Here is a 57,671-nt window from a genome sequence, read left to right as displayed (position 1 = left end):
CACTCTGGGGAAACGCCCCTCGGGGCCGCTCCAGAAAAACCGAGAAATCCGACGAACCTGCAAAGGCTCTTTCGTGGCGAACATCAAGTCCCAGATCAAGCGGAACAAGACGAACGAGAAGGCGCGCCAGCGCAACAAGGCCGTCAAGTCCTCGCTCCGTACCGCGATCCGCAAGACCCGTGAGGCCGTGGCCACCGGTGACCTGGAGAAGGCCACCGTCGCCGCCCGCGAGGCGTCCAAGAAGCTCGACAAGGCCGCCAGCAAGGGCGTCATCCACAAGAACGCCGCCGCCAACAAGAAGTCGGCGCTGGCCGCCCAGGTTTCCACCCTGAGCGCCTGATCCACCGCCTCACCAGCGGGTACGGCCAGCGATGGCCGACCGCGAACCGTAGCTGACGCCCGCGGAGCGATCACCTCGCTCGCGTTCCACGCGTCACCACACGGTGCTTGACCGAGCTTCGTTCTTCACGTCGATACGGACTCCGCGGACCCTCTCTCCCGCGCCGTACGGCAGTCGTCCCGTCAGCCCCGGAGCGCACGCTCCGCAGGCCGGTGACGACATCGCACCACACTCGGCCGTTCGCCACGCGGGTGTCGTGCGCTTAGCTCGCGGATTCTTCGCCAAGGCCCCGCGCCCCTTCCGATTCCCCCGGAGGGCGCGGGGCCTTTGGCGTACCCCTCGGGCGGTGGCGCGAGGTGGCGCTAGCGCGGGGCGAACGGGCCGCCGGCGGCGAAGGCGACGCGGGCGAAGCGCTCGCCGATCAGCGCGTGGCCGCCGGCGTCGGGGTGGAGCAGGTCGGGCAGGGGAAGATCGGCGAAGTCCCGCTCGCCGTAGAGGTCGCGGCCGTCGAGGTAGTACAGACGCGGATCGGTGGCGGCGCGCTCGGCGACGATGCGGGACAGGTCGTCGCGGATGACGCGCAGGCTCAGTCGCCCGGTGGCGAGATCCGCCGGATCGCCGAAGGTCCTGAAGCGCGGCACGGGGGCGTCGGGGTCGGGCGCCGTGGGCCCCGGGGCGTCCTCGACCAGCGGGCTGTGGATCGGCGAGACGACCAGCAACGGGGTGTCCGGGTGGCCCTCGCGCACGGTGTCGAGGAAGCCGTGGACGGCCGGCGTCAGGGCGCGGCGGCGCATCAGGTCGGTGTTCACGAGGTTGATGCCGACCTTGACGCTGATCAGGTCGGCCGCCGCGGCCCGGATGGCGCGTGCCGTGAACGGGTCGAGCAGGGCGTTGCCGTTCAGCCCGAGGTTGATCAACTCAACGCCCGCGCGGGCGGCGGCGATGGCGGGCCAGGTCTGGGTGGGGCTGGCGATCTGCACGCCGTGGCTGATGGAACTGCCGTGGTGCGACCACACCCGCCGCCCGGACTCCGGGGCCGGCCGTACGGGGGCGTCGGCGCGCAGCGCGCGGAGGTGGGTGACCTCCGTCTGCGGAAGCCAGATCTCGATGTCCTTCTCGCGGGCGGGCAGGCCGGCGAAGCGTACGGTGCCCGGCGTGCCGGAGGCGTACGCGACGGCCCGCGTCACCGGGTCGACGGTGACGATCGCTCCGCCGGACGGCGCGGCCCGCGCGACCAGCCGGCCGTCAACCAGCAGGTCGTACCGGCCGGCCGGGCCCGCGACCGCGCTGCGCTGCACGGTGCGGGTGGCCAGCACGTCCAGCTCCAGCACGGTGGCCGCACCCCGCAGGGCCAGGCGTACGCCGGCGGACTGGGATGCCATCAGGGCCAGGTGGTCGTCGTGCGCCTGGGCGATGGCGTGCGGCGGAAGCCGGCGCGGGAGGAGGCCGTCGGCGGTGGCCTCGATGTGGAGTGCGCCGCGCAGCATGGCCGGTGTGAGGGGGGTGGTGACCAGTTCCGTCATGGGTGGTGCGCTCCTCCGTGAGCGGGTCGACAGGGTGCCGTACCGCGCGCCGCCAGGCCGCGATCGACGCTGCCCTCTGTCCTTCCCACCACGGCCGCCCGGCCCGCCCCTTCCGGAGGCGGAGCTTCCTCCTACCGCCCGCGCGGGGGGACCGACCGCCCGGCGCACCGCGGGCGTACCGGACGGTGATGCCTCTGCGAGCCGGCGTACGAGGTGGTGGCGGGTGCCGGGGGGCGTACGAGGTGGTGGCGGGTGCCGGGGGGCGTACGAGGTGGTGGGGTGCGAGGCCCCGTGACCCGCGTCGTGGTGGCGTGCGAACGGTGGCCCCGGGGACGGCTGTCGGGGCGCGTGCCGGCGCGCGGTGGGGGTGGAGCGGGGGCGCGACGCGGTGAATGTCGCGGTCCGGAAGCGATGCCGCGGACGGCACCGGCAGGGCTTGGGGGGTCGGGTAATGTGCACGCCATGTCGACACCGGGGGATCAGCCCAATCCGTACGCCCAGCCACCGTCGAACCCGTACGGAAACGTCCCAGCGCAGCAGCCGGGCGGGCAACAACCGGGCCAACCAGCGCCCCATCCGTACGCGTATCCGCCCGCTCCGGCCGGCTCGCAGCCCGGGCACCCAGGACAGTCCGCCGCGGCGCACCCGACGATGCCCGGCGGTGTACCGACTCAGCCACCAGGTCAGACGCCCGGCCCGTTGGGACAGCCCGCGAGCCCGTATCCCGGTCAGGCCGCGGCCGGTTACGGCCCGGGGGCTCCCGCGCCCGCCGCGCCCTCCAGCGGCGCGAAGAAGCGCGGACCGCTGTGGGCGCTGGGGGGCGCGGTGGTGGCCTCGGCCGTCTGGGCCGGCGTCACCTTCGCCACGGGCGGCTTCGAGGGCGACCCGGAGCCCGAACTCGGTAGCTACGCCTACACCGGCAATCTGTGCAGCTACACCGACTATGCCCCGATCAAGAAGGCCGGGTTCAGCAAGGAGGAGTCGACCGGGGAGAAGAAGAACCCGCTGGCGAGCGGCACCGAGCACGAGGCGCTCGACACGATGCAGTGCAACACCGACCTGGAGGCGGAGAACACCAGCAGCTCCGACTACGCCTCGACCTGGCTCTCCACGTCGGCCCTGCTCCACCGCGAGACCGACCCGGAGCCGGAGTTCGAGGCCCAGTACCGCGCCTACGAGAACCAGCGCGGGACCACGTACACGTACAAGGTCGCCCCGGTCCCCGACCTCGGCGACGAGGCGTACGTGGTCACGCAGGTGGAGAAGGACGGCGAGGACGACGGCAGCTACGTGATCCTCGGGGTCCGCGACGGCTGGATGACGTACCAGTTGTCCTGGTCCAACTACATCTCCAGCAGCTCCAGCGTCACCCCGCCGGACAGCAAGAAGGTGACCGAGATGCTCTCGGAGAGCGCCAAGTCCACCATGGAGCACTGGCAGAAGCAGGAACCGCTGCCGCAGGACGAGTCGGAGTAACCCTCCCGCCTCCGCCCCCCGGCTCCGCCGACCCGGCGGGAGCCGCGGCCCGCCCTCGCCGGCCCGGAGGGTTTCGTGCGCCCCTGGCCTGCTCCGGAGGGTTTCGCGTACGCCTGGCCTCCCTGGAGCGACCGCCTCGCGGCGGCGCTTCGGGGAGGACGCGACGCGCGTGATCAGGCGCCGGGCGCGGCAGGGAGCCGTGAGCCGCGTGGCGGCGGCCACGCCGGGCGGCATCGCGCGGCACGGCGTCCCGGATGGCTGAACGCGCCCCGCGGGCGCGCCCACCACTGGCGCCGCCGCGCACCGCGCGGCCCCCGCACGTGCCGACGGGCCCTGGGGCGGGGTCAGCCGCGGCCGGAACGGGCTGCCCGGGCCACGGCGACCACGGCCTTCTCCAACGCGTACTCCGGGTCGTCGCCACCGCCCTTGACCCCCGCGTCGGCGTCGGCCACCGCCCGCAACGCCATGGCCACACCATCCGCTGACCAGCCGCGCATCTGCTGCCGCACCCGGTCGATCTTCCACGGCGGCATGCCCAGCTCGCGGGCGAGATCGCCGGGGCGCGCACCGCGGGGGGCCGAGGCCAGCTTGCCGATAGAGCGCACCCCCTGCGCCAACGCGCTGGTGATCAGCACCGGGGCCACCCCCGTACCCAACGCCCAGCGCAGCGCCTCCAACGCCTCCGCCGCCCGTCCCTCGACCGCGCGGTCGGCCACGGTGAAGCTGGACGCCTCGGCCCGACCCGTGTAGTAGCGCCCGACGATCGCCTCGTCGATGGTGCCCTCGACATCGGCGGTGAGCTGGGTACAGGCGCTGGCCAGCTCCCGCAGGTCGCTGCCGATGGCGTCGACCAGGGCCTGGCACGCCTCCGGCGTGGCGGAGCGGCCGATGGCGCGGAACTCCGACCGTACGAACGCCAGTCGGTCGGCCGGCTTGGTCATCTTGGGGCAGGCGACCTCGCGCGCCCCGGCCTTGCGCGCCGCGTCGAGCAGCCCCTTGCCCTTCGCCCCTCCCGCGTGCAGCAGGACGAGCGTGATCTCCTCGGCCGGCGCCGCGAGATACCCCTTCACGTCCTTGATCGTGTCGGCGGAGAGGTCCTGCGCGGAGCGGACCACCACGACCTTGCGCTCGGCGAACAGCGACGGGCTGGTCAACTCGGCAAGGGTGCCCGGCTGCAACGCGTCCGGGGCGAGGTCGCGCACGTCCGTGTCGGGGTCGGCGGCGCGCGCAGCCGCCACCACCTGCTGCACGGCGCGGTCGAGCAGCAGGTCCTCCTGGCCCACGGCCAGTGTCAGGGGGGCGAGAGGATCGTCGGTCGTCGTCTTCTTGGCCATCGCTCACAGCATCCCACGCGCCACTGACACACCGGACGACCAGCCCGCTCCCACTCCCGTCCACGCTCACCCCCTCTCGCACGTCCCTGCCCCTCCTCTCCCCCACGCCTACGGCTGTCCCTCTCCGTCCTACGCCCCTCGCTCGTCCATCGGGTACGCCGCCCGCGCCGGGCCCCGCTCGCCCCTCGCTCGGGCCCGTGGCCGGGTGGCCGGCCGTTGTCGCCTTCAGGCCGAGCTACGGTGCGATGTTCGCGTGGGCGCGTGGGTACGCGCTCGCGCGGGGTCGCCCGTCTCGCGGGGTGGTCCGGAGCGCCCGTCCGCCGTCGCGCACAATGGGCCGGTGAGCGCACGACCCCTGACCGACGAGCAGCCCGAACCCGCGACCCGCCACCTGCTGGTTCTCCCCGACCGCGACGCCGCCGAGGACGCGGCCCAGGAGGTCGTCGACCGCTTCGGGCTCAACGAGGAACCGCAGGTCGTACGGGAGGCGCTGGCCGGAGAGGACGACGCCGAGGACGCCCAGTGGCTCGTCGTCATCGAGGACCCGGAGGCGACCCTCGCCGTGCCGGCGCTCGACGCCTTCGCCGCGGAGTACGACGGGTGGCACGAGGCGGGGTGAATGTGGCGTCGGGCGGCGGGGCCCCCGTGGCGTCGGGCGGCGGGGGCGCCCGCTGCCTCGGGCGGCGAGGCTCTGCGGCCTCGGTCCGGCTTCCGCCGCTACCTCGCCCCGGGCCTCGCTTCTGGTCGCCCCTTCTGCCGTGGGAGCCCTTCTCCCTCCGGGGGCGCCGTGGCCTCAGTCGTGACCTCTGGGTCCACTCCTGCTTCCGCCCCGGTCACGTCCCCCGGCCCGGCCTTGGTCTCCGGTCTGGCCTTGGTCACCGGTGCGACTTCGGTTCCCAGCCCTTCCCCGGCCTCCGACTCGGCCTCGGAATCCGTCCCAGCCCCGCGTTTCCCGCGCGCCTCGCCCGTGGCGGCGGAGCCGGCGACAACCTCGGTTTCGGGTGTGGGCAACTCGCGTATGTGCGGCACCGGCGACGGCAGGACCCACAGCAGGCACAGCAGGGCACCCGCGGTCCCGATCCACAGGGTGGGGCGCAGTCCGATGGCCGTCCCGAGCGCGCCTGCGGTGAGGGCGCCCAGGGGGCGAACGCCGTGGGTGAGGGTGCGGTAGGCGCCGGTGACCCGGGCGCGCAGCGCGTCCGGTATGAGCGCGGCCTGCAGTGAGCTGACGGAGACGTCGGCGATCATCGCGCCCACGCAGGAGCCCAGTTCCGCGAGGAAGAGCAGCCCCAGGACGACCGGCTTCGGCCCACCCGCGAGCGGCACGAGCAGCAGCGGAGCGGAGAAGAGGGTGTACCCCAGGACGGCGGAGCGGCCGATGCCCAGGCGGCGGGTCACCCGTCCCGCGGTGGCCGCGCCGACGAGCCCGCCGGCCGCCCCCACCGCGAGCACGATCCCGAGCAGGCCAGCGCCCAGCCCGAGCTCTGAGGTGACGTAGAGGACGAAGAGGGTGTGGAACATGAAGTTGAAGAACTGGATGGTGGAGGAGGCGGCGAAGGTGGCGCGCATGACGGGTGAGCGCATGATCCACCGCAGCCCGGCCGTGAAGTGCCCCTTGGCTGGCGCCGAGGGCGGCGGCTCGACTGGGTCGATGCTGGTGAGGCACCGCGCCGACAACAGGTAGGTGAACGCGTCGGCGACCAGCGCGAGGGGAGCGGCCAGCATCTGCACGAGGAAGCCGCCGGCGCTCGGCCCCGCCACGTAGGCGAGCGAACGGCTGCCGTTGATCAGCGAGTTGGCCTCGACGTAGCGCGTACCGGGGACCAGCGCGACGAACAGCGTGGCGTTGCAGACGTCGAAGAGTACGGTCAGCGAGCCGACGGCGAAGGCCGTGAGGTAGAGCTGGGTGAGGCTGAGGAGGTCGAAGGCGTACGCGACGGGCAGGGACGCGATGAGCCCGGCTCGCGCGAGATCGGAGACGATCATGATCCGACGACGGCTGGCCCGCCGGTCGACCCAGGACCCGGCAGCGAGGGAGAACAGCAGCGCGGGCAGCAACTGCGCGGTGGCGAGCCACCCCATCTCGGCCGCGTCGGCATGCAGGATGATCACCGCGGCAAGGGGCAGCGCCAGCAGGGAGATCTGGTCCCCGACCAGGGAGACGCTCTGGCCAACCCAGTATCGGCGGAACGGGCCTTGGCGCAGCAGCGCGGGCACTCTTCCGGCAATGTTCACGTGTCCTCCGGGTCCGGAATGCCGCTCACTGCTGCCGTGCCCGTTGCTGCCGGGTTCGCCTCTGTCGGCTCCGTTCCTGCGGAGTTGTCCAGGCGCGGCCCGCCGCTTTCCGCCGCCGGTGTGGTCTTCACGGCTCCGCTCCTTGTCGTTGCCACGTCGGTGGCCCGGTTCGCCTCCGGGGCTGGCCCCGACGCTGTCAGCTGTGGCACCGGGAAGCCCGCCCGGATGACCTGCACGAGTCGGGCCCCGGGCGGTCGGGAGTCCGGTCGCGTCTCGCGCGCTTCGAAGGGGCGCAGCAACGCGTCGATCTGCTGCTGGATGGCGGACAGTTCGCCCGCGGTCAGGTACAGCAGGACGTCGCTGATCCCACCGGCCTCCTGCCAGTCCCGCGATAGCGTGCGCCGCGTCTCGATCGCGGCGCTGAGCAGCTCGGAGTACCGCTCCACGGCCGCGAGTTCCACCGCATCCGCCGCTTCGGCCACGGCCGGTACCGGGGAGTGGGTGGGCCACTGCGTGAGGCGCGCCGTGGCACGCCACGGCTTCTCCCTGCCTCGACCGCCCGCTGCCGTCTCGACCAGGCCGTACTTGGCGAGCATCCGCAGGTGGTAGGAGCAACTGGCCACGGACTCGTTGATCAGATCGGCCGCCTGAGTCGCGGTGCGGGGCCCCTGGGCGCGGAGCAGGCCGACCAGACGCATCCGCGTGGGATGCGCGTACGCGCGCAGGGCACGGGCGTCGGTCAACCGCGCCTCGCGCGCCGTGTGTTGCGCCGGATGTGAGGCGTCGGATCGTTCTGAACCCTGGGAGGCGCCTTCGCCGCGTTCTGACATCTTCTAAAGCTAGCTTTAGAAAGACTTCTTTACTACGGCCCGTACAGGGGTCATGCGCATACCAAATGGACGACACCTGGCGGCCAGTAGATGAATCTCTGGTGTTGGCCCAGCCAAGCGGGCGCGGAGTACGAACGTCCTTCGTAGATTTCTCGCATCCCTGTACGACCATGTGTGCGAGGTTGCTGTGGCGGTCCCTGACACCGAGACGATCCTGGCAGCCGCCGGCCTGGTGCTGACTGGCGCGGTCTGGGCGGTCGAGCGCTTCCTGCCGGGTCGCAAACGCATCGGCTACCGGGTGCAGATGGACACCGCGGTCAGCATGAACCCTCAGGCGGCTCACGACATCGTGCAGCTTCGGCTGCTGCTGAACGATCAGGAGGTCACGGACGCGACCGTGGCGTTGCTGCGGGTCGAGAACGACGGCAGCAAGGACATCGTGCGCCACGACTACCAGGAACCTCTCGTCGTCGAGTTCCCCGGGCGCACGATCCAGGCGGTGACGGTAACCGAGACCGACGCATCGCTGCGTTCGATGCTGACGCGGAACAACGGGCTGCGCGTGGCGGGCGACCGACTCACCCTGCCCAAAGTGCCGCTCAACCGCAGGGATCACTTCAAACTTCTGGTCCTGCTGACCGGGGTCGGCGATCAGGTCACGATGGGCGGCTTCCTCAGCGGCGGCTCCATCCGACGCAACGCGCAGCGCCGCGGACCCAGCAAGCTGAGCCTCGCCCTGGGTGGGGTGTTCATCATCCTGATGGGGTTGCTCGGTGGGCTGCTCATCCGCAACTCCAGTGACGAACTTGCCGATCCGGTCTGTGCATCGGGCGAGTTGGTCATCGACGGCTCGACCGCCTTCGCCAAGCCGATGAGGGCGATCGCCAACGACTACCAGAAGCAGTGCCCAGGGGCCGAGATCGAGGTGCGCGCGAACGGCAGCCTGAACGGGCTCAGGAACCTGAGTCACGCCGGCCGCGAAGACCCCGACCGCCAGCCCGCCTTCATCGCCATGTCGGATGTCCGGGCCCCGGAGACCAACAGCTACAAGGACCTGACCGCACACCGACCGGTCAGCGTCGTCCCGCTCAGCGTGGTGGTCAATCGTGGGAGCGGCGTCAAGAACCTCACCACGGAACAACTGCGCGGTATTTTCAGCGGCGAACACACCAACTGGAAAGACGTGGGCGGCAAGAACCTGCCGATCAGCCTGATCACCCGCGACTCCCAGTCCGGCACCCGCATCACCTTCGAACGGGAAGTGCTGGAGGGCATACCCACCGGCCAGCTCATCGGGCTTTCCGACTGCACCACCAGGAACAACCAGCCGTCCTCCCGCTCCCGGCACTGCGAGGCTTCGGACACGGAGTCCGCCTTGGATGCCATCGAGCGGGTGCCAGGGGCGATCGGTTACGCGGAGACGTACTCCGCGAGCTCTCGCCGTGCTCTCACCGCCGTTCAACTCAACGGGAAGGCGCCGGAAATCGTACTGAACAAGCCGGACAGCTACCCGTTCTGGGCGACCGAGCGCCTCTACACCTACCGAGAGCCCCGTGACGGCTCCCTGACCGCCAAGTTCCTGACCTTCATGAACGGCGCGAACGTCGAAGTGCTGCTGAGGGCGCACCAACACCTCCCCTGCTCCGCGAAGGCAAACTCCTACCACCACGCCTGCGCCCTCTGATCGACGCCTTCGGCGCACCACCGGCTCCGGTGATGGCCACCGCACCGTCGACATCGGTACGCAGCACCCGCGCCCCCTGTTCGCGCAGCGCGGCCACGGTGCGCGGGGCGGGATGGCCGTACGGGTTGTCCGCGCCGCACGAGATGAGTGCCAGTCGCGGGCGAAGGCTGCGCAGCAACCGGTGATCCTGATGGGCCGATCCGTGGTGCGCGACCTTCAGCACGTCGACCGGGCCGAGGGTTGGGTGGGCTGCCAACAGTGCGCGCTGCGCCGTCGGTTCCAGGTCGCCGAGGAGCAGCAGGGTCAGCCCAGCCGTGCGCACGAGCAGGGTGACGCTGGCGTCGTTCGCTCCGGTGACGGCGCTCGTGTCCACCGTGCCGGCGCTGTCGGAAAGGGCCGGGGTGCCTCCCGGGCTCGCGGTGTCGGGCGCGCCCGAGGGGTCGCCCGTCGGCGCCACGGGCCCAGATGCCACGGGCCCGGACGCCACGGGCCTGGGTGCCACGCGCGGGGGCCACAGCACCTGCCAGGAGAGGCCGCTGGTGCGACGCCGCTCGCCCGGTGCCGCTTCGAGGTGCCGCACGCCGGCCTCCGACACCGCCCTGCGCACAAACGCGGCCTGCCCCGGCGGCTCCCGCAGACTCGTGGTCTCCACAGCGCCTACGGCCCGGCCACGCAACACACCGGGGAGACCCGCCACGTGATCCGCGTGGAAGTGGGTCAGCACGATGAGCGGAATCCGCACGATGCCCAGGTCCCGTAGGCAGCGGTCCACCGCGCCGGGGTCCGGCCCCGCGTCGACGACCACCGCCGTACCCTCGCCGGCGGCCAACACCAACGCGTCGCCCTGCCCCACGTCACACGCCACCATCCGCCAGTCGGGCGGCGGCCATCCGGTGATCACCCGGACCAGGGGCGCCGGGCGCACGACAGCCACCACCAGCAGCAGCGCGCAGACCGCGCACAGCCAGGGGTGACGCAGGGCCCGCCGGGCCAGCAACACGACGACGACCGTGACCCCGGCCAACAGCAGCGCGCCGCCCCAACTGCCCGGCCAGCTCACGCCCGCGCCCGGCAGCCCCGCGCCCGTGCGGGCCACCGAGGCCAGCCACTCCACCGGCCAGCCGGCGCACCAGGCCAGGCCCACCGCGAGCGGCGGAGCCAGCGGCCCCACGGCCAAGGCGGCGAAGCCGAGGACGGTCGCGGGTGCGACCGCCAACTCGGCCAGCAGGTTGCAGGGGATCGCGACCAGGCTCACCCGGGCCGCCAACACCACGACCACCGGGGCACACACCGCCTGCGCCGCAGCCGCCGCGGCCAACACCTCCGCCAGCCGTCCCGGCACGCCACGGGCCCGCATCGCGGCGCTCCATCGCGGCGCGATGGTGAGCAGCGCGCCCGTGGCCAGGACGGACAGGAGGAAACCGTAACTACGGGCCAGCCACGGGTCGTACAGCAACAGAGCCAGTACGGCGGCGGCAAGCGCCGGCAGCAGCGTCCGGCGGCGTCCCGTCCCGATGGCGATCAGAGTGATCAGGCCACAGGCGGCGGCGCGCAACACGCTCGGCTCGGGGCGGCACACCACCACGAAACCCAGGGTCAACACGCCGCCGAGCAGCGCGGTCAGCCGAAGCGGCACACCGAGCCGAGCGGCGAGTCCGCGCCGCTCAGCCCTCGCCGCCAGGTGCGGCGGCCCGACGAGCAGCGCCAGCACGATCGACAGGTTGCTTCCGGAAACGGCAAGCAGGTGTGTCATGTCGGTGGCCCGGAACGCCTCGTCGAGGTCGGGTGGCACCCGCGAGGTATCGCCTACGACGAGGCCCGGCAGCAGCGCTCTCGCATCGGCACTCAGCCCGTCGGAGGCGGCCCGTAGACCGGCGCGCAGCCGCCCCGCCGTGCGCTGGAGGTCGCTCGGCCCGGTGAGCACCATGGGTGGGCGCTCGTCATCGGTGCGCAGCACAGCGGCAACGCGATCCCCGTCACGGGTCGGTGGCACCACTCGTGCGCGCACCCGCAGCCGCGTCGAGGGCAGGAGCCCCCGCCACCGTGCGTCCACCGTCGCGGATGGCTCACCGGGGCCACGGGAACCACCCGGGCGCGAACGCCCGCCGAGCGTCGCCTCGGCTTCGCCATACGCCGCCGGTGCCTCACCCGCCCGGGCCATGCCACGCAGGTCGACGATCAGCAGCACCGGCGTACGCGTCCGCACCACGCGCTGGGCGGGGCCACCGCCTGCCCGGTGGGTTGGTGTGTGCTCCGCTGCCCTGACCCTGGTCGCCACGGCATCAATGGCGAGGGCCGGTGGGGTGGGCGCCGGGCCACGGACCCGGGGTCTGATCAGGCGCGGATCGCCAGTGAGGGTGAGGTCGACTTCTGCCTCGGCGTGTTCTCGGGCGAGCTTGGGGATGGGCCCTCGATGGCTGTCCGCCGCGTGGAGAGCGGCGACGGCGGCCGTCGCGGTAGCGCACAGCAAGGCGATCACCACCGCCGTCGCACTTCCCGCTCGACGGCGAACCCTTGCCGCCCCCACCTGGCTCAGGGCGCCCGACCGCCGGCCCAGGCGCCAGGTAACGTCCAGCAGCACCGCCGCGGTGGCGAGGGCACCTGCGCAGCAGGCCGTGACCACCATCGGGTCTGCGTCAAGTGCCAGGGCGGCGGCCAGCCACGCCGCCAACACAGGCGGGATCAGCCGAAGGTCGGCCGGACCCTCAACACCCCGCACACCGGCTACGAGCCCGCGTCGGTCTGCCGCTCCGCCCTTCCCTGCCGCAGCGGTGGTTGTCGCGGCCGTCACGTTGGCTTCCGGCCCCGCAGCCGGCACGGAGACCCCGCTGGCCACCGCACGGGACGGGCCGCTGGGCGTGGAGAGTCCCCTGCTGGCTGACCTGCCGTGGGGGCGCGAGGAAGCCGCCTCTCGGGTCTCGTGGCCAGTCATGGTTGGACGAGGGGGCGTAGGTCGGCGAACCGCTTGTCGCCGATACCGGTCACTTCGCGCAGTTCCTCAACGGAGTCGAACCCGCCGTGCTGATCCCGGTAGTCGAGAATGTGGCGCGCGAGTACGGGGCCCACCCCGGGGAGGCCGTCCAACTGCTCGGCCGTCGCGGTGCTCAGGCTGACGGGAGCCCCCGCCGTTCCTCCGGCCGCGGCCCCGGCGCCGGATCCCGCCGAGAGACCTGGCGCACCGGTGCTGGGCATACCGTTCCCGCCGACAGATGACGCGCCGCTCACCGGCGCGCCGCCTGCGCCTGGCCTGACGCCGACTGCGATCTGTTCGCCATCGACGAGCACCCGCGCGCGGTTCAACTCGCTGAGTCGCGCCCCGGGTTTGGCTCCCCCAGCCGCCTCGATCGCGTCGGCTACGCGCGAGCCGGCTGGTAGTCGGCGCACACCCGGCGCGCGCACCTTGCCCGCCACATCGACCACAACGGTCCGGTCCGCACCCGCGCGGCGCGCCGCCGTGGGCCTCGTGTCCGCGCCCGGCTGCTGCCGGCCCGACATCGGCTTCGCGGGCGGCTGCTCAGCAGGCGCACTCACCGTCTCCGGGCGTCCGGTCCAGAAGTGGTGCACGGCCATGGCCACCGCCGCCAGCAGAACCACGACCACCGCGACCAGCGCCTTGGGGCGAACGGCACACCGCTCCTGGAACCACAACGGCAACCGTTCAAAGAACGCCAGACGCAGGTCACGCAGGCGCGAACCTGGGCTGGCGCAGCCCGGCGAGATGACAGGTCGCTGCTCCCCGCCAACCCGTCCGTCGGACTCGACTTCCTCTGTGGGCGCACGGTCGCCCCGCTCATACGGCGCGCGTCCGCCGCGCTCGGCGGGCGGGTCACCGACGCCCACACCTGTGACCCTCCCCGCAACGCCCCGGCGGGCCGAGCCGTCGCCGCTGAGGTCGTCAACGCGGGGAGCGCCGTGGGTGAGGTCATCGTCGCGCCCCATGTCGCCCTCGCCGGCCTGCCACGTGGCCGTACCTTCCGCGTCCTCCGGAGTTACGGTCCCGCCTCCCGTGCCACCCGACGGAGCTGGGGTCCTCATTCGGGCCACGACGCGGGCGCCTGCTGGGGCGGCATGCCGCCCCAACGATGCCCTGTCAACATCATCGGCCGTTCCCCAGATGCCGAGGTCGTCCGCGATCGGTCGCCTCGCTCGCGCGGCGAGCCCCCACGGGGTTGGCCCCGTCGTGGTCGCCGCCGTCACCCCGGACGACGCGTTCCTGTGCATCGGCTCCTCCCCACGCCGCGAAACCGTCTCAGCCCGCACTCCGAATGACCCCGCCATGGCTGACACCGTGCTCGCGGGGTGAGGAGCCGGCTCGCCTCCAGGCGACCCAGCCACCGCGCTCGTGCGAGGTGGGCCGCTTCCGGCCTCTTCACCCGTCCCTGACTGCCTGGGGCCAGCCGTCGTCCCGGTCGCGGAGGGGCTGGCGCACCTTGAACGACCAGTCAGGGTTCGCGCTGGCTCTGTCCGCTCCCAGCCGGGCTCCGGCCGCCCATCGACTGGTCGTCTCGCATCACCAGGCACCTGTGAAGGCTCACTCGGTCCCAGCAGTCCGGAGGCCCGTGCGCGCACCACTCCGCTGCCCGGCGCCCGCTTCCGTTGGCCGCCACGCTCGCCGCGAGCGACACCGGTAGACGGCGCTGGCCCGCGTGGCCCGAGGCCGAGGCGCCGTTTCGGCGCACCGTGAGTTCCGGAACCGCCGAGCAGTCCCGCCACAAGTCCCACGCTCACTGTCCGTGTTCGGTTGCTCATGTCGATCGACGGTAAAGACCCGCCAGCAATTCCGCTGAGACTTCCCGCAATCCGTGGACAACCAAGGCCCTGTGGAAAACTCGGTCACCCGTGCGAGCGCATATGGGCCCAGCAACTACCGCTGGGACCAGGTGCGTTGCTTTACTCGAGACGTGGCACGGCGCCGAGGTCTTCGGAGCTGGCGACGGCGAGCGGTGGGTGGCCATGGGCGGGCGCCCGGCCCGCACGCGCGATCATTCGTCGACTTCACAGCCGGCCACTCAGTTCGACCCGATCACAGTGAGTGAGAAATGAGAGTGAGAGAGGAGGCGTTCACCGTGTGCCTGCGGGCGAGGGGCGCGCCTGTGGGCCGGAGGTGGTCCAACTACTCAGCAAGCGCAGGGCTTCAGCTGTGGCCGAGCCGGGCTCCGCGCTGTAGACGCACAGGGTTTGGACCGGATCGCCGGGGGTTTGGAAGGACTCGTACGAGAAGTGGAGGTGATCGACCACGGGGTACCGATAGGACCTGGTGCCGTGGGTGCGACGCAGGACACGATGGTCGTTCCACCAGGCCGTGAACTCCGTGGAACGCAGGGTGAGTTCTTCCACGAGATCGGCGAGCCGTCGATCGTGAGGATGGCGTCGCGCTTCGAGGCGGAGTACGGCGACCGTCTCAGCAGCGACCTGCTCCCAATCCACCACGTGGTCCCGGGCTTCCGGGTCGAGCAGGTAATAGCGGGCAAGGTGGCGTTGCGGGGGCGGGGAGGGTGTCGAAGTCGATCAGCACTTCGCGTGCCAGCCGGTTAGCGGCCAGCACGTTGGTGCTCCGACCAAGGATGAAGGCGGGGACGTGGTCCAGGGCGTGGAGCATGAGGTGCAGGCCGGGGCGGACTCGCTGGGGCCCCGCAGAGGAACGGCGAGACGGGGTGGGGCGCGCGAGGAGGTCGGCAAAGTGCTCGCGCTCCGCGAGGTCGAGTTGGAGGGTGCCGGCCAGGGACTCGATGACGTCCAGAGAGGGGGAACCAGCACGGCTCTGTTCGAGACGGGCGTAGTACTCGGTACTGACACCGGCGAGGCGGGCCACCTCGCCGGCATCAGCAAAGACCGCACACCATAGCTCTGGAGCAGGAGGCCACTATCAAGATCACAACCGACTCGGGAACTGGATTCGGACTCGGGAACCAGCTTCGGGCTGGCCAGGCGATCGCCGCGCGGCGGGCCAGGGGGTAGAGACGTCGCATGGCTTACGACGCGTCAACGCACGAGGCAGCAGCCGGCACGTGGGCAAGGGCTAGCTGATCCGCTGCCGCGCACCCGGCACCGTCATCGCGAGTTCGTTGCCGCCTCCGCCCGGCCAGCCACCGGTCACCGCCCTGGCCCCCGCCCCCGGGCGTGCCCAGCAGCCACCGGTCACCATCCCAGACCACCAGCCACCAGCCATCGGTCACCACCCCAGACCACCGGGCACCGGGCACCACCCTGGCTCCGGGCCACCACCCCCGGGGTTCGGCCACCGGCCACCGACCACCGGGTTCAGCGTGGCGAGACGACCGCGCCGAGGAGGCCCGGCCCCGTGTGGGCGCCGATCACCGCGCCTACCTCGCTGACGTGCAGTTCCACCAGGCCCGGCACCCGTGCGTCCAGGCGTTGCGCGAGTTGCTCGGCGCGTTCGCTGGCCGCCAGGTGGTGCACAGCGATGTCGACCTCCTGCACGCCCGAGCGCTCCACCACGATCTCCTCCAGGCGGGCGATGGCCTTGGAGGCGGTGCGCACCTTCTCGCGCAACTCGATGCGTCCCTCGTCGAGTTGGAGCAGGGGCTTGACGGCCAGGGCCGACCCCAGCAGGGCCTGGGCGGCGCCGATCCGACCGCCCCTGCGGAGGTAGTCCAACGTGTCGACATAGAAGTAGGCGGAGGTGCCAACCGCTCGTTTCTCGGCTGCGGCCACTGCCTCGCTCATGGTGCCGCCCGCAGCCACGGCCTCGGCAGCGGCCAAGGCGCAGAAGCCGAGCGCCATGGCCACCATGCCCGTATCGATCACGCGCACAGGAACGGGCGCGTTCCGTGCGGCAAGCAGCGCCGCGTCGTACGTGCCGGAGATCTCGGATGACAGGTGAAGGGAGATGATGCCGTGGGCGCCGGCGTCGGCGGCCCGTTGGTATGCGGCGGCGAACGTCGCCGGGCTCGGCCTGGAAGTCGTGACCGAGGTCCGCTTCTGGAGTGCGTGGGCAACGGAGCGGGCGGAGATCTCGGTGCCCTCTTCCAACGCCTCGTTGCCGAGCACCACTGTCAGAGGGACGGCGGTGATGTGATGTCGCTCCATCGCCTGCTGCGGCAAGTAGGCCGTGGAATCGGTGATGATGGCGACATGGCGGGACATGGTTCGCAGGCTATCGGTGGCTGGCCAGTGCCGATAGCTGGGGGTGATCGGCGCCGGTCACGACTCCGCTGCCGGGTGGTGCCGGAGGACGCGGGCGGAGCCGAGGCGGGGCGCGTTGGTTCCGTCGGGCATGGTTCCGCTACTCATGTGGTGTTCTCCGGACGGGCGGCCTGCTGCCAGGGGTAGGTCTTCCGGAGCCTGGGATCGTCGGCCGTCAGGGCCCGTGGGCCAGGGACGTCTGTCCCTTCCGCGCCGTCACCCCCAGCGTGACCATCCGCAGCATGCGCCCCGGCCCCCGCCTCCGGTCCCGACCCTGCGCTGGCCGCAGCGGTCGTGCCGGACTGCTTCCCGGGCCGCTCGCTCGACGGCCCGCTCGCTCCGGAGGGGGTGCTGGTTCCGGTAGCGGCGTCGGCCGCTCGGTCGATGTCCTCCGCGAGGTGCTCGGAGCGCCAGTGCCGCAGGGCGGCGGCCTCCATCTGGATCTGGCCGTCCAGGTCGGCGAGGTCGTCCTCGGCGAAGCGGCCAGCCCGGTCCTGGATCGCCCAGCGCAGCGAGTCGGCGGAGCGCGTCACCCGTTCCGTACGCTCGCGCAACTCCGGCAGGCGCGCGGCGATGCGGCTGCGGTCGGGCTCGGCCTCCAGACGTCGCAGGTCGTCGTCCACGTCGTGGCCGTGTGCGCTGAGCCGCTCGAACAGCGCCAGCGACTCGGAGAGCGAGGCGTCCTCTGAGGCGGCGGCGTCCAGGGCCTCCCGGGTCGCGCGCATCGACGTGCGTAGCGAGATCCGCAGTTCGGCGATCTCCGCCACGGGGCCGAGCTGCGTGTACTGCTTGGCGCGCAGTTTGGTGTCCTCGACCGTGCGCCGGGCCTGGCTGACCGTGCGATCGACACCCCGCTTCGCCGCCTTGACCACCTTCACGGTGGCGTACACGCCGGCGAAGACGCAGAGCAGGAAGAACAGCCCCAGGATTGCCACTACGGCTTCCATCGCGCTCCCGCGAGTCTAGGAGGTCAGCAACACCGCGACGACGTCGCGACCGGGGTTCCCGCGCACGGGGCCCGACGACGACGGCCATCGCCTCCTACCGTAAACCGCGCGGGCGGCCTGTGGGTTCCCTGTGAACCCGCAACCCGCCCCTAGGTGCCATCCCCGAGGCGCACGCCTCGTACCAGTGCGCCGGCCGGTTGCCAGGTCACGCATGGCGAGCGCCCTGGTCAGGGCCCGCGCTCCGCCCAACCAGTGCGATGACGTCGCGCGGCACCAGGCACCGGTACCGGGTACGGACACGGCCGACCAGTAACGGCAAGCCAGTAGGCAGTACCGCCCGGGACGACCGTAGGCAGCGCGGCGAGTGACAGCGCGGGCAGCAGCGGCACAGCCGCGTGCGGCATGGGCAGCCACCCAGCGCGCAGGAGCAACCAGGTGCCCACGCTCACGCCCAGTACCAGAGCCACCCACTCAGCTCGCAGCCGGCGACAGGCAACCCGCAGACAGCAGACAGCAGACAGCCGGACTCAACCACCAGCACAACAGCCGACCGCTGCTACCACGCGTCACCACCCACCGCACCGCACACCACCACTCAGCGGGGCCCCCGCTCCACAGCAGCAACCCCGCACCCCGCCCCGGCCCACCCGCCAGCACCCCGAAGCCGTCAGCCGCCATCCAACGGAACCCACGACCAGGACGGCCCGCCGCCTTCGCGGGCGCTGGCCAGCTCGACGGTGTCCGGGGACAACATCGACGCCAGGTCACGACAGACCTGGCCCGCAACGCTGCCCCGCAGCTCAACTCCGTGCCAAGCCCCGGCCAGCCCCAGCCAGACCCGGCCAAGCCCCGGCCGAACCCAACCGAACCCAACCGGACTGACCGAACTCAACCGGAGCGAACCGAACCGGGCCGGGCCGGACCCAACCGAACCCGGCCGAACCGAACCGGACCGAATCCGACCAAGCACAGCCGATCCCAACCCGGCGCGGCCGACCCCAGAGCGCACTGAGCAGCAAGACGACGCACGGCCGTGCCAACACCCCGGCCGCACATCACCCACCGGTCGTCGTCTCACCCACGACCAGACCGCACACCACCCACCGCCCCAAGCCACGCACCACACCTCAGCCCGAGCCACCAGGCCCGCCGCCCACCGGCCGGCACATCCACCAGCACGTCCGCCCACCGGCCGGCACGCCCACCAGCACGCCCGCCCACCGGCCGGCACACCCACCGACCCGCCACCCACCGGCACGCCCACCGGCCGGCAAACCCACCGGCCCACCGGCCCACCGGCCGGCACACCCACCAGCACGCCCGCCCACCGGCCGGCACACCCACCGACCCGCCACCCACCGGCACGCCCACCGGCCGGCCGGCACACTCACCGACCCGCCGGCCCGCCGGCCACACGCATCACGCCGGGACGATGTTCACCAGCTTCGGCGCGCGGACGATCACCTTGCGGATGCCCGCGTCGCCGAGGGCGGCGATGACGGCCGGGTCGGCCAGGGCGCGCTGTTCCAGTTCCTCGTCGGAGATGGTCGGCGGCACCTCCAGGCGCGCCTTGACCTTGCCCTTGAGCTGGACGACGCAGGTCACGGCCTCGTCCTGGACGTAGGCCGGGTCGGCGACCGGGAACGGGGCGTGCACGACCGACGTCTCGTGGCCCAGCCTGCGCCACAGTTCCTCGGCGATGTGCGGGGCCAGCGGCGCGGTGAGCAGCACCAGGGACTCGGCCACCGTCCGCGGCACCTCGCGCACCTTGGTGACGTGGTTGTTCAGCTCGGTGAGCTTGGCGACGGCCGTGTTGAACCGCAACTGGGCCAGGTCCTGCGAGATGCCGTCGATGGCCTTGTGCAGCGCGCGCAGCAGCGACTCGTCCGGCTCCGCGTCGACGACGGTGACCTCGCCGGTCGTCTCGTCGACGACGTTGCGCCACAGCCGCTGCAACAGCCGGTACTGGCCGACGACCGCCCGCGTGTCCCACGGCCGGGAGACGTCCAGCGGACCCATGGCCATCTCGTACAGGCGCAGCGTGTCCGCCCCGTACTCGGCGCAGATCTCGTCCGGGGTGACGGCGTTCTTCAGCGACTTGCCCATCTTGCCCAGCAGTCGGCTGACCTTCTCGCCCTGGTAGAAGAACGCGCCGTCGCGCTCCTCCACCTCGGCCGCCGGCACGGCGATGCCCCGGCTGTCGCGGTAGACGTACGCCTGGATCATGCCCTGGTTGAACAGCTTGTGGAACGGCTCGGACGAGGAGATGTGGCCCAGGTCGTGCAGCACCTTGGACCAGAAGCGGGCGTACAGCAGGTGGAGTACGGCGTGCTCCTGGCCGCCGACGTACAGGTCGACGCCGCCGGTCGGCTGGCCCTCGCGCGGGCCCATCCAGTACTGCTCGACCTCCGGGTCGACCAGTCGGTCGCTGTTGTGCGGGTCCAGGTAGCGCAGCTCGTACCAGCACGAACCCGCCCAGTTGGGCATGGTGTTGGTCTCGCGGCGGTAGCGCTTGGGGCCGTCGCCCAGGTCCAGTTCGACGTTGACCCAGTCCGCGTTGCGGGACAGCGGGGTCTCCGGCGAGGTGTCGGCGTCGTCCGGGTCGAAGGTGCGCGGCGAGTAGTCCTCGACGTCGGGCAGTTCCAGCGGCAGCATCGACTCGGGCAGCGTGTGGGCCACGCCGTCCTCGTCGTAGACGATCGGGAACGGCTCGCCCCAGTAGCGCTGGCGGCTGAACAGCCAGTCGCGCAGCCGGAAGTTGACCGCGCCCTCGCCGATGCCGCGCTCGGTCAGCCACCGCGTCACCTTGGCCTTGGCGTCCCGGACGACCAGGCCGTCCAGGGTGACCTCGGCGCTCGCCGAGTTGATGATCTTCGCCTCGTACGAGTCGAACGAGTCGTCCCAGGTGCTGGGGTCGGTGCCGCGGTCGTCGCTCGGCTCGACCACGCAGCGCATGGGCAGCTCGAAGGCGCGCGCGAAGGCGAAGTCGCGGCTGTCGTGCGCCGGCACGGCCATGATCGCGCCGGTGCCGTAGCCCATCAGCACGTAGTCGGCGATGAAGACGGGGACCCGCTCGCCGCTGATCGGGTTGGTGGCGTACGCGCCGGTGAAGACGCCGGTCTTGTCCTTGGCCTCGGCCTGCCGCTCCACGTCGGACTTGGCCGCCGCCTGCTTGCGGTAGGCCGCGACGGCCTCGGCCGGGGTCGCGAAGCCACCGGTCCACACGTCGTGCGTGCCCTCGGGCCAGGCGGCCGGAACGATTCGTTCCACCAGCTCGTGCTCGGGCGCCAGCACCATGTACGTCGCGCCGAACAGCGTGTCCTGGCGCGTCGTGAAGATCGTGATCCGCGCGTCCCCGTCGGCCGCGACGGGGAAGTCGACGCGGGCGCCCTCGCTGCGGCCGATCCAGTTCCGCTGCTGGAGCTTGATCGCCTCCGGCCAGTCCAGGGCGTCCAGGTCGTCCAGCAGCCGGTCGGCGTAGGCGGTGATGCGCATGTTCCACTGCCGCAGCTTGGCCTTGAAGACCGGGTAGTTGCCGCGCTCGGAGCGGCCGTCCGCGGTGACCTCCTCGTTGGCCAGCACGGTGCCCAGCCCGGGGCACCAGTTGACCGGCGCGTCCGAGGCGTACGCCAGGCGGTACTCGCCCAGCACGCCCGCGCGCTCGGCGGCGCTCAGCTCACTCCAGGGGCGCCCGTCCGGGGTCGCGCGCTCGCCGGACGCGAACTGCTCGACCAGCGTGTCGATCGGCCGCGCCTTACCCGCCTGCGGGTCGTACCAGGAGTTGAAGATCTGGGTGAAGATCCACTGGGTCCACTTGTAGTACTCCGGGTCGATCGTCTCGATCGACCGGCGGTTGTCGTAGCCCAGGCCCAGCCGGCGCAACTGGCGCCGCATGTTCGCGATGTTGGCCTCGGTGGAGACCCGCGGGTGGGTGCCGGTCTGCACCGCGTACTGCTCGGCGGGCAGGCCGAAGGCGTCGAAGCCCAGCGTGTGCAGGACGTTGTAGCCGGTCATGCGGTGGAAGCGGGCGTACACGTCGGTGGCGATGAAGCCCAGCGGGTGGCCGACGTGCAGCCCCGCGCCCGACGGGTACGGGAACATGTCCATGATGAACTTCTTGGGCCGCTCCAGCACCGCACCCGGCTCACCGGCGCCGGCGCGCCCAGCCAGGTCACCGGTCGGGTTGGGGACCTCGTACGTGCCGTTGGCGTCCCAGAAGTCCTGCCAGCGTGCCTCGATGTCAGCGGCCAGCGCCGCCGTGTAGCGGTGCGGCGACGCGGCTGCGGTCTCGGCCGCGGTGTGGGTCTCGCTCATCGTCCTCAAAGCTCCATCGATCGTCTCTGCCAGCGGGTACGTACGGAAACGAAAAATCCCCTCGCACAGGAGGGGACGCCGCGCCGATGCCGACCGGCTCTTCGCTTCGGTCGGTACTGATCAGCGCGGCTCGCTAAGCAGAAGGCGTACGGCACGCATGGGGTCAGGTTACCGCAGCGGCTCAAGCACCCGCACCGTACGCCGCCCGGCCCCAGCCCGACCCAGCACCCGGCCGGACCCGACCCGTACGCCACCCCGGACCCGGCCTGCCCCAGCCCGTCCGGCCCCCGGGCCCGCCGACCACCCGCGCTCGACGGTCCACCCGCGACCGACCGGCCGGCCCGCGGCCCGTCACCCGCCGTGGGCCCGACGCCGCACGCCCGCGACGTCCGCCCCCACGGCCCGGCGCGCCGGGTGCCGCTCAGCCGTTGCGGAACTCCGCGCACCGGTAGGGGCCCAGCGGATCGCCGTCGGACGGGCGGATGGTGACCTCGACGTCGTCGGTCCTGATCTTGGGCTCGAGCACGGCCTGGGCGCGCGCCATGGTGCACACCAACTGCCCGGTACCCAGGTCACGCCCGTCCGCCGGGTAGGGACCCTCGTAGCGCACGGTGACCCGCGACCCCGAACCGGTCGCCGAGGCTCCGCTGAGGTGGACGAGCGAGGTGAGTCCGTCGCGCTGCTCGGCGGCGGGCGGGCCCTGGGCGAGCAGCTTGATCACCGAGTTCAGCTCGGTGATCTCCCGGTCGAGCAGCGGCACCGCGCGCAGCCCGCCCTCGGACGCGTAGTACAACCGCATCCCGCGCGTCAGCCCGGACGCGGGCTCGCCGGCGTCCACCACGCCGGTCGGCTGGACGCCGCAGCTCACCAGCCCGAGCACCAGACCGAGGCCGAGCCCCAGCCCGAGCGCCCGAGCCGGCCCCAGCCCCGGCCCCCGCCGCCGCGACAGCAGCCGCCCGCGGCCTCGCGGAGCGCGCTGCGGCGCGGTGCCAATCCCCGACGCGGCGCCGGTCCCCGATGCGGTGCTCATTTCCGGCGCGGCGTCGGTCCCCGATACGGCGATGCCCGCGCGCCCTCGCCCGCTGCTCACTCGGCCGCCCCCTCCGTAGCTCCCGCGTGCCCCGTACGCCCCGCACATCCCGTACGTCGCGCGCCGCTCGGGCGCTCCGTCTCCTCCGTACGCTCCGCGTCTGCCGCGCGTCGCAGCGGCAGCCGCAGCGTGAAGACCGCACCGCACGGCGGTCCGCCGCCCCCCGCGCCCCGGCCGGCCCCCGTGCCCCGGCCGACCCCGACCGCCACGTCCGCCCCATCCACCCCAGCCGCCGTGTCAGGCGCATCCGCCACCTCGATGGTTCCGCCGTGCAGGCGCGCGTTCTCCAGGGCGATGGCCATGCCCAGGCCGCTGCCCTGGCCGCTCGCGTCGGCCGCGCCGCGCGTGCGGGCCGCGTCCGCCTTGTAGAAGCGGTCGAAGACCCGCTCCCGGGCCCGCGGTGGCAGCCCGGGCCCGTGGTCGGCGACCGTGAGGGTCACCCATTCCCCGTCCGCCGCGCCGTCCGTGGCGAGGGTCACGATCACCGGCGGGGCCCCGTGCCGCAGCGCGTTGCCGACCAGGTTGGCGACGATCACGTCGACGCGACGCCGGTCGACCACCGCCCGCACGCCCTCGTCGAGGCGCGTGTGCACCCGGTCCGTCCAGCCGCGCAGGGCCAGCGTGGCCCGTACGGTCTCGGCGAGGTCGGTCTCGGCCGCGTTCAGGTGCGCGGCCTTCGCGTCGAAGCGGGAGATCTCCATCAGGTCCTCGACCAGCCGGGACAGCCGGGCCGTCTCCGCGCCGACGGTGCGGGCCGCCCGCGCCACGTCCGGGGGAAGCTGGTCGGCGTCCTCCTCCAGGACCGTCGCCACCATCGTCATGGCCGCGAGCGGGGTCCGCAGTTCGTGCGAGACGTCCGCCACGAAGCGGCGCGCCTTGGCCTCCTGCTCGCGCAGTTCCGCGTCCGACGCCTGGAGCGCGTCGGCGGTCTCGTTGAAGGTGCGGGCCAGGTCGGCGAGTTCGTCGTGCCCCCGAACGGCGACCCGGCTCCCCAGGTCGCCCGCCGCCAGCCCACGGGTGGCCCGGCCGAGCTTGCGCACCGGGCGCAGGACCGTGCCCGCGGCCAGCAGCGCCAGCAGCGCGGCCAGCACCACCACCGGCACGATGCCCGCCCGCACCGAGTCCAGCAGCGCGGCCGTGTCGTCCCGCTCGGCCCGCAGGTCGGCGACGGCGAAGACCTCAAGCCCCGAGGTACGGCGGTCGCCGTCGGCGTACCGCACGGGCATGCCGACAACCAGGTACGGTTCGCCGCGCCAGACCACGCGCTGGAACTGGGCCTGCTCACCGGCGCGCACGGCGGCCCGCAGCTCGGCGGTGATCCGGCCGGCCGTCTCGGCGCGCGCGTCGGAGACGGCGACCAGGTCCTGGTAGCGGGCGACCACGGGCCGGGAGCCGATGCCCTCCGAGACCCGGGCCGCGAACCGGGACAGCGACCGCTGGTCGGGCGGTACGTCGAAGTCGGCGGCGACGGCGCTGGCCCGCTCGCGGAGGTCGCTCACGGCCGCGCTCTGGGCCCGCTGCAACACGGCGGTGCGCGCGTCCCGGTAGGCGAGGGCGGTCGCGGTCGCCGCGCTGATGAGCGTGGCCAGGACAAACGTGACGACGAGCCGGGTACGCAACCCGCCGACGAGCCGACGGGAGCGCCCCTTCACTCCCCCACCCCTCACCCGTCTCACCACCCGCCTCACAGCACGCCACCCACCGGCGCCCCGACACCCCAAGCCCGCGCCCCGACGGCAGCCCGAATCCCGACGACAGCCCGGCACCCGGCGGCAGCCCGAATCCCGACAGCAGCCCGCGGCCCGCCGACAGCCCCGTTCACAGCGGCCCGAAGCGGTAGCCGAAGCCGCGCACCGTCTGGATGTACCGCGGCTTGGCCGGCACGTCCTCCAGCTTGGCCCGCAGCCGTCCGACCGCGGCGTCCACCAGCCGGGAGTCGCCCAGGAACGTGTGGTCCCAGACCGACTCCAGGAGTTGTTCCCGGCTGAACACCCGGCAGGGGGAGGCCGACAACTCCAGGAGCAGCCGCAGCTCGGTGGGGGGCAGCGCGAGCCGCACCCCGTGTTTGGTGACGGTCAGGCCGGCGCGGTCGATCACCAGCCCCGCGAGGTCGGTGCCCGCCTGCCGCACCGCCCCGGACGGCTCCGCGCGCCGCAGCGCGGCCCGGATGCGGGCCTCCAGGACGGGCGCGGTGACCGGCTTGACCACGTAGTCGTCGGCGCCCGCCTCCAGGCCGGCCACGATGTCCTGGTCGTCGCCGCGCGCGGTCAGCATGATGACCGGCAGCACGGCGGTCCTGGCGCGGATGCGGCGGCACACCTCGAAGCCGTCCAGGCCCGGCAGCATCAGGTCGAGCACGGCCAACTCGATCCGCCCGCCGCCCGGGCCGTCCAGCAGGGCGAGGGCCTCCTCACCGGTGGCGGCCACGTCGACGTCGTACCCGTGCCGGCGCAGCACGAGCTCCATTCCGTCCCGTACGGACGCGTCGTCCTCGATGAGCAGCACGTGCGGCATGCGGATGATTATGAGCGTGCGAGGGGCCGGTCCGCCGCCCCGGACGGCGGCGGATGTGCAGGTCGGGGGCATTGTTACGTTCTCATCATGTGGCCATGGAACGGCCATCACGTGCCCTGCCGAGGGTTACGGCCATGAGTTCCCCAACGATCTCCCCGAGCCCGACCCGACTGCGGCTGGCCGCGCTCGTCGCGGCCCCCGTGCTCGCCCTCTCGGTGGCGTGCGGCGGCGACGACTCCGGCGGCGCGCGGTCGAGCGACGACATCGCCTCGGTGCCGCAGGCCCCGTCGGCCTCGCAGTCCACACCGGAGACGCGGGGCACGCGCGCCCCGGACAGCCGGACCGCCGGCAAGAGCGCCTTCTACGACGCGCAGTTGGCGTACGTCCAGTGCATGCGCGCCAAGGGCGGCTATCCGGACTTCCCCGACCCCAAGCTCAGCGGCTACCTCGACTGGAAGAAGGTCAACGCGATCGGCTCCCAACCCGGCCGCAACGAGGGCATCAAGGGCGGCAAGAACGGCGTCTGCGTCCCCGAACTCCGGAAGACCATGACGGCCGAGCCCAAGCGCGACCAGCAGAAGGACTACGAGTCGATGCTCGCGCACGCCAAGTGCATGCGGGACAACGGCGTCTCCCGGTTCACCAACCCGACCATGAGTGGCGGCAACGCCCAGCCCGGCGGCGACCCGAACCCCGGCTCCCCGGTCATCGACATCGAGTCGCCGGCGTACGAACAGGCCCGCGAGGCGTGTAAGGGCAAGCTGCTCGAGGGCCTGGACGGCATGCAGTGAGGCGCGGCACCGCGATCCGCGCGTGCGGCGCGGTGGCCGTCGTCGCCGCCGCGGCCGGGGGCGCCTGGTTCCTCGGCGACGGGGGTGACGCCGACGCCCCGGGGCGCGGCGGCGACCTGCCGCCCGCCACCGCCACCGTCGTGCGCACCGACCTCGTGCGGGCCAAGACCGTCGACGGCACGCTCGACTTCGCCCAGCGCCGCCCCGTCAAGTCCGCCGTCGACGGCACCGTGACGGTGGCCGCCGTCCAGGGCGCGTCACTGTCCCAGGGCCAGGCGCTGTACGAGCTGGACGACAAGCCGGTCACGCTGCTGTACGGGCCGGCCCCGATGTTCCGTGAGATGAGGGTCGGCGACCGGGGCACCGACGTGCTGCAACTGGAGCGCAACCTCCGCGACTTGGGGTTCGGCGCCGGCCTGTACATCGATCCGCGGTACGACGAGGACACCGAGGCCGCCGTCAAGCGGTGGCAGAAGTCCCTGAACCGCGCCCCCACCGGCCGGGTCGGCCGGGGCGACGTCGTCTTCCAGCCCGGCCGGGTCAAGGTGGTCGCGGCCGACGCGGCACTCGCCGACCAGGTCGGCCCGGGCGACCCGGTCCTCACGGTCGCCTCCACCAGACCCGTCGTACGGGCCGAGTTGGAGCTGGGCGACGGCGCTCTCACCGCCCGCGACACCAAGGTCGAGGTCACCCTGCCGAGCGGCAGGACCGTGCCCGGCCGGGTCGCCGGGACGGTGCGCCCCGAGACCTCCGCCGCCGAGGGCGACGCGGCCGAGGAGGGCATCACGGTCGAGGTGGTCCTGGACGGTGGTTCGGCGGTCGCGTCGGGCGAGGACACCAGGGCGTCGGCGAGCGTGAGATTCGTCAGCGAGGCTCACGAGGACGTCCTCGCCGTCCCCGTAGAGGCCGTCATCGCCCTGCGCGGCGCGGACGGCGGCTACGGACTCCAGGTCGTACGGGACGACACCAGCACCGTGGTGCGGGTGGAGACGGGCATGACGGCCGACGGGCAGATCGAGGTCAGCGGCCCGGACGTGCGCGAGGGCATGCGGGTCGGAGTGGCGAAGCCATGACGCCGGTGATCGAACTGCGCGACGCCAGCAAGGCGTACCCCGGCGGCGTGCACGCGCTGCGCGGCGTGAACCTCACCGTCGACGCGGGCGAGCTGCTGGCCGTCGTCGGCCCGTCCGGCTCCGGCAAGTCCACGTTGCTGCACGTCATCGGCACGCTCGACCGGCCCACCTCGGGCACCGTGCGGGTCGCCGGCTACGACGTGGCCACGCTCTCCGACTCCCGGCTCGCCGCGCTGCGCGCCCGCTACATCGGCTTCGTCTTCCAGCACTTCCACCTGTCGGCGGGGCGCGACGCGGTGGCCAACGTCGCCGACGGGCTGCTGTACGCGGGCGTACCACTACGGGAACGGCGCGCGCGGGCGCGCGAAGCGCTGGCCAGGGTGCGCCTCGACCACCGCTTCGAGCACCGGCCGCACGAGCTGTCGGGCGGCGAGAAGCAGCGCGTGGCCATCGCCCGCGCCCTGGTCGGCGAGCCCCGGCTGGTGCTGGCCGACGAGCCGACCGGGGCGCTCGACACGGCGTCCGGCGAGGTCGTCATGGACGTGCTGCGCGAGCTGAACGCGGCCGGCACCACCATCTGCGTCATCACCCACGACAACGAGATCGCGCACGCCCTGCCGCGCCGGGTGCGCTGCCGGGACGGCGAGATCGTCGCGGACTCGCGCACCCCGGCGGAAGGGGCCCGGCCATGACGAGGGACCTCAAGCCCGCCCGGCTGGCCCCACGGGACATCCTCCGCGTCGGCGCGGTCGGCCTGCGCGCGCGCCGCGCGCGGGTGGTGCTCTCGGCGCTCGGCATCGCCATCGGCATCGCGACCATGGTCGCGGTCGTCGGCCTCGCCGAGTCGAGCCGCGCCGACCTGATGGCCCAGCTCGACCGGCTCGGCACCAACCTGCTCACGGCCGAGGCCGGCGACGACGTCACCGGGCGGGAGGTGAAGCTGCCGAAGAACGCGGTGGCGATGGTCGAGCGCATCGGCCCGGTGCGGCACGCCACGGCGACCGCCAACGTCGACGCGCGCGTACGCCGCAGCGACGTGGTCCCCCAGGAGCGCACCGCCGGCGTCACCACCCAGGCGGCCCGCCTCGACCTGCTGACCACCCTGGGCGGCGAGGTCGCCCGGGGCACCTGGCTGACCCCGGCCGGCGAGCGCCTGCCGACGACGGTGCTCGGCGCGGTGGCGGCGGAGCGGCTGGGCATCACCCGCACCGGTGAGGCGATCATGATGAACGAGACGCGCGTGGTCGTCGTCGGCATCCTCAAGCCGATCGAACTGGTCCCCACGCTGGACCGGGTGGCCATGGTCGGATTCCCCGCCGCCGAACGCCACTTCGGCTTCGACGGACACCCCAGCACCGTCTTCGAGCGCTCCACGGACGCCTCGGTCGAGGACGTACGGGCGGTCCTGGCCCGCACCGTCAACCCCGGCGACGAGTCGGTCGTCAAGGTCTCCCGCCCCTCGGACGCGCTGGCCGCCAGGGCCGCCACGAACGAGGGCCTGACCCACCTGATGCTGGGCCTGGGCGCGGTGGCCCTGCTGGTCGGTGGGGTCGGGGTGGCCAACACCATGGTCATCTCGGTCCTGGAACGCCGCCAGGAGATCGGCCTGCGCCGCTCGCTGGGCGCCACGCGCAACGCGATCCGACTCCAGTTCCTGACCGAGTCCCTGCTGCTTTCGGCGCTCGGCGGCGGCACGGGAGCGCTGCTCGGCGCGGCGGCCACGCACGGCTTCGCGCGGTCCCGGGGCTGGGCGACGGTCGTCCCGCCCTGGTCCCTGGCGGGCGGCCTGGCCGCCACGCTGGCGATCGGCGTGGTCGCGGGCCTGTACCCGGCGATCCGCGCCTCCCGTCTGCATCCGACGGTGGCGCTGAACTCGGCGTGAGACCAGGGGAAAACCAGAAGATCCCGTCCGATCGCATCGGACGGGATCTTGGGAACTCCACTGAAGGGTTCTTTTGTGGAGCTAAGGAGAATTGAACTCCTGACCTCCTGCATGCCATGCAGGCGCTCTACCAACTGAGCTATAGCCCCAAAGTGTTTCCCGCTTCGGTTTCCCTCGGCGGCATCGCCTACATTACACGGACCGGCTGGGCTTTCGCCAAATCGGTTCTCCGGGCGGCTGCCGCGGCTACGCCGTGGCGAACGAGTAGAACCGCTTCAGGGTGCAGTGCTCGTCCAGCAGACGCCCGTAGATCGGCTCGCCCTCAAGCTCGCGGTACGTCTCGATGGGGTCGCCTTTTATGATCAGCGCCCGCGCACACTCGACGCACCAGTACTGATAGTCGGCGTTGAGCGGTTCCATGTCACGGACGATCGGCGTCCCGCTGCCACACCAGTCGCATTTCCGGCTGTGCGCACCCATCAATCAGCTCCAGCTATGACCGCAGGACGTGCACACATAGGAGATCCCGCCGTTGTCACCCAGCACCTGCGCCACGTGCGCCGAGCCGCAGGCCGGACACTGCAACACCGTGACGTCCCTCGTCGACCGCGGCCCGTCGGGCATCGCACCACAGGGACCGACGGGGTACGTAACGCGCGGTGCGTACTCCAGCAGCCAGTCATATCCCTGTGCTTCGGCGATCTCCAGCAGGTCGTTGACCTCCTCCAGGACGCTGGTCGGCATCGCACCGCCCCTCCCATCGGCACCGTCCCCTCGCGGCGATCTCGATTCTGTCATGCGAAGGCGTGCGGGTCAGCGCCTGGTCACAGCGCGATCTTCGCCGCACCCGCGCCCAGCCCCCGCGAACCGATTCCCCCCGCCGCCCACCTGACGCCCCGCCACCCCCCGGGCACCACCCCGCCCTTGCCCCCACGCCGAGCCCCAAGCCCACCCCCACCGACGAGCCCGAGCCCCCCACCACGCCCCCGAGCCCACCCCCACCAGCCAAGCCACCCGCCCGACCGCGCCGACGCCCCCATCCCCCGCCACAACAAAGCCGAGCACTCGCACCGACGAAGCCGCGCACCCCGACAACGAACCCACCCGACCCGCTACCCCGCAACCGAGCACTCCGCGCCGGCGAAGCCGCGCACCCTCACCCCCGCGCCGGCGCAACCGCGCACCCCCCGCCCCGCGCCGGCGAAGCCGCGCACCCGCGATGGCGAAGCCGAGCCCCCGGCTCCCCCACTCCGAGGAGGGCGCCCCGTGGGGGCCGCGGGTGGCGAAGCCCCCGCCCCGCGAGGCGAAGCCGAGCAGAAACGACGAAGGCGACCCGGTCCGCGCTTTCCGCGGACATGGGTCGCCTATCGCCTTCGTGGAGCTAAGGAGAATTGAACTCCTGACCTCCTGCATGCCATGCAGGCGCTCTACCAACTGAGCTATAGCCCCGCTGTTCCGTCTCGGAGGTGAACCCATCGGGTGGGGCTCACTTCCGTGCCGTGAACGAGTAGAACTCTAACCCGTGACCTGGCCGAATGTGAAATCCGGGGGCGGCGGTGGGGCTGGGCCGCGCTGGTCGGGGCCTGGGCTCAGTCGTCGTCGCCGAGGACGGGTTCGGGCAGGGTGCCCGCGTTGTGCTCCAGGAGGCGCCAGCCGCGCGCGCCCTCGCCGAGCACGGACCAGCAGCAGTTGGTGAGGCCGCCGAGGGACTCCCAGGTGTGCGGGTCCAGGCCGATGAGCCGGCCGATGGTGGTGCGGATGGTGCCGCCGTGGCTGACGACGACGAGGGTCCCGTCGTCGGGCAGCTTGTCGGCCATGGCCAACACGAACGGCGCGGCCCGGTCGGCCACCTCCGTCTCCAGCTCCCCGCCACCGCGCCGGACCGGTTCGCCGCGCTTCCACGCGGTGTACTGGTCGCCGAAGCGGGCCATGATCTCGTCGTGCGTGAGGCCCTGCCACTGGCCGGCGTACGTCTCGCGCAGCGCCGGGTCGTGGGTGACGTCGAGGCCGGTGAGGGCGGCCAGCTCGGCGGCGGTGGCGGCGGCCCGGCGCAGGTCGGAGGCGATGATCGCGTCCGGGTTGAGCGCCGCCAGGAGTCGGGCGGCGCGGCGGGCCTGGGCCACGCCGGTCTCGGTCAGCTCGATGTCCGTGGAGCCCTGGAAGCGGCGTTCGAGGTTCCACGCGGTCTGGCCGTGCCGCCACAGGACGATGCGGCGGCCACGGCCGCGCTCAGTGCCGGTCAGCGGAGCTCACCGTCCAGGTCGCCCTCGCCCTCGTCCGCCGCGGCCTGCGCCTTGGCGTGCTCGGCGCCCTTGCCCTGGGTGGCGACGGCGTCCGCGGGCAGTTCGAGCTGGGGGCAGTCCTTCCACAGCCGCTCGAGGGCGTAGAAGACGCGCTCCTCGCTGTGCTGGACGTGCACCACGATGTCGACGTAGTCGAGCAGCACCCAGCGGGCGTCGCGGTCGCCCTCGCGGCGCACCGGCTTGGCGTCGAGCTCCTTGCTCAGCCGCTCCTCGATCTCGTCGACGATCGACTTGACCTGGCGGTCGTTGGGGGCCGAGGCGAGCAGGAAGGCGTCGGTGATGGCGAGCACGTCGCTGACGTCGTAGGCGATGATGTCGTGCGCGAGCTTGTCGGCCGCGGCCTGAGCGGCGGTCTTGATGAGCTCGGTGGAGCGGTCCGTGGCGGTCACAAGCAGGGCTTTCCGGTTGGTGGTAACCCCCGTGGTAGGACCGGGGGCGCGTGCCTCAAGGGTCTCACGCCGCACCGACACTTCCGCCAGCCCTTTACGCACCACGGCCCGGGCCCCGGCGCACCGCCGGGGCCCGGGCTCGGCTCTGGCCCGGTCCCGGGCCGTGGCGCCCCTCAGCCCTGCTGGCCCTTGAAGTCGCGGCCGAGGACGACCGTGACGTCGGCGTTGGCCGCGCCCTTGCCCTGGCGCACCGCGCTCTCCGGCAGCCCGAGCGTCGCGGCCACCTCCTTGGCCTGGCCGGCTTGTGCGGCGTCCGCGTAGCTGACGCGCGAGGTGGGCTCGGCGGGCCCTGTGCCGCCGCCGAGGACCGTGAAGCCGCCGTTGACCAGGGCGACCTGTGCCGCGCTCGCCTTCTGGTCGTCGCCCGTCGCGTCGCGCACGCTCACCCGTGCGGGGCTGTCGGCCGCGTCGTCCGGCTTCTTGACCGAGCCGCCGAGCACGTCCTTGACCACGTTCTCGGTGGCCTCCTCGCTGAGCGTGCCGTCGCTCTGCACGGCGAGCAGGTCGGTGGCGTACGAGCCGTCCTGGGCCCGCTGGGCGAGCCCGGCCAGCGAGGCGCCCAGTTGCTTCTCGGACAGCGAGGGGTCGGGGATCTGGGAGAGCTGCTCGACGGTGGTGGTGGCCTTCCCCGGGTCGGTGGAGACCTTCTTCAACACGGCCTCCATCACCTGACCGAACCGGGCGAGCTGCTTGGCCTGGTCCTCGCCCGGCTCCTGGTGGGTGGCGTACGCGACGGCGCCCTGGCCGCCGAGCTGCACGTCCTTACCGGGCCTGACCAGCGGGTCGTCGCCCTTCCTGGCGGCCGGAACGGTGACGTCGGCGTCGAGCGTGATCCCACCCACCAGCTCGACCAGGTTCTCCAGATAGGGCGTGTCCAGGCGCCAGGTGCCCTGGATCTCGGAGCCGAGCAGCGTGCTCAGGGCGTCCCTGGTGCCGCCCGCCCCCTCGTCCTCCACGGCGTTGCCGAGGGTGGTGGTGCCGTTCTCGCCGGCGACGGCGAGCGCGTTGGGCAGCAGGACGGTGCTGCCCTTCCTGGTCGTCTCGTTGTCCACCAGCAGCGCGCTGGAGCTGCCGCCGCCCTTGGTCTCGCGCAGGTGCACGACGATCACCTGGCGCTGCTGCGGGCCGCCCGCGGCGGCCTCGTCGTCCCCGCCGCTGGAGACGCCCGGCAGCTTGTCGGCGTACCAGAGGTAGCCCACGCCGCAGCCGGCGACGAGGGCGAGCGCGGCGATGAGACCGATCAGGCGGGTGCGCAGTTGCCGCTTGCGCCCGTCGCGCCGCTCCGAGCGGGTTTCGGCGAACTTCAGCCAGTCGATGACGTCTTCCGACTCCTCGTCCGGCTCCTCGATGAACGAGAACTGCTCGGTCCGGTAGTCGTCGTCCGCCCCGTCAGCGCCTTCCCGCCCCGGCGCGCTGCCGGCGGGCGCGGGCGGTGCCTGCCGCGCCTCGGCCTGCCGCGGCAGCCACGCGCCGTCGGCGGCCTGCCCGGCCTGGGCTCGCTCGGCCTGGGCTGGTCCCTGGTCGGCCCGGCCCTGGTCGGGTCGGGCCTGGTCGGGTCGGGCCTGGTCGGGCTGGCCCTGGCGTGGCACCCGGCGGTGGGTGGCCGTCTGGGGCGCGGGCCGGCCGTACGCGTCGTAGCCGTAGCCGTCCTGCGAGGGTGCCTGGGTCGCCTGGGGCGGCGCGTGCGAGGCCGTCGGCGCCGCGTGGCCGTGCCGGCCGGTCGGGTAGGGCTGGCCGGCCTCGGGCGACCGCGAGCCGTCGGGGCCCTGGCCCGGGTACGGCTGCGGCGCGCCGTAGGCGTCCGGGAACCCGTGCTGGCCCTGCGGGGCCTGGCCCTGCCCCGGGTACCGCTGGTGCTGGCCGCCGCCGTACGGGTCGTAGGACGCCGGCTGCCCCACGCCGGGCTGCTGCTGTCCGTACGCGTCACCGTGCGCCTGGCCGTGGCCCTGACCGTGGCGTGGGCCCTGGCCGGGCCCCTGTGTGCCGGGGCCGCCGTACGGGTCGTAGCCCTCGCCCTGCCCCTGCGGGTAGCCCTGCTGGTAACCCTGTTGTTGGCCCTGCGCCGGGTAGCCGGCCTGGCCGGGCTGGTGGGGCTGGTCGGGCTGCTGGTAGGCGTCGTAGCCGTAGCCCTGGGGTTGCTGCGGGTAGCCGCCCTGCTGGCCGTCGGCCTGCGAGTAGTCGCCCTGCTGGTAGCCGCCCTGCGGGTAACCACCGTCGGCGGGGTAGGAGGGCTGGTAGGGCGCCTGGTAGGAGGCGTCGGATGGGTACCCGGCGCCGGTGCCGTACGGGTCGCCCGGGGGGTGGGGGTCGTACGGTTGGTCCCCGGGCCAGTCGTCGGGAGGAGGCGGGTCCTGTCGGTCGTTCACCGGTGCCCCTTCAGCCGTCGTCGCGGTACAGCTCGCGCTTGTCGATGTAGCGCACCACGCCGTCGGGCACCAGGTACCAGACCGGATCGCCCTGCGCGACGCGTGCTCGGCAGTCCGTCGAGGAGATCGCCAGCGCCGGGACCTCGATCAGCGAGACGCCGCCCTCGGGCAGGCCCGCGTCCGTCAGTATGTGCCCCGGCCTGGTCACCCCGATGAAGTGCGCGAGCGAGAACAGGTCCGCCGCGTCGTGCCAGGTCAGGATCTGCGACAGGGCGTCGGCACCGGTGATGAAGAACAGGTCCGCGTCCGCGTTCTCGGCCCGCAGGTCGCGCAGGGTGTCCGCGGTGTACGTCTTGCCGCCGCGGTCGATGTCGATCCGGCTGACGGAGAACTGCGGGTTGGACGCGGTGGCGATCACCGTCATCAGGTAGCGGTCCTCGGCCGGGGACACCGTCTTGTGGCTCTTCTGCCACGGCTGTCCGGTCGGCACGAACACCACCTCGTCCAGGTGGAACTGCGCGGCCACCTCGCTGGCGGCGACCAGGTGTCCGTGGTGGATCGGGTCGAAGGTCCCGCCCATCACGCCGAGTCGCCGCTTCACGGACGCTGTCTGTTCTCCCATGCGTGCAGACCCTACTAAGCGCGCTCGTACCCCGGCGCCGAGGTCAGCGGTCCCGGTTGAAGCGCGTAGTGATCCACAGCAGCAGGAGCAGGACGAACAGGGCTCCGCCACCGGTCAGGTAGGGGTTGAGGCTGTCGTGCTTGCCACTGTGCTCGCCGCCGCCCTCGGAGGCGAGCGTGGCCAGGGTCGCGTGTGCGGTGTGGAATGCGGTCATCGTCAGCAGGACCTATCCGGGGGCGGTCCCCAGGCCACGCGGCTCGGGGAGGGTCGGGCAGAAGACTTCCGGCACATCGTATGCGGCGACCTCACGCAACCTCACGCCGACTCCGCACGTCTTGTCGACTGGCAGGCCCGGGGCGGGGTCCGACGGGGGCTCAGTCCTGCCCGCCCTGTCCCCGGTAGCCGCGCAGCAGGAACCAGGCGAGGAGGACGGCGCCCACCACCCCGACGACGATCACCGTGCGCAGGACGGGCCCCGCGCCGCCGCCGTGCGAGCCACGGCCGCCGGGGGTCGCGGTGGGGGTGGGGACGGCGAGGACGACGTCGTGCAGGCCAGTGAGGTAGTGCATCACTCCACGGTAGCCACGTCATCCGCACGTCCTAGGGTGGGGTGGGGCCAAGGGGCGTCAGGGGCCACGACCGGCAGTCACACGAGGGGGCACGATGAGCGACAGCAACACTCACGGGCACGAGCACGTACCGAGCCGCGAGCGCAGGCGATTCCCCGGGATCTCCTCCCGCGCCTACGAGCACCCCGCCGACCGGTCCGCGCTGGTGGCGCTGCGGAAGTTGAGCGGGTTCGACACCGTCTTCAAGACACTCAGCGGCCTGCTCCCCGAGCGCAGCCTGCGCCTGCTGTTCCTGTCCGACTCGGTGCGGGTGAGCGACCGCCAGTTCGCGCACCTCAACGACATGCTGCGGGACGCCTGTTACCTGCTGGACCTGGAGCGGGTCCCGCTGATGTACGTCCAGCAGGATCCGAACCCGAACGCCATGTGCATCGGGCTCGACGAGCCGATCATCGTGCTGACCACCGGCCTGGTAGAACTCCTCGACGAGGAGGAGATGCGGGCGGTCATCGGCCACGAGGTGGGGCACGCCCTGTCGGGGCACGCCGTGTACCGCACGATCCTGCTGTTCCTCACCAACTTCGCGACGAAGGTCGCCTGGATCCCGCTCGGCAACATCGCGGTGATGGCGATCGTGACGGCGCTGCGCGAGTGGTTCCGCAAGTCGGAGCTGTCGGCGGACCGGGCCGGGCTGCTCGTCGGCCAGGACCTCAGGGCGTCGATGCGCGGCCTGATGAAGCTGGCGGGCGGCAACCACCTGCACGAGATGAACGTGGACGCGTTCCTGGAGCAGGCCGAGGAGTACGAGGCCAGCGGCGACCTGCGCGACTCCGTGCTGAAGATCCTCAACGTGCTGCCCCGCACCCACCCGTTCGCCACCGTGCGGGCGGCCGAGCTGAAGAAGTGGGCGGCCAGCCGCGACTACCAGCGGATCATGGACGGCCACTACCCGCGTCGGGACGAGGACAAGGACACCTCGGTCAGCGAGTCGTTCAGGGAGTCGGCGAGCCACTACGCGGACACCGTGCGCAGCAGCAAGGACCCGCTGATGGGCCTGGTCCGGGACATCGCGGGCGGCGCCGGCGACCTCGGCGGCAAGCTGCGCGACAGGTTCACCGGCGGCGGCCGGGGCGGCGGCTCCGACGCCGGCGGCCCGGCCGGCGGCGAGGGACCCACCGGCGGCAGCGGCCCGACCGGCGACGGCCCGGCGGGCGGCAGCGGCCCGGCGGGCGACGGAAACGGCGACGGCCCCACGGGCGACGGCGGCCCCGGCCCGACGGGCGGCGACGCGACCCGCTAGGCGCCGTCGCGAGCGCGCGGCCCCGGCGGGCCCGCGCCGGGGCTCCACGGGCCCCGCGACGGCCCGCCCGGGACCCCGCACGGGCCTCCGCCGAACCAGCGCCGGGCTAGCGGCGGCCCGTGCCAGACGGCTGGGCGTCCGGCGCCAGCACGCCGCACAGCGAGTCGGTGGGGCGCCCGGTCGCGTACGGGTTCGTACCGGCCGAGGCGTCCGCTGGCGCGCGCTGCCCGGCGAAGAGCGGCTGGAGGTAGGTCGCGGCGTCCGTCGCGCACGCCTGCGGCCCGGCCTGTAGGGCGCTCTCCACGACCTCCACGTGGTGGTCGCGCAGGTCCTCCCGGTCGAAGCGGAGCCGGGCCTCGCGCCGCACCGTGAACAGCGAGTGCGGCCCGGTGCCCGGCACGGTGACCGGCTCTGCCAGGCCCCGGCCGTCCCCGGTGCCGGCCGCGCCGGTGGCCGGGGAGTCCGTGCGCGGGGCGTGCGCCGCGGCGCGGCGTACGGCGTACACGTACGTGTGGTCGGCGACGACCTCCAGGGCCGTGGAGTTCACCTCGGTCACCCGCATGCTCCCCCGCACCCGCACCGGCTCCTTGGCCAGCGAGACGCGCTCCGGGTCGAAGCGCATCACCCAGCCGGTGGCCGCGTGCCGCCCGTCGTCGGCGGGGCGGGACAGGCTCTCGTCGAACTGGCCGAGCTGGTCCGGGTCGATCAGCATCCGGACCGCGCGGGCGTCGCCGCCGGCCAGCGTGTCCGCGTCGAGCGCGGAGTGCACCAGGAACTCCTTGGCCGTGCCGAGCGCCTCCCGCACCTGGTCGTCGGAGAAGTGCGCGGTGCGCTCCACCGCGGGCAGCGTGATGCCCTCGGCCCCGATGCGGAACTTCCGCGCCGGGCTGCTCGCGTACAGGTCGGCCGCGGCGCCGCCGGGCACCTCGCCGCGCGGGGTGAGCGGCACCAGCGTGCTGCGCAGCGGCTCGGCGGCGCGCGTCGTGGGCTTCTGGTACGGGCGTTGGATGCCCATGTAGACGGCGGTGGCGAAGGCGACGGCGATGAGCAGGACCAGGATGACGGCCTGCTGCGGCGAGCCGCGCTCGCGCCGGCGGGGGCCGCCCCGGCTGCGCACGGCCGGCGTGTGGTCGCCGATGCGCTCCTGGGCGGAGAACTCTTGCAGGGGGGCGGCGCGGACGAACGATTCGTCGAAGACGACGGAGCGGTACTCGTCGTCACCGCCTCCCGGGGCGCTCTCAGGTGTCCCCTCGGGAGGGTCTCCAGGCCCGGTCATATCACCAGAGTAGGCCGGCGGGGCGGTGGATAAACGTCCCGCGGCCATGACAAGTTCGGACGGAAGCGCACGCGGTCACGGGAGTCGGGGTGCGACGGCGGCCGGTGGCGGAGTGGGGTGGGCGGATTCGACGGCGTCGGCGGAGGCGGTGGGTCCGGGAGAGGCGATCGGCGGGTTCGGGAGGGCGGGTGCGTCGCGCGCGTCGCGTACGTCGGGCGGGTCGAGGTCCAGGAGTCGGGTGCCCGAACCCCGCCGCACCGTCTCGGAGTAGGACCCCTCCGACTCGTCGCCGGGCGCGCCCGGCGCGCCGTCCACCTCCGAGCTGGCCGGCGGCGGGCTGGGGTCCTGGCGGTTGCCGCCCCCGGACGCGCCCCGGTAGACGGCGGTGAAGGCCATGGCCACCACCCCGATGCCCATCAGGACGGCCAACACCCAGGCCACCGGGCGCTGCCAGTGCGCGTGGCCGCGGTAGGGGCGGCCCGCGTCGCCGTACTCGCCGTACGGGCCGAACTCCTCGTCCGCGTCGGGGTCACCCGCGTGGCCGTATCCGTACCGGCCGTCGTGGCGCGGGTCGTCGGGGTCGTGGCCGAACTCCCCGTCCGGCCCGTACCCCTCGTCGTAGGGATCGTCGTCGCGGGCGCCGCGGCGTCCGCCGCGGGTCGCCTCGGCCTCCGCGCGCGCCTGGGCGGCGGCCAGCATCCGCTCGACGGCGGAGGGTTCATGGACTTCGGCGGACCGCACGAAGTCCTCGTCGAAGACCACGGAGGCGAACGCGTCCCCCTCGCCCGCCGAGGGCGAGGTCGGACCCAGTTCGGCAGCCCCGTGGTGGTGGTCGTCGGGCTCGTCGCCGTCCGGGAACGGCTTGCCCCCCACGTCGTCCGGCACGCGTCCAGGTTAGCCCTGGGAGGTCGATTTGGGCAGGGCGGACGGAAAGTCCGGGGTATTCCGTCCGGAGCCGTTCGGGTGGCGGCCCGGCCGCGCGACGGCCGCGCCCCCGCCCCCGGGCCGCCGCGGCCCCGGCCCTGGCGCACGGCCGGACCGGGATCCGGAGGCGGTTACCGTACGTGTCCGTCGCCGGTGACGATGTACTTGGTCGAGGTCAGCTCCGGCAGCCCCATCGGCCCACGGGCGTGCAGCTTCTGGGTGGAGATGCCGATCTCGGCGCCGAACCCGAACTGGCTACCGTCGGTGAACCGGGTCGAGGCGTTGACGGCCACCGTCGTGGAATCCACCAACTGCGTGAACCGGCGGGCCGCGGCCTGCGCGGTGGTCACGATCGCCTCGGTGTGCCCGGAGGACCAGCGGCGGATGTGCGCGATCGCGGCGTCGAGCGAGGGCACGACGCCGGCCGCGATGTCGTACGAGAGGTACTCGGTGGCCCAGTCCTCGTCGGTGGCCTCCGTCACGGTGGCCGCGGACCCGGCGCGCTCGGCCGCCGCGCGTACCGCCGCGTCGCCGTGCACCGTCACGCCGGCCTTGGCGAGCGCGTCCAGCGCCCGCGGCAGGAACGCCTCCGCGATGTCCTGGTGCACCAGGAGGGTCTCGGCGGCGTTGCACACGCTGGGCCGCTGGGCCTTGGAGTTCAGCAGGATCTCCACGGCCGTGTCGAGGTCGGCCTCCGCGTCCACGTACACGTGGCAGTTGCCGGTACCGGTCTCGATGACCGGCACCGTGGACTGTTCCACGACGGTGCGGATCAGCGAGGCGCCGCCGCGCGGAATGAGCACGTCCACCAGGCCGCGCGCCCGCATCAACTCGCCGACCGCCTCCCGGCCCTCGCCCGGCACCAACTGCACCACGTCCGCGGGCAGCCCGGCCGAGGCGACGGCGTCGCGCACCACCGCGACGAGCGCGGTGTTGGAGCGGTACGCCGACGACGAGCCGCGCAGCAGCACCGCGTTGCCGGACTTGAGGCACAGCGCGGCGGCGTCCACGGTCACGTTGGGCCGGGCCTCGTAGATGATGCCGACCACCCCGAGCGGCACCCGGACCTGTCGCAGGTCGATGCCGTTCGGCAGGGTGGAGCCGCGCACCACCTCGCCCACCGGGTCGGGCAGCGTCACCACGTCCCGTACGTCGGAGGCGACGGCGGCCACCCGCTGGGGGGTCAGCGTCAGCCGGTCCACGAGGGCGTCGGAGGTGCCGGCCGCGCGGGCCCGCTCCACGTCCTCGGCGTTGGCCTCGATGATCTCGGTGGCCCGGGCGTCCAGCGCGTCGGCGATCGCGAGCAGCGCCGCGTCCTTGGCCGCGCGCGGCAGTGGCGCCAGCGTGGCGGCGGCCTCGCGGGCCCGGTGGGCGGACTGGACGACGGGGGACGGTGCGGATTCGCTGCTGCTCATGCGCGGCAGCCTAGCGGCGCCGCCGCGCGGGCCCCGGGCCATCTCGCCCTACGAAACGCCCGCCCGCCCCGCGCCCGCCCGCCGCCCTCGCCACCCCGGCGACTCCCGCCCGGGCGACTCCCGCCCGGGTCGGCGACGGCTCCCAGGGGCCCGGGGTGGCCTAGTACGGGTGCACGCCCACCGGCGTCGTCGGGGTCAGGCCGTGCCCCTGGGTGATGCGGTGGTGGTACGTCCCACGGTCAATGACCTCAAGCCCGACGATCTCCCAGGGCGGCAGCTTCGCCGTCGAGCGGTGCTCGCCCCACAGGCGCAGCGCGAGCGCCGCCGCGTCGTGCAGGTCGCGGGCCTCCTCCCAGTAGCGGATCTCCGCGTGGTCGCCCGCGTACCGGCTGGTCAGCAGGAAGGGGTGGTCGTGCGCCAGTTGTTCCAGGGCCTGCCGCACCTCGGGCAGCGGGACCACGGGACCGGAGACGCTCAGCGTGATGTGCCACATCCTGGTGGTCTCGCGCTCTCGCGGGGCCTGTCCGTCCGCCGCCGTCGCGCCGGCCTCCGTGGCCTCGCCCGCGTGCTGCTCCCCCGTGTTCACGCTGGTCAGTCTGCGTTCCTCGGTCATCGTCCGACGGGTTGGGGAGGCTCCCCCGCCCCGGGACTGCGCCACTGGGCGCCCTCGTCTCACCGGCGGCCTCCTGTTGCTCGCCGCTCCGCTCGCCCCCGAGCGAAGCCCTGTGGTGCTCGCTGGGAGACCGCCTTCCCCGTGCGGCCCCGTTCAACAAAGTTGACCAGCCCGCGGCGGGTGATGTGGCGGTTTTACGGAAGGTCCTCGGCGAAAGGTGGCTCTTTTGTCGCTTTCCCTTCGGTTCGCTTCGCCTCACAGTGCGCCGGTGACGCCCGTCAGGGGGCCAGCACGACCAGATCGTCGCGGTGCACGACCTCGCGCTCGTACGTCGGGCCCAGCTCGCGCGCCAGGTCCCGGGTCGAGCGGCCGATCAGCTTGGGCATCTCCCGGGCGTCGAAGTTGACGAGACCACGGGCCACCGGGCGGCCCGTGGCGTCCCGCAGCTCGACCGGGTCGCCCGCCGTGAACTCGCCCTCCACGGCGCTGATGCCGGCCGGCAGCAGCGAGGTGCGCCGGTCGACCACGGCCCGCACCGCCCCCTCGTCCAGCACCAGCGCCCCGCGCGGCGCGGAGGCGTGGGCCAGCCACAACAGGCGGCCGGTGGAGCGGCGGCCGGTGCGGTGGAAGAAGGTGCCGGTGGGCCGGCCGAGCAGCGCGTCGGCCGCCCGGCTCGCCGAGGTGAGCACGACCGGCACGCCGGCCGCCGCGGCGATCCGGGCGGCCTCCACCTTGGTCACCATGCCGCCGGTGCCCACGCCGGCCCGGCCCGCGCTGCCGATGGAGACGCCCTCCAGGTCGGCGGGGCCGGCGACCTCCGCGATCCGGGAGGTGCCGGGGGTGCTCGGGTCGCCGTCGTAGAGCCCGTCCACGTCCGAGAGCAGCACGAGCAGGTCGGCGCGGACCAGGTGGGCGACGAGCGCGGCGAGCCGGTCGTTGTCGCCGAACCGGATCTCGTCGGTGGCCACCGTGTCGTTCTCGTTCACCACCGGGATCGCGCCCATGGCCAGGAGCTGGTCCAGGGTCCGGTAGGCGTTCCGGTAGTGGGCGCGGCGGCTGGTGTCGTCGCTGGTCAGCAGCACCTGGCCGACCCGTCGCCCGTACCGCGCGAAGGAGGCGGTGTAGCGGGCCACCAGCAGGCCCTGGCCCACGCTGGCGGCGGCCTGTTGGCGGGCCAGGTCGCGGGGGCGGCGGTCGAGGCCGAGCGGCGCGAGGCCGGCCGCGATGGCGCCGGAGGAGACCAGCACGATCTCGCGGCGCTCGCCGTGCGCGGCGGCCAACACGTCCACCAGCGCGTCCACCCGGTCGGCGTCGAGCCCGCCCGCCGCGGTGGTCAGCGACGAGGAGCCGACCTTGACGACGATCCGGCGCGCGGAGGTCACCTCGTCGCGCGCCTCGCCGCCCGCCGGGCTCGCCCCCGCCTGATCGCCCGCCGACGTGCGCGCGCCCGCTCGCGCCGAGCCGTCCTGGCTTGCCACGGCCGTTGCCACCTGCCCCTCCGTACCGCACTCATCGCTGCCCACGTTCGTGGGCAATGTACGGCAGCGGGCGGTTCGGCCGGGCGGGCGTTCGCCAGCCGGACGGCCCGCGCACCGCCGCCGCGCCGGGCCGCTTCGCTCGACCGGGTGGCGCCGCGCGTACGCCCCGCCCGCGGGATCACGCCCTCGCCCGCGCCGCCGGCCGCCGGCCGGTCACTGGCTGCCGCCGCGCACCAGCTCCCGCTGCGGCTCGGATCCCGCCGGGGCCCGGCTCCCGTCGGACCCGGAGGCACGACCCGGGCGCCGCTTTCGGCCACTCCGCCGTGGGTCCGCGCCGGCCGGCTCCGCCGTCCGTTCGCCGCGCGGGGGCGGGCGTCCTACGGTGAGGGGGCGGCCGGTCTCGGGGCGGGGGCCGGGCGTGGGCCGACGCGCGCGCGGGCGGGTGGCGTGGCTCGATCATCCGTCGAACACCAGGCAATTGCCCTAGTTCGCGGCTCTCGTCCCCGCAGCGGATTGTCACCGGGCCTGGCCACGGCATACCGTCGGTGGTCAAACCGTATCCAGACGCTGTCGCTCAGGTGACGGCGCGTGGAACGGTCGGCCAACGTGTGGCCGTTTTGCTCGTTCCCCTCGTTTCCGTCGCTCTCCTCTGCCAGGAGCCCACCCCGTGCCCTCTGCCGGAATCGCCCCCCGCCGACTCGTCCAGTTGGCGGCACTGCTCGCGATGATGGTGTTCTTCACCACTCAGCTCATCGGCGCCCTGATCCCCAACGTGCCGCTCTTCATCGGCGCGTCCGCGGCGGGGCTCGCCCTCGACCTGTATCTCCAGCACAAGCAGCCGGGTCTGCTGTCGCTGTTGAGCAAGGTCCGCTTCGACGCCACGGTCCGGCAGTTGCTGCGCGACATGCTGATCATGGTCGGGCTGCTCCGGGTCGAAGGCGTCGACCCCACGCACGAGCAGGCGCCGCTCACCGTGGGACTGCTCGTCTTCTACATCGCGCACTTCGCCTGCCAGGCGATCGCGATCCTCATCAAGCGCCGGCGGCTGCTGCCGTTCGTGACCCGCAACATCGACGCGAGCGCCCTGCACCTGACCGCCGCGCCGCCGCGCCTGCTGGCCCGCCAGCCCGCCCGCCGGCTGCTGCGCTTCGCCGTGCCGGCCACCGCCGGCCTGCTCGCCACCGCGGCCACCGAGGACGCCGCCTGGGGCTGGGCCGGCCTCGGCATCGCGCTCGCCCTCTCGCTCGGCAGCGTCGCCTGGCTGAGCACCTGGCTGCTGCCGCGCAAGCGGGCCGTGGGCGAGCAGCAGGCCCTGGAGTGGCTGGACCAGTGGCTGGCCGAGTACCAGCCCACGGTCGGCATGTACTTCTCGGGCGGCACCTCGTCCGCGTACCAGGCGAACATGTGGCTCTCCACGCTCGCCGCGCTCGACGGCAACCCGATCATCGTGCTCCGCGAGCGGTTCATGGTGCAGAAGATCGACGCCACGGACATCCCGATCGTGTGCATCCCCAAGGTCGTCCACCTGATGCGGCTCGAACACAGCACGCTCAAGGTGCTGCTGCACCCGGCGAACTCCGGCAAGACCTCGCAGGTGCTGCGCATCCCCTCGATCAAGCACGCGTTCACCAACCACGGCGAGAGCGACAAGCTCTCCAGTTGCAACCCGTACGCGAAGGCGTACGACGAGGTGTGGGTGGCCGGGCCGGCCGCCCGCGAGCGCTACCAGCTCGCCGACATCGGCGTGGACGACCGGGACGTGGTCGAGGTCGGCCGCCCGCAGCTCGCCCCGATCGCCCCGTACGCCGGCGCCCCCACCGGCGCGTACACGCAGGTGCTGTACGCCCCCACGTGGGAGGGCTGGGACGGCAACCCGGGCAACACCTCGGTCATCCTCGCCGGCGAGAACATCGTCCGCGCGCTGCTGGCCGACCCCGGCGTGCGCCTGCTCTACAAGCCGCACCCGATGACGGGCTCCGTCGACCCGCGCGCGGGCCTGGCCAACGAGCGCATCAAGGCGATGATCGCCGAGGCCAACACCCGCCGCTCCGGCGCGCGGCCGGGCCCGGAGGCGGCGGCCGAGCTGGCGCGGCGCACCGAGGCCCTGCAGAGCGTGACCACGACCTCCTTCCGGCGCGACAGCGACGAACTGGAGCGGATGCTGCTCCAGGGCGCCCCGGACAGCGACCGGGCCGCCGCGGTGGACGCCGCCGTCGCCGCCTGGGAGGACGCCTTCTGGGCCTCGCTGCCGGAGTGGGAGCACCAGGTCATCACCGGCCCGCGACCGGCGATCTTCTCCTGCTTCAACCACGCCGACCTGCTGATCTCCGACGTCTCCAGCGTGGTCTCGGACTACCTGAGCAGCGAGAAGCCGTACGCCGTGGCCAACACCAGCGGGCTGTCCGAGGAGGAGTTCCGGGCCGGGTTCCCGACCGTGCGCGCCGCGGCGATCCTCACCCCGGAGGCGGACGGCGTGCCGGCGCTCCTCGACGCGGTACGCCACCCGGAGCGCGACCCGTACGCCGCCGAGCGCGCCGCGCTCAAGGTGCACCTGCTCGGCCCGTCCGACCCGCCGTCGATCGTGCGCTTCAACCAGGCGGCCCAGGCCCTGTGCGCCGAGGCCGACGCCCGCCGGGCCCGGGTGGCGGCGCGCGCCGCGCAGCCCACGGACGGCGACGCCGCCGCGGCCCTGGCGGCCGACGCGGACGACGGCCTGCCGGCCCTCGACCCGGCGCCGAGCGAGTCCGACGGCGCCAGCAGCGACACCACCGCCGGGGTCTGACCCCGGCCACCCGCCGGCCGGGTCACGGCCCGGCCGGCGGGGGCGCGGCGACCGCGCCGAACACGCGAAAGGCCCTGAGAAGCAGGCTGCTTCTCAGGGCCTTTCGGCTGAGCCGACCGGGAGCGCGCGGCTCCCGCCCGCTCAGAAGGGCTTGAACTGGTCGAACTCCTGGTCCGCCTCGTCCCGGGCCGCGTCGCGGTCCCGGCGGCGCTGAGCGGCCGGCCGGGGGGCCTCAAGACGGTGGTCCTCGCCACGGCGGCCGAGCATCTCCGCGCCCGCGGCCATGGTCGGCTCCCAGTCGAAGACGACGGCGTTCTCGTCCGCGCCGATGGCGACCCCGACGCCGGCCCGGGCGCCCGCCTTCAGCAGCGCGTCCTCCACGCCGAGCCGGTTGAGCCGGTCGGCCAGGTAGCCGACGGCCTCGTCGTTGTTGAAGTCCGTCTGGTGCACCCAGCGCTCCGGCTTCTCGCCGCGCACCCGGAACAGGTCGTCGCCCTCGGCGGTGACCGTGAAGCCGGCGTCGTCCACGGCCTTGGGCCGGATGACGATCCGCGTGGCCTCCTCCTTGGGCTTGGCCGCACGGGCCTCGGCGACGATGCCCGCGAGCGCGAAGGACAGCTCCTTCAGGCCCGTCCGCGAGACCGCGGAGACCTCGTACACCGGGTAGCCGCGGGCCTCCAGGTCGGGCCGGATGATGTCGGCGAGGTCCTTGCCGTCGGGGATGTCGACCTTGTTGAGGACGACGAGCCGCGGCCGGTTCTCCAGGCCGCCGTACGCGGCCAGCTCGGCCTCGATGGTGTCCAGGTCGCTCAGCGGGTCGCGCTCGGACTCCAGCGTGGCCGTGTCCAGCACGTGCACCAGGACCGAGCAGCGCTCCACGTGACGCAGGAACTCGAGGCCCAGGCCGCGGCCCTGGCTCGCGCCCGGGATCAGGCCGGGCACGTCGGCGATCGTGTAGACGGTGGCGCCGGCGGTCACCACGCCGAGGTTGGGCACCAGGGTGGTGAACGGGTAGTCGGCGATCTTGGGCTTGGCGGCCGACAGCACGGAGATCAGGGACGACTTGCCCGCGCTCGGGTAGCCGACCAGCGCCACGTCGGCGACGGTCTTCAGCTCCAGGACCACGTCCCCGGCGTGCCCGGGCTCGCCGAGCAGCGCGAAGCCGGGGGCCTTGCGTCGCGCGGAGGCCAGCGCCGCGTTCCCCAGGCCGCCCCGGCCGCCCTGCGCGGCCACGTACGTGGTGCCCTGGCCGACCAGGTCGGCCAGCACCTCGCCGTTCTTGTCGAGCACGACGGTGCCGTCGGGCACGGGCAGCACGAGGTCGCCGCCGTCCTTGCCGGAGCGGTTGCCGCCCTCGCCGGGCTTGCCGTTGGTGGCCTTGCGGTGCGGCGAGTGGTGGTAGTCGAGCAGCGTCGTGACCGACTGCTCGACGACCAGGATCACGTCACCGCCGCGTCCGCCGTTGCCGCCGTCGGGCCCGCCGAGCGGCTTGAACTTCTCGCGATGCACGGAGGCGCAGCCGTGGCCTCCGTTACCCGCGGCGACATGGAGTTCGACGCGGTCCACGAAGGTGGTCATGGGATGTGCCTCCAGTTACCTGCATACAAAGATGTCTACTGCGTGCTGCCTGGTGGGACAACACGCGAAAGGCGGACCCTCTTCCCGCATCGGGACTCCGTCGGAGTCCGTACGAGAAGGGAGGTCCGCCTCCGCGAAAGAACCGTTACGCGCGGTCCGCCGTGATCAGGGTGATCAGGCGACCGGAACGATGTTCACGACCTTGCGGCCGCGGAAGGTGCCGAACTCCACCGCGCCGGCGTTCAGCGCGAACAGGGTGTCGTCACCGCCGCGCCCGACGCCGGAGCCCGGGTGGAAGTGGGTGCCACGCTGGCGGACCAGGATCTCACCGGCGTTCACGACCTGACCGCCGAAGCGCTTCACGCCGAGCCGCTGAGCGTTGGAGTCGCGACCGTTCCGAGTGGACGATGCGCCCTTCTTGTGTGCCATCTCTCCTCAGTCCCTTACTTCGCGGCCGTCGGGATGCCGGTGACCTTGATCGCCGTGTACTGCTGGCGGTGGCCCTGACGACGCCGGTAGCCGGTCTTGTTCTTGTAGCGAAGAATGTCGATCTTCGCGCCCTTGTGGTGGTCCACGACCTCGGCCTGCACCTTGATCCCGGCCAGCACCCACGGGTCGCTGGTGACCGCGTCGCCGTCGACAACGAGCAGGGTAGAGAGCTCTACCGTGTCGCCAACATTGGCGGTGGAAATCTTGTCAACCTCAACGATGTCGCCGACAGCAACCTTGTGCTGCCGACCACCGCTGCGCACGATGGCGTACACGCGGATCTCGCTCTCTCGCTAGTAAACGGGACCCCTGATGCCAGCCGCTCACATGGGCCGAAGGCTCATGAGATCCGAGTGGACGAGCGGCCTCTACCGAGGAGCCCGAGGGCCCGCGTCGGAAGGGAGTTGCTCAGGGGTTTGGCGTACAGACGCCGACGGTCAAGATTACGGCGTGTCGCGCCGCAGGGTCAAACCGGCCCCGCTGCGACACCGGCCGTACCACGGGCCACACCCACCACAGCGGGCCGCCCCACGCCGCCGCCCGCTCCCCCGCGTGAGCCGACTCGTACGGGATCGCCCGTAAGGGACCACTCGTACGGGACCCGCTGGGCAGGCGCACGGAGCCCCCGACGCGCCGCTCCCCGGGCCCGTGACGGGTCCGGGGAGCGGCGCTCGGTGGGCCTTGCCGCGCGGGGCGGTCAGTCCTCCGTGGTGGCCGACACGGCCGAGGCGGGCGACTGCTCCGCCGCGGCGGTCTTCTTGGTGGCCGTCTTCTTGGCGGTGGCCTTCTTGGTCGCCGCCTTCTTGGCCGGGGCCTTCTTGGCGGCTGCCTTGCTGGCCGTGGCCTTCTTGGCGGCCGTCTTCTTCGCGGTGGCCTTCTTGGCGGCCGTCGGCTCGTCCGCCTCCGGGGCCGCCGCGTCCTCGGCCGCGTCGGACACCGCCGCGTCGGACACCGCCGCCTCGGGCTCCGCCTTCTTGGCCGCCGCCTTCCTGGCCGGGGCCTTCTTGGCGGGCGCCTTCTTCGCGGTGGCCTTCTTGGCCGCGGTCTTCTTGGCCGGCGCCTTCCTGGCGGCCTTCTTCGCCGCCGGGGCCGCCTCCTCCGACGCGGCCTCCTCCTCCGCCGCCTCGACCAGCGCGTCGGGGGCGGCGACCGGCTCCGGCGTACCGGCGGTCACCGGCTCCGCCACGGGCTCGGCCGGCGCCTGGTCCGCGGCGCGGTCCGTGCCGGACGGGCCGACCACGACCACGGCCGCCTCCGCGTCGGCCGGCGACCCGGCCGGCGCGGTGACCTTGCGCGTCACCCGACGGCGAGCGCGCGGCGGCGCGGCCGGCTCGGCGGCCGGGGCGGCCGGCTCCGGGGTCGGCTGTGCGGCCGGCTCCGGGGTCGGCTGTGCGGCCGGCTCCGGGGTCGGCTCGGCGACCGGCTCGGCGGCAGCCGGGGTCGGCTCCGCCGGGGCCGGGGCGACGGCCGGGGCCGGGGCCTCGGCGGTGGCCGGGGCGACCTGCTCCTCCACGCTCACCTCGGCCTGCCGGGGCGAGCCCGCGGGGGCCGACGCCTTGCGGCTGGCGCGCCGGCGACCGCGTCGCGAGGCGGCCGAACCGCGTCCCGACTCGGCGGCGGCCTGCGCCTCGGCGGCGCTGCCGAACCACTCCTCCTCCGCCTCGGCGGCGGCCGGCTCGACGGGCTCCGCCACCGGAGCCGGGACCGGGATCGGGGCGGTCTCGGCCGGCTCGGGCTGGGTCGCCGGGCGCTCGGCCTCGGCCGGCGCGTGGACGTGCTCGTGCTGGTCGGCGCCACCCTTCTTCTTCTTGCCGCGCTTGCCGCCACCCCCGCCACCGGCGGAGGTCGGCTGGTCCATGTGGACCAGGACGCCGCGCCCGTTGCAGTGCACGCACGACTCGGAGAAGGACTCCAGGAGCCCCTGCCCGACGCGCTTGCGGGTCATCTGCACCAGGCCCAGCGAGGTCACCTCGGCCACCTGGTGCTTCGTACGGTCGCGGCCCAGGCACTCCAGGAGGCGACGCAGCACCAGGTCCCGGTTGGACTCCAGGACCATGTCGATGAAGTCGATCACGATGATGCCGCCGAGGTCGCGCAGCCGGAGCTGGCGCACGATCTCCTCGGCCGCCTCCAGGTTGTTCCTGGTGACCGTCTCCTCCAGGTTGCCGCCCTGGCCGGTGAACTTGCCGGTGTTGACGTCGACCACGACCATCGCCTCGGTCCGGTCGATCACCAGCGAGCCGCCGCTGGGCAGCCAGACCTTGCGGTCGAGCGCCTTCATGAGCTGCTCGTCGATGCGGTACGTGGCGAACACGTCCACGTCCGACGTCCACTTCTGGAGCCGGTCGGCGAGGTCGGGCGCGACGTGCGAGACGTACCCGTGGATGGTCTCCCACGCGCCGTCACCGCTGACGATGACCTTGGAGAAGTCCTCGTTGAAGATGTCGCGCACGACGCGGACGGTCATGTCCGGCTCGCCGTAGAGCAGCGTGGGGGCGTGCGAGCTGCCGCCGCTCTTCGCCTTCTGCTGGATCTCCTCCCACTGCGCCTGCAGGCGGGCGACGTCGCGGGTCAGCTCGTCCTCGCTCGCGCCCTCGGCCGCGGTGCGCACGATGACGCCCGCGTCCTCGGGGACGATCTTCTTGAGGATCTGCTTCAGCCGCGCCCGCTCGGTGTCCGGGAGCTTGCGGCTGATGCCGGTCATCGAGCCCTCGGGCACGTACACCAGGTAGCGGCCGGGCAGTGAGACCTGGCTGGTCAGCCGGGCGCCCTTGTGGCCGATCGGGTCCTTGGTGACCTGGACGAGGACGGACTGGCCGGACTTGAGCGCGGTCTCGATGCGGCGCGGGCCGTGGCCCATGCCGAGCGCCTCGAAGTTGACCTCACCGGCGTACAGGACCGCGTTGCGGCCCTTGCCGATGTCGACGAACGCGGCCTCCATCGACGGCAGCACGTTCTGCACCTTGCCCAGGTACACGTTGCCGACGTAGCTGGTGGCCTGCTCCTTGTTCACGAAGTGCTCGACGAGGACGTTGTCCTCCAGCACGCCGATCTGGGTGCGCTCGCCGCTCTGCCGGACGACCATCACGCGCTCGACGGCCTCGCGGCGCGCCAGGAACTCCGCCTCGGTGATGATCGGCACCCGACGCCGGCCCTGCTCGCGGCCCTCGCGGCGGCGCTGCTTCTTGGCCTCAAGGCGCGTGGAGCCCTTGATGGACTGCACCTCGTCGGAGGGCTCGACGTCCTTGGCGCGCCGCTCGCGCGGCTCGCGGATCTTGACGACCGTACGCTCCGGGTCGTCCCCGCCGGTGGCGTCCGCGCCGTCACCGCTGCGCCGGCGCCGACGCCGACGACGCCGGCTGCTGCTGGAGCCGCCGCCCGTCGCGTCGTCCTCGCCGGGCTCGCCGTCCTCGGCGTGCTGCTCCTCGTCGGCGGGCTCGGGCGCGGAAGCCTGCTCCGCGTGCTCGGCCTGCTCGGGCTGGTCGGCTCGCTCACCATCGGCGTGCTCGTCGGCGCCCTCGGCGTCGAGCGCCTCGCCCCGGCGACGGCGGCGGCCACCGCGACGGCGACGGCGCGAGGGGCGGTCGCCGCCCTCGTCCTCGGCCTCCGCGTCGTGCTCCGGCTCGGCGGCGCCGTCGGCGAGCGCATCGTCCGCCTCGTCGGCCGGCTCGGTCGCGGGCTGGCCGGCCTCGCTCGGGGCCTGGGTCTCGGTCACGGCGCGCTCGGCGGCCGGCTCGTCCTCGACGGCCCGGCGCCGGCGGCGACGCCGGCTGCTGGTGGTGGCCCGCTCCGCGGCGGGCTCCTCCTCCTCGTACGCGTCGTCCTGTCGTCCGGCCGCCGCGGCGGCTGCCGCCGCGGTCTCCGGGGTCTGGAACATCGGCTCGGCGAACACCGGCGCCTGGAAGACGGCGGTCGGCGGGCGCACGGCGCGCCGCCGCCCCCGCACCGGCTCCTGGGTCGGGGTGGCGCTGGCGGTCTCGGCGGCCCGCGCCTCGGCCGCGGCCTCCGGGGTGCTCGCGGCGGGTGCGGCCGGCTCGCTGGCGGTCCGCTGGCGGGTGCGCCGCGTCGCGGGCGCGGGCTCCGCCGCGGCCTCCCGCTCGTCGGCGGCCGTCTCCTGCGGCTCGGCGGTGGCCGTCCTGCGCACGGCGCGGCGCCGGGTGCGCGACCTCGGCGCCGGCTCGGCCTCCGCCGCCGGCTCGGCGACGGCCTCGGTGGCGGTCTCGGACCCGGCTTCGGCGGCCGGCTCCGGGGCGGCGGCGTGGTCGGCGGCCACCTCGGCGGCGGGCGTCTCGACGCCCTGCGCGGGGCCGGCCGGGGCGGTGGCCTTACGGGTCGCGCGGCGACGGCTGCGGGCGCGCGGCGCGGACTCCTCGGCGGCCTCGTCAGCGTCGGCGTCGACGGTGGTCGCGGCGGGGGCGACAGCGGCGGGCTCGGGCTGCGCGAGGGTGGCGGCCGGGGCCTGCTCGGCCACCGGCTCCTCCTCTTCCTCGTCCGCGGGCGCCTCGTCGGCGGCGCGCTGCGGGGCGCCGGCCGGTGCGGTGGCCTTGCGGGTCGCGCGGCGGCGGCTGCGGGCGCGCGGCGCGGACTCCTCGGCGGCGGCCTCGTCGGCGCCGGCGGTGGTCGCGGCGGGGGCGGCAGCGGCGACCGGCTCGGGCTGGGCGGCGGCCTCGGTGGCGGCGGGCGCGCCGGCCGGGGCGGTGGCCTTGCGGGTGGCCCGGCGGCGGGTACGGCCGCGCGGGGCGGCCTCCGCGTCGCCGGCCTCACCGGTGTCGGAGGCGGGGGCGTCGGCGGCGGTGGCGCGCGGCTCGTCGGCGGCGCCGGAGGCCGCGATGGCGGCGACGGAGGCGGCGGCCGGGGCGGTCGACGCCAACTCCGTGGACGCCGCGTCATCGCCGCTCAGCGCGGCGGTGCCGGCCTTCGCGACCGGGGGGCCGGCGGGCCGGGAGGCGGCGCGGCGCCGGCGGCGCGGCGGCAGGGTGCCGCTGGGGCTGTCCCCCAGCGGGCCCTCGGCGCCGGGCCGGTCGGCCGATTCGGCCACCTGCTGGGCCTGCGTTGATTCGTGGGGCTCAATTGGTTCGAGCATGCGGGCGGTTCTCCCGTCACGCTCCCGGGCGCCGCGCCTGATTCCGGCCGCGGCACCGCGTGATGTGCGCGGTACCGCCATCCGGGGCGCGGGCGCCGCACGGGAGCTGTTGTCTCGCTCGCCGGGTCCCGTTCTTGGGCACCGGCGAAAGTCTCCTGGTCAGTGCGCCTGCCGCGGCCGGGCGGATGCCCGTGAAGCGGCGGCGCGTCGACGACCATCCCTAGCCGGGACCCTCCGGCGCTCCCCCGCGAGCGGGCGTTGCCCCCGGTACGGCGGTCATTCCGGCGCCGTGGGTGGGGCGGCCTGGACTGCCTCGCGGTCGGGTGCGAGCGGATCGGTCACCGTGTCGGACTCCTCATCGAGCAGCCCCTGCGCCAGCCTGGTCACCGCAGCGGGGACCGGCGGCGCCAGGTCGGCCGTAGCGCGGAGACCGGACAGGACGTCGTCGGGTCGCACGGCAGGTGTCACATGCCGAACAACCAGGCGCAGTATCGCACAGCCACCATTGCCCGGCCTATCGGCCTGACCTGGGAGCGCTTCCAGTCCAACGACCGCTCCACGGGCGTCGAAGCTGCGCAACCCGTTTTTCGTGCGCCGTTGCACCTCCACGGTCTCCGCCGCGAGGAAGGCCGCGACGGCGCGCTCGGCCGCGGCGTGTTCCACCCCGTCGAGCCGTAGCTCCCACACGGACGCCTGGAGCCGGTCGGCCAGTCCCGACGTGGTGGCCTCCACCGCGTCGGTGACGTCGAGGCCGTCCGGGAGCGAGGTGTTGAGCAGCGTCCGGAGCTCGTCCGGGTCGCGTCGCTCGGCGAGCTGGATCTCCAGGTACTCGGCCTCGCTGCCGGTGCCCGTGGGCGCGGCGTTGGCGTACGACACCTTGGGGTGCGGGGTGAAGCCCGCCGAGTACGCCATGGGCACCTCGGCGCGGCGCAGGGCCCGCTCGAAGGCGCGCTGGAAATCACGGTGGCTGGTGAACCGGAGGCGACCGCGCTTGGTGTAGCGCAGTCGGATGCGCTGCACCGCGGGAGCGGGCGGTGGGCCTTCGGGCTGTCGCTTGCCCAGGGTGACGTCTCCTTGCGTAGGGCCGGCCAGGTCGTCAGCCCGCGCGCAGTGGGGGCCGCACCGGCTGTCGCCTGCCCGTGTCGTCCGGTCCAGCGCCCCGCCGCACAGCGGTGGTCGGCGCAGGGACCTTCTCCCTAGGGTACGCGTCGCCCGCGCCCGGAGTGCTCCCCGGGGGTTGGCGGCCCGTCCGGAAGCCCGCTCCGACCTGCCTCGACACCGGGGGCGGGCCCCGCGGGTCAGCGGTCGTCGCTGGTGGCCGGGACGCTCATCAGGTCCACCACGAACAGCAGCGTGTCCGTGCCCTTGATCCCCTCCGACGGCAGGCCCTTGGCGCCGTACGCCTTCTCCGGTGGCACCGCGAGTTGGACGCGGCTACCGGCCCGCTTGCCGACCAGTGCCTCGTCCCAGCCCTTGATCACCTGGCCGGTGCCGATGAAGAAGGTGTCGGGTCGGCCGCGCGCGTGGGAGGTCTCAACGATCCGGCTCTCGCCCCAGACCTGCATGACGTAGTGGACGGAGATGCTGCTGCCCTTGTCCGCGGCGCGACCGCTGCCCTCGATCAGCATCTCGACCACGAGCCCGCTCGGTGGGTCTCCGGTCGGCGCGGCCATCGTGGGCTTCTCGCCGAACGCGGTGCCGGCGACGATCTCGGGCAGCCGCCCGTCCCCGCTCCCGTGCGGGGCCCGTGTGCTGGGCCCGGTCGACGCCTCGTCGTGGCCGGCCGGCTCGCTCGGCGTCGGGTGCTCGCCCGCCCGGTCCCCGGCCCCGGCCCCGCTGGGGTCGCGCGTCGGCCGGTGGCCCTTCGCCCCGTCGTCGGCGTCGCCGCCGAGGCCGCGCCAGACGGCGAGCGCCCCGCCGACGGCCACCGTGGCGCCGCCGCCCGCGACCGCCACCAGCAGGGCCCGCCGGGAGGCGGTACGCCGCGCGCCGGGCACGCCCGTGGGCTGCGCCGATGTCGGGGTCGGGGCCGGGGGTATCGGCGGCGGGGGCAGCGTCCCGTAGGCGGCCGGGCCGAACCCGGGCGTGGCGGCCGGCGGCGGGGCGGCGGGCCCCACGGGCAGGGCCGCGCCCGGCGGCGCGGGTCGGGCGGTGGGCGGGGACGCGAGGGTGGCGCTGATGTCGGACGGCAGCCAGCGGCGTTCGCGCACCGTGTCGGGCACCGCGAACTCCGCGCGCAGGTGGGCCACCGTGGGCCGCTCGGCCGGGTTCTTGGCCAGGCAGCGGGCGAGCGTCGGCCGCAGCGCGACGGGCACGCCGGACAGGTCCGGGTCCTGCTCGACGGTCCGGTAGACCATCGCGAACACGTCGCCCTCGCCGTACGGGCCGCGGCCGGTGGCCGCGTAGACGAGGGTCGCGCCCAGCGCGTAGACGTCGGTGTGCGGCCCGACGGCGTCGCCGCGCACCTGTTCGGGCGCCATGTAGCCGGGGCTGCCCGAGAGTTCGCCGGTGCGGGTGATCTGGGTGTGCTCGGTGGAGCGGACGATGCCGAAGTCGATGACGCGGGGGCCGTCGTCGGCGAGCAGTATGTTCGACGGCTTGAGGTCCCGGTGGGTGAGGCCGACGGCGTGGATGGCCTCAAGGGCCCGGGCGGTCCCGGCCAGCAGGGCGCGCAGCGCGTCCTCCGGCAGCGGACCGCGGTCGGCTATGGCCGTGGTGATCGGGACGCCGGCGATGTACTCGGTGGCCAGCCAGGGCCGGGGCGCGTGCGGGTCGGCGTCCAGGACGGCGGCCGTGAAGCGGGCGTCGACCCGGCGGGCGGCGTCCACCTCGCGGGCGAAGCGGCGCCGGAACTCCTGGTCGTCGGCCAACTCGGCGCGCGCCACCTTGAGGGCGGCGATGTGTCCGGTGGCGGCCCGGCCGAGGAAGACCACGCCCATGCCGCCGCTGCCGAGCCGCCCGAGCAGTTCGTAACCCCCCACCGACCGCGGATCACCCGCCTCCAGCGGCTTCATGCACCGGCCCTCCCCGTAGCCCGGTGCGGGAGCCTACCCGGGCCGCGCGAGCGCACACCACAGCCCCGTCCACCCCGACTGACCTCGGGGTGGACGGGGCTGTGGGGCCGGGCGGCGCGGGGCTGACCGGCGCGGCCCCCGTTACCGCCGCCCTAGTTGCCGCCGCCCCCGACGACGGTCAGCGGCAGCAACTTCTTGCCCGTGGGGCCGATCTGAATACTGGTGTCCATCTGGGGGCAGACCCCGCAGTCGAAGCACGGCGTCCAGCGGCAGTCCTCGACCTCGGTCTCGTCGAGCGCGTCCTGCCAGTCCTCCCAGAGCCAGTCCTTGTCCAGGCCGGAGTCCAGGTGGTCCCAGGGCAGCACCTCCTCGTAGGTGCGCTCGCGCGTGGTGTACCAGTCCACGTCCACGCCGAAGTCCGGCAGCGTCTTCTCGGCGCAGCGCATCCAGCGCTCGTACGAGAAGTGCTCGCGCCAGCCGTCGAACCGGCCGCCGTCCTCGTACACCGCGCGGATGACCGCGCCCACCCGCCGGTCGCCGCGCGAGAGCAGGCCCTCGACGATGCCGGGCTTGCCGTCGTGGTAGCGGAAGCCGATGGAGCGGCCGTACTTCTTGTCGCCGCGGATCTTGTCGCGCAGCTTCTCCAGGCGCGCGTCGGTCTCCTCGACGGAGAGCTGCGGCGCCCACTGGAAGGGCGTGTGCGGCTTGGGCACGAAGCCGCCGATGGAGACGGTGCAGCGGATGTCGTTGGACCTGGAGACCTCGCGGCCCTTGGCGATCACGTTGACCGCCATGTCGCCGATCTGGAGCACGTCCTCGTCGGTCTCGGTGGGCAGCCCGCACATGAAGTACAGCTTCACCTGCCGCCAGCCGTTGCCGTACGCCGTGGCGACGGTGCGGATCAGGTCCTCCTCCGAGACCATCTTGTTGATGACCTTGCGGATGCGCTCCGAGCCACCCTCGGGCGCGAACGTCAGGCCCGAGCGGCGGCCGTTGCGGGTCAGCTCGTTGGCCAGGTCGATGTTGAACGCGTCCACCCGGGTGGAGGGCAGCGACAGGCCGATCTTGTCCTCTTCGTACCGGTCGGCGAGGCCCTTGGCGATGTCGCCGATCTCGGTGTGGTCGGCCGAGGACAGCGACAGGAGGCCGACCTCCTCGAAGCCGGTGGCCTTCAGGCCCTTCTCGACCATCTCGCCGATGCCGGTGATGCTGCGCTCGCGCACCGGGCGGGTGATCATGCCCGCCTGGCAGAACCGGCAGCCGCGGGTGCAGCCGCGGAAGATCTCGACCGACATCCGCTCGTGCACCGTCTCGGCGAGCGGGACCAGCGGCTGCTTGGGGTAGGGCCACTCGTCCAGGTCCATGACCGTGTGCTTGGAGACCCGCCACGGCACGCCGGACCGGTTGGGCACGACGCGGCCGATGCGCCCGTCGGGCAGGTACTCGACGTCGTAGAAGCCGGGCACGTAGACCCCGCCGGTCCTGGCGAGACGCAGCAGCAGCTCCTCGCGACCCCCGGGGCGGCCCTCGGCCTTCCAGCCACGGACGATCTCGGTGATCTCCAGGACGGCCTGCTCGCCGTCGCCGATGACCGCGCAGTCGATGAAGTCGGCGATCGGCTCCGGGTTGAACGCCGCGTGTCCACCGGCGACGACGACGGGGTGGTCCTCGGTGCGCCGCGCGGCCTCCAGCGGGATGCCCGCGAGGTCGAGCGCGGTGAGCATGTTGGTGTAGCCCAGCTCGGTGGAGAAGCTCAGGCCGAAGACGTCGAACGCGCTGACCGGCCGGTGGCTGTCCACGGTGAACTGCGGCACGTCGTGCTCGCGCATCAGCTCCTCGAGGTCGGGCCAGACGCTGTAGGTGCGCTCGGCGAGCACGCCCTCGCGCTCGTTGAGCACCTCGTAGAGGATCATGACGCCCTGGTTGGGCAGGCCGACCTCGTACGCGTCGGGATACATGAGCGCCCAGCGGACGTCACACTCGTCCCACTTCTTCACGGTGGAGTTCAGCTCTCCACCCACGTACTGGATCGGCTTCTGCACATGCGGGAGCAGAGCTTCGAGCTGCGGGAAGACCGATTCGGCAGACATACCCGGGAACCTTCGTGAGCTGACGGAGGACACGCCCCACCGCCGACGGCGAGGGACGGGTGACCCTCAAGCCTAACCCGCCCGGCGGGACCTTCCCGCCCACCGCCCGTCCCGGAGGGCTTCCCGGGACGGGCGGTGGGC

44 protein-coding genes and 2 tRNA genes are annotated in these 57,671 nt (G+C 73.4%); 10 read left to right on the top strand and 36 right to left on the bottom strand.

The window, feature by feature from the left end:
* Positions 1-73 precede the first annotated feature (73 nt).
* Positions 74-340 (top strand): 30S ribosomal protein S20, encoded by a 267-nt coding sequence (rpsT, locus tag AC3CHW_RS24930; RefSeq protein WP_359325619.1) that lies wholly within the window; start codon positions 74-76, stop codon positions 338-340.
* A gap of 362 nt (positions 341-702) precedes the next feature.
* On the opposite strand, the gene AC3CHW_RS24925 is transcribed toward rpsT, so the two are convergent.
* Entirely contained in the window at positions 703-1,863 is a 1,161-nt protein-coding gene (locus AC3CHW_RS24925) for a GDSL-type esterase/lipase family protein (RefSeq protein ID WP_488467968.1), read from the bottom strand.
* A gap of 699 nt (positions 1,864-2,562) precedes the next feature.
* Between AC3CHW_RS24925 and AC3CHW_RS24920 the strand changes: the two genes are divergently transcribed.
* A complete protein-coding gene (locus tag AC3CHW_RS24920) occupies positions 2,563-3,339 on the top strand; it encodes a hypothetical protein (protein ID WP_459250176.1) in 777 nt (258 codons plus the stop codon).
* A 344-nt stretch (positions 3,340-3,683) separates the two neighbouring features.
* Here the strand turns inward: AC3CHW_RS24920 and holA are convergent, their stop codons facing one another.
* On the bottom strand, positions 3,684-4,673 hold the full coding sequence (holA, locus tag AC3CHW_RS24915; RefSeq protein ID WP_176161556.1) for a DNA polymerase III subunit delta: 990 nt from the start codon (positions 4,671-4,673) through the stop codon (positions 3,684-3,686).
* A 391-nt stretch (positions 4,674-5,064) separates the two neighbouring features.
* On the opposite strand from holA, the gene AC3CHW_RS24910 reads away from it, so the two are divergent.
* Positions 5,065-5,292 carry a hypothetical protein gene (locus AC3CHW_RS24910; RefSeq protein ID WP_488471159.1) on the top strand — a complete coding sequence of 76 codons (228 nt, stop codon included), beginning with the start codon at positions 5,065-5,067 and terminating at the stop codon, positions 5,290-5,292.
* Between the two features lie 98 nt (positions 5,293-5,390).
* Here the strand turns inward: AC3CHW_RS24910 and AC3CHW_RS24905 are convergent, their stop codons facing one another.
* Both AC3CHW_RS24905 and AC3CHW_RS24900 read right to left on the bottom strand, forming a co-directional pair.
* The gene (locus AC3CHW_RS24905; protein ID WP_488467967.1) at positions 5,391-6,908 is read right to left on the bottom strand and encodes an MFS transporter; all 1,518 of its coding nucleotides are present in this window, start codon (positions 6,906-6,908) and stop codon (positions 5,391-5,393) included.
* The gene (locus AC3CHW_RS24900) at positions 6,905-7,738 is read right to left on the bottom strand and encodes a winged helix-turn-helix domain-containing protein (protein WP_488467966.1); all 834 of its coding nucleotides are present in this window, start codon (positions 7,736-7,738) and stop codon (positions 6,905-6,907) included. Before AC3CHW_RS24900 ends, AC3CHW_RS24905 begins: the two co-directional genes overlap by 4 nt.
* Before the next feature lie 187 nt (positions 7,739-7,925).
* Between AC3CHW_RS24900 and AC3CHW_RS24895 the strand changes: the two genes are divergently transcribed.
* Positions 7,926-9,422 (top strand): substrate-binding domain-containing protein, encoded by a 1,497-nt coding sequence (locus AC3CHW_RS24895; RefSeq protein WP_488467965.1) that lies wholly within the window; start codon positions 7,926-7,928, stop codon positions 9,420-9,422.
* On the opposite strand, the gene AC3CHW_RS24890 is transcribed toward AC3CHW_RS24895, so the two are convergent.
* The 10 genes from AC3CHW_RS24890 to AC3CHW_RS24845 form a co-directional block, all read right to left on the bottom strand.
* On the bottom strand, positions 9,325-12,213 hold the full coding sequence (locus tag AC3CHW_RS24890) for a ComEC/Rec2 family competence protein (protein WP_488467964.1): 2,889 nt from the start codon (positions 12,211-12,213) through the stop codon (positions 9,325-9,327). The genes AC3CHW_RS24895 and AC3CHW_RS24890 overlap by 98 nt on opposite strands.
* 137 nt (positions 12,214-12,350) lie before the next feature.
* Complete coding sequence (locus AC3CHW_RS24885) at positions 12,351-13,361, bottom strand: ComEA family DNA-binding protein (RefSeq protein ID WP_488467963.1); 1,011 nt, start codon at positions 13,359-13,361, stop codon at positions 12,351-12,353.
* 1,122 nt (positions 13,362-14,483) lie between these two features.
* Positions 14,484-14,879, bottom strand: a complete 396-nt coding sequence (locus AC3CHW_RS24880; protein ID WP_488471158.1) for an MmyB family transcriptional regulator — start codon at positions 14,877-14,879, stop codon at positions 14,484-14,486.
* The gene (locus tag AC3CHW_RS24875; RefSeq protein ID WP_488467962.1) at positions 14,824-15,234 is read right to left on the bottom strand and encodes a helix-turn-helix domain-containing protein; all 411 of its coding nucleotides are present in this window, start codon (positions 15,232-15,234) and stop codon (positions 14,824-14,826) included. The genes AC3CHW_RS24880 and AC3CHW_RS24875 overlap by 56 nt, the downstream gene beginning before the upstream one ends.
* Before the next feature lie 449 nt (positions 15,235-15,683).
* Positions 15,684-16,529: a DegV family protein gene (locus tag AC3CHW_RS24870; protein WP_488467961.1), complete on the bottom strand. Its 846-nt coding sequence runs from the start codon at positions 16,527-16,529 to the stop codon at positions 15,684-15,686.
* A 143-nt stretch (positions 16,530-16,672) separates the two neighbouring features.
* Complete coding sequence (locus AC3CHW_RS24865; RefSeq protein WP_488467960.1) at positions 16,673-17,515, bottom strand: hypothetical protein; 843 nt, start codon at positions 17,513-17,515, stop codon at positions 16,673-16,675.
* A 1,419-nt stretch (positions 17,516-18,934) separates the two neighbouring features.
* Complete coding sequence (leuS, locus tag AC3CHW_RS24860; protein ID WP_488467959.1) at positions 18,935-21,829, bottom strand: leucine--tRNA ligase; 2,895 nt, start codon at positions 21,827-21,829, stop codon at positions 18,935-18,937.
* A gap of 421 nt (positions 21,830-22,250) precedes the next feature.
* Positions 22,251-22,919, bottom strand: a complete 669-nt coding sequence (locus tag AC3CHW_RS24855; RefSeq protein ID WP_488467958.1) for a GerMN domain-containing protein — start codon at positions 22,917-22,919, stop codon at positions 22,251-22,253.
* Positions 22,916-24,571, bottom strand: coding sequence for an ATP-binding protein (locus AC3CHW_RS24850; RefSeq protein ID WP_488467957.1), 1,656 nt, complete (start codon positions 24,569-24,571; stop codon positions 22,916-22,918). Before AC3CHW_RS24850 ends, AC3CHW_RS24855 begins: the two co-directional genes overlap by 4 nt.
* A 166-nt stretch (positions 24,572-24,737) precedes the next feature.
* Positions 24,738-25,433: a response regulator gene (locus AC3CHW_RS24845; RefSeq protein ID WP_488467956.1), complete on the bottom strand. Its 696-nt coding sequence runs from the start codon at positions 25,431-25,433 to the stop codon at positions 24,738-24,740.
* Positions 25,434-25,567: 134 nt separating this feature from the next.
* On the opposite strand from AC3CHW_RS24845, the gene AC3CHW_RS24840 reads away from it, so the two are divergent.
* From AC3CHW_RS24840 to AC3CHW_RS24825, 4 genes are read left to right on the top strand one after another with little or no spacing between them, the layout of a single operon-like run.
* Positions 25,568-26,224, top strand: a complete 657-nt coding sequence (locus AC3CHW_RS24840) for a hypothetical protein (protein ID WP_488467955.1) — start codon at positions 25,568-25,570, stop codon at positions 26,222-26,224.
* On the top strand, positions 26,221-27,297 hold the full coding sequence (locus AC3CHW_RS24835; protein WP_488467954.1) for a peptidoglycan-binding protein: 1,077 nt from the start codon (positions 26,221-26,223) through the stop codon (positions 27,295-27,297). The genes AC3CHW_RS24840 and AC3CHW_RS24835 overlap by 4 nt, the downstream gene beginning before the upstream one ends.
* Positions 27,294-27,989, top strand: coding sequence for an ABC transporter ATP-binding protein (locus AC3CHW_RS24830; RefSeq protein WP_488467953.1), 696 nt, complete (start codon positions 27,294-27,296; stop codon positions 27,987-27,989). The genes AC3CHW_RS24835 and AC3CHW_RS24830 overlap by 4 nt, the downstream gene beginning before the upstream one ends.
* On the top strand, positions 27,986-29,179 hold the full coding sequence (locus AC3CHW_RS24825) for an ABC transporter permease (protein WP_488467952.1): 1,194 nt from the start codon (positions 27,986-27,988) through the stop codon (positions 29,177-29,179). The genes AC3CHW_RS24830 and AC3CHW_RS24825 overlap by 4 nt, the downstream gene beginning before the upstream one ends.
* Positions 29,180-29,255: 76 nt before the next feature.
* Here AC3CHW_RS24825 and AC3CHW_RS24820 read toward each other — a convergent pair.
* From AC3CHW_RS24820 to AC3CHW_RS24775, 10 genes are all read right to left on the bottom strand, one after another.
* Positions 29,256-29,328 (bottom strand) — tRNA-Ala (locus tag AC3CHW_RS24820).
* Between the two features lie 97 nt (positions 29,329-29,425).
* The gene (locus AC3CHW_RS24815) at positions 29,426-29,659 is read right to left on the bottom strand and encodes a hypothetical protein (RefSeq protein WP_176161576.1); all 234 of its coding nucleotides are present in this window, start codon (positions 29,657-29,659) and stop codon (positions 29,426-29,428) included.
* A 3-nt stretch (positions 29,660-29,662) separates the two neighbouring features.
* Complete coding sequence (locus AC3CHW_RS24810) at positions 29,663-29,923, bottom strand: hypothetical protein (protein WP_488467951.1); 261 nt, start codon at positions 29,921-29,923, stop codon at positions 29,663-29,665.
* A 632-nt stretch (positions 29,924-30,555) separates the two neighbouring features.
* Positions 30,556-30,628 (bottom strand) — tRNA-Ala (locus AC3CHW_RS24805).
* A 140-nt stretch (positions 30,629-30,768) separates the two neighbouring features.
* A complete protein-coding gene (locus tag AC3CHW_RS24800; protein ID WP_187061956.1) occupies positions 30,769-31,422 on the bottom strand; it encodes a histidine phosphatase family protein in 654 nt (217 codons plus the stop codon).
* Positions 31,419-31,871 (bottom strand): ribosome silencing factor, encoded by a 453-nt coding sequence (gene rsfS / locus AC3CHW_RS24795; protein ID WP_398607225.1) that lies wholly within the window; start codon positions 31,869-31,871, stop codon positions 31,419-31,421. The genes AC3CHW_RS24800 and rsfS overlap by 4 nt, the downstream gene beginning before the upstream one ends.
* Positions 31,872-32,044: 173 nt before the next feature.
* Positions 32,045-34,297, bottom strand: a complete 2,253-nt coding sequence (locus AC3CHW_RS24790) for an LCP family protein (protein WP_488467950.1) — start codon at positions 34,295-34,297, stop codon at positions 32,045-32,047.
* A 10-nt stretch (positions 34,298-34,307) separates the two neighbouring features.
* Positions 34,308-34,919 carry a nicotinate-nucleotide adenylyltransferase gene (gene nadD / locus AC3CHW_RS24785; RefSeq protein WP_176161579.1) on the bottom strand — a complete coding sequence of 204 codons (612 nt, stop codon included), beginning with the start codon at positions 34,917-34,919 and terminating at the stop codon, positions 34,308-34,310.
* Between the two features lie 43 nt (positions 34,920-34,962).
* On the bottom strand, positions 34,963-35,133 hold the full coding sequence (locus AC3CHW_RS24780; protein ID WP_359325678.1) for a hypothetical protein: 171 nt from the start codon (positions 35,131-35,133) through the stop codon (positions 34,963-34,965).
* Positions 35,134-35,293: 160 nt separating this feature from the next.
* On the bottom strand, positions 35,294-35,488 hold the full coding sequence (locus AC3CHW_RS24775; RefSeq protein ID WP_398607227.1) for a hypothetical protein: 195 nt from the start codon (positions 35,486-35,488) through the stop codon (positions 35,294-35,296).
* Between the two features lie 94 nt (positions 35,489-35,582).
* On the opposite strand from AC3CHW_RS24775, the gene AC3CHW_RS24770 reads away from it, so the two are divergent.
* Positions 35,583-36,788, top strand: a complete 1,206-nt coding sequence (locus tag AC3CHW_RS24770; protein WP_488467949.1) for a M48 family metallopeptidase — start codon at positions 35,583-35,585, stop codon at positions 36,786-36,788.
* 106 nt (positions 36,789-36,894) lie between these two features.
* Here the strand turns inward: AC3CHW_RS24770 and AC3CHW_RS24765 are convergent, their stop codons facing one another.
* The 5 genes from AC3CHW_RS24765 to proB all read right to left on the bottom strand — a co-directional run bounded on the left by AC3CHW_RS24765 (position 36,895) and on the right by proB (position 42,398).
* Positions 36,895-38,064, bottom strand: coding sequence for an SCO2583 family membrane protein (locus AC3CHW_RS24765; protein WP_488467948.1), 1,170 nt, complete (start codon positions 38,062-38,064; stop codon positions 36,895-36,897).
* Between the two features lie 75 nt (positions 38,065-38,139).
* Complete coding sequence (locus AC3CHW_RS24760) at positions 38,140-38,949, bottom strand: SCO2584 family spore wall biosynthesis protein (protein ID WP_398607230.1); 810 nt, start codon at positions 38,947-38,949, stop codon at positions 38,140-38,142.
* Positions 38,950-39,119: 170 nt separating this feature from the next.
* Positions 39,120-40,403, bottom strand: a complete 1,284-nt coding sequence (locus AC3CHW_RS24755) for a glutamate-5-semialdehyde dehydrogenase (RefSeq protein WP_488467947.1) — start codon at positions 40,401-40,403, stop codon at positions 39,120-39,122.
* A gap of 160 nt (positions 40,404-40,563) precedes the next feature.
* Positions 40,564-41,079 (bottom strand): hypothetical protein, encoded by a 516-nt coding sequence (locus tag AC3CHW_RS24750; protein WP_176161583.1) that lies wholly within the window; start codon positions 41,077-41,079, stop codon positions 40,564-40,566.
* A 215-nt stretch (positions 41,080-41,294) separates the two neighbouring features.
* Positions 41,295-42,398 (bottom strand): glutamate 5-kinase, encoded by a 1,104-nt coding sequence (gene proB / locus AC3CHW_RS24745; RefSeq protein ID WP_176166040.1) that lies wholly within the window; start codon positions 42,396-42,398, stop codon positions 41,295-41,297.
* A 763-nt stretch (positions 42,399-43,161) separates the two neighbouring features.
* Between proB and AC3CHW_RS24740 the strand changes: the two genes are divergently transcribed.
* On the top strand, positions 43,162-45,276 hold the full coding sequence (locus AC3CHW_RS24740) for a hypothetical protein (RefSeq protein WP_488467946.1): 2,115 nt from the start codon (positions 43,162-43,164) through the stop codon (positions 45,274-45,276).
* A gap of 141 nt (positions 45,277-45,417) precedes the next feature.
* Here the strand turns inward: AC3CHW_RS24740 and obgE are convergent, their stop codons facing one another.
* From obgE to AC3CHW_RS24705, 7 genes are all read right to left on the bottom strand, one after another.
* A complete protein-coding gene (gene obgE, locus AC3CHW_RS24735; protein ID WP_176161585.1) occupies positions 45,418-46,854 on the bottom strand; it encodes a GTPase ObgE in 1,437 nt (478 codons plus the stop codon).
* Positions 46,855-47,028: 174 nt separating this feature from the next.
* Positions 47,029-47,283, bottom strand: a complete 255-nt coding sequence (gene rpmA, locus AC3CHW_RS24730) for a 50S ribosomal protein L27 (protein WP_176161586.1) — start codon at positions 47,281-47,283, stop codon at positions 47,029-47,031.
* 14 nt (positions 47,284-47,297) lie between these two features.
* On the bottom strand, positions 47,298-47,618 hold the full coding sequence (gene rplU / locus AC3CHW_RS24725; RefSeq protein WP_176161587.1) for a 50S ribosomal protein L21: 321 nt from the start codon (positions 47,616-47,618) through the stop codon (positions 47,298-47,300).
* Positions 47,619-48,040: 422 nt separating this feature from the next.
* Entirely contained in the window at positions 48,041-52,426 is a 4,386-nt protein-coding gene (locus AC3CHW_RS24720; RefSeq protein ID WP_488467945.1) for an Rne/Rng family ribonuclease, read from the bottom strand.
* Positions 52,427-52,702: 276 nt separating this feature from the next.
* Positions 52,703-53,446 (bottom strand): TIGR03936 family radical SAM-associated protein, encoded by a 744-nt coding sequence (locus tag AC3CHW_RS24715; protein ID WP_277322292.1) that lies wholly within the window; start codon positions 53,444-53,446, stop codon positions 52,703-52,705.
* 278 nt (positions 53,447-53,724) lie between these two features.
* Complete coding sequence (locus AC3CHW_RS24710; protein WP_488467944.1) at positions 53,725-55,440, bottom strand: protein kinase domain-containing protein; 1,716 nt, start codon at positions 55,438-55,440, stop codon at positions 53,725-53,727.
* Between the two features lie 152 nt (positions 55,441-55,592).
* Positions 55,593-57,530, bottom strand: a complete 1,938-nt coding sequence (locus tag AC3CHW_RS24705; protein WP_187060907.1) for a TIGR03960 family B12-binding radical SAM protein — start codon at positions 57,528-57,530, stop codon at positions 55,593-55,595.
* Positions 57,531-57,671: the final 141 nt, after the last annotated feature.

The organism is Streptomyces sp. MGP-BFMKR1 (assembly GCF_057766585.1).
The sequence above is the reverse complement of the archived record's forward strand: the minus strand, read 5'-3'. Positions and strand labels throughout refer to the sequence as shown.

Bases quoted from the DNA above. Each gene is read 5' to 3' on its own strand.
- AC3CHW_RS24925 (WP_488467968.1), bottom strand. From the start codon at position 1,863: ATGACGGAACTGGTCACCACCCCCCTCACACCGGCCATGCTGCGCGGC.
- holA (WP_176161556.1), bottom strand. From the start codon at position 4,673: ATGGCCAAGAAGACGACGACCGACGATCCTCTCGCCCCCCTGACACTG.
- AC3CHW_RS24900 (WP_488467966.1), bottom strand. From the start codon at position 7,738: ATGTCAGAACGCGGCGAAGGCGCCTCCCAGGGTTCAGAACGATCCGAC.
- AC3CHW_RS24885 (WP_488467963.1), bottom strand. From the start codon at position 13,361: ATGGGGCGCGACGATGACCTCACCCACGGCGCTCCCCGCGTTGACGAC.
- AC3CHW_RS24870 (WP_488467961.1), bottom strand. From the start codon at position 16,529: ATGTCCCGCCATGTCGCCATCATCACCGATTCCACGGCCTACTTGCCG.
- AC3CHW_RS24865 (WP_488467960.1), bottom strand. From the start codon at position 17,515: ATGGAAGCCGTAGTGGCAATCCTGGGGCTGTTCTTCCTGCTCTGCGTC.
- leuS (WP_488467959.1), bottom strand. From the start codon at position 21,829: ATGAGCGAGACCCACACCGCGGCCGAGACCGCAGCCGCGTCGCCGCAC.
- AC3CHW_RS24845 (WP_488467956.1), bottom strand. From the start codon at position 25,433: ATGCCGCACGTGCTGCTCATCGAGGACGACGCGTCCGTACGGGACGGA.
- AC3CHW_RS24840 (WP_488467955.1), top strand. From the start codon at position 25,568: ATGAGTTCCCCAACGATCTCCCCGAGCCCGACCCGACTGCGGCTGGCC.
- AC3CHW_RS24830 (WP_488467953.1), top strand. From the start codon at position 27,294: ATGACGCCGGTGATCGAACTGCGCGACGCCAGCAAGGCGTACCCCGGC.
- AC3CHW_RS24825 (WP_488467952.1), top strand. From the start codon at position 27,986: ATGACGAGGGACCTCAAGCCCGCCCGGCTGGCCCCACGGGACATCCTC.
- AC3CHW_RS24815 (WP_176161576.1), bottom strand. From the start codon at position 29,659: ATGGGTGCGCACAGCCGGAAATGCGACTGGTGTGGCAGCGGGACGCCG.
- AC3CHW_RS24810 (WP_488467951.1), bottom strand. From the start codon at position 29,923: ATGCCGACCAGCGTCCTGGAGGAGGTCAACGACCTGCTGGAGATCGCC.
- nadD (WP_176161579.1), bottom strand. From the start codon at position 34,919: ATGGGAGAACAGACAGCGTCCGTGAAGCGGCGACTCGGCGTGATGGGC.
- AC3CHW_RS24780 (WP_359325678.1), bottom strand. From the start codon at position 35,133: ATGACCGCATTCCACACCGCACACGCGACCCTGGCCACGCTCGCCTCC.
- AC3CHW_RS24775 (WP_398607227.1), bottom strand. From the start codon at position 35,488: ATGCACTACCTCACTGGCCTGCACGACGTCGTCCTCGCCGTCCCCACC.
- AC3CHW_RS24770 (WP_488467949.1), top strand. From the start codon at position 35,583: ATGAGCGACAGCAACACTCACGGGCACGAGCACGTACCGAGCCGCGAG.
- AC3CHW_RS24765 (WP_488467948.1), bottom strand. From the start codon at position 38,064: ATGACCGGGCCTGGAGACCCTCCCGAGGGGACACCTGAGAGCGCCCCG.
- AC3CHW_RS24755 (WP_488467947.1), bottom strand. From the start codon at position 40,403: ATGAGCAGCAGCGAATCCGCACCGTCCCCCGTCGTCCAGTCCGCCCAC.
- obgE (WP_176161585.1), bottom strand. From the start codon at position 46,854: ATGACCACCTTCGTGGACCGCGTCGAACTCCATGTCGCCGCGGGTAAC.
- rpmA (WP_176161586.1), bottom strand. From the start codon at position 47,283: ATGGCACACAAGAAGGGCGCATCGTCCACTCGGAACGGTCGCGACTCC.
- AC3CHW_RS24720 (WP_488467945.1), bottom strand. From the start codon at position 52,426: ATGCTCGAACCAATTGAGCCCCACGAATCAACGCAGGCCCAGCAGGTG.
- AC3CHW_RS24710 (WP_488467944.1), bottom strand. From the start codon at position 55,440: ATGAAGCCGCTGGAGGCGGGTGATCCGCGGTCGGTGGGGGGTTACGAA.
- AC3CHW_RS24705 (WP_187060907.1), bottom strand. From the start codon at position 57,530: ATGTCTGCCGAATCGGTCTTCCCGCAGCTCGAAGCTCTGCTCCCGCAT.